Here is a 40469-nt window from a genome sequence, read left to right as displayed (position 1 = left end):
TTGCCGATCCGATTTCCTCGGTGCCTTTCCGGGTTCCGCTTGCGCGATTCCCTTTCCGGCGCACCCGACTTTATCAGAGATTCTGAGTCGGATTTCCCTCCCCCTCCGGGCGGTTGTCTCCGACGCACGAGGTGGCCGGGTGCCCGATCGGGAGGAGTTGTAAACGTACTGGAGCGGGGCGGCTCGATGCAAATCGAGCCGCCCCGCTCCCAGTTCGCGCCCTGCCGGCGGACCGACGGGCCGTCAGGCGGGGCTCAGACCTCCACCACGACGGGCAGGATCATGGGCCGGCGCCGGTAGGTGTCGGAGACCCACTTGCCCAGCGTGCGGCGGACGAGCTGCTGCATCTGGTGCGGTTCGACGACGCCGTCCTGGGCGGAGCGCTCCAGCGTCTCGGTGATCTTCGGGATCACCTCGCCGAAGGCCGAGTCGTCGATGCCGGAGCCGCGGGCCTGGATGTGCGGACCGCCGGTGATCTTTCCGGTCGAGGAGTCGAGGACGACGAAGACCGAGATGATGCCCTCGTCGCCGAGGATCTTGCGGTCCTTCAGGGCCGGCTCGCCGACGTCGCCGACGGAGAGACCGTCGACGTAGACGTAGCCCGCCTGGACCTTGCCGGAGATCTTGGCCTTGCCCTCGATCAGGTCGACGGCGACGCCGTCCTCGGCGATGACGATGCGGTCGTGGGGGACGCCGGTCAGCGCGCCCAGTTCCGCGTTGGCCCGCAGGTGCCGCCATTCGCCGTGGACCGGCATCAGGTTGCGCGGGCGGCAGATGTTGTAGAAGTACAGCAGCTCGCCCGCGGAGGCGTGGCCGGAGACGTGGACCTTGGCGTTGCCCTTGTGGACGACGTTGGCGCCCCAGCGGGTGAGGCCGTTGATGACGCGGTAGACCGCGTTCTCGTTGCCCGGGATCAGGGAGGACGCCAGGATCACGGTGTCGCCCTCGACGATCCGGATCTGGTGGTCGCGGTTGGCCATGCGCGACAGGGCGGCCATGGGCTCGCCCTGGGAGCCGGTGCAGACCAGGACCACCTCGTGATCGGGCAGGTCGTCCAGGCTCTTGACGTCCACCACCAGGCCCGGGGGGACCTTGAGATAGCCGAGGTCGCGGGCGATGCCCATGTTGCGGACCATGGAGCGCCCGACGAAGGCGACCCGGCGGCCGTACTCGTGGGCGGCGTCCAGGATCTGCTGGATGCGGTGGACGTGGCTGGCGAAGCTGGCCACGATGATCCGCTTGCGGGCGCCGGCGAACACCTGGCGGAGCACATTGGAGATGTCGCGCTCGTGCGGGGTGAAGCCGGGGACCTCCGCGTTGGTGGAGTCGGACAGGAGGAGGTCGATGCCCTCCTCGCTCAGCCGGGCGAACGCGTGTAGATCCGTGAGGCGGTTGTCCAGCGGCAGCTGGTCCATCTTGAAGTCGCCGGTGTGGACGACCATGCCCGCGGGAGTGCGCACGGCGACCGCGAGCGCGTCCGGGATGGAGTGGTTGACCGCGATGAACTCGCAGTCGAAGGGGCCGATGCGCTCGCGGTGGCCCTCCGCCACCTCCAGGGTGTAGGGACGGATGCGGTGCTCCTGGAGCTTCGCCTCGATCAGGGCGAGGGTCAGCTTGGAGCCGATCAGCGGGATGTCCGGCTTCTCACGCAGCAGGAAGGGGACGCCGCCGATGTGGTCCTCGTGACCGTGGGTGAGGACGATGCCCTCGATGTCGTCGAGACGGTCCCGGATGGACGAGAAGTCCGGCAGGATCAGGTCGATTCCGGGCTGCTCCTCCTCGGGGAAGAGCACTCCGCAGTCGACGATCAGCAGGCGGCCGCCGTATTCGAAGACCGTCATGTTCCGGCCGATCTCGCCCAGGCCGCCGAGTGGCGTGACGCGCAGGGCGCCGTCGGCCAGCGGCGGGGGCGGGCCGAGTTCAGGATGCGGATGACTCAAAAGACTCTCCTCAACCACGCGCGCCACGTACCGGTGGGGCACGTGGCGCGCGTGACGTTCGTGCAGAAGCAGTTGTCGTACGGGGTGCGGGCACCGGTGGCCCGCCTATTCAGTTGTGGAGTCCGGTGCGCGAGCGCTCGCGCGAAGTCTGTTGTCTAGAGCTGTACCCCGCCGGCGGCAAGATCGATCTTGAGCTGCTCGATCTCCTCCGGGGTGCACTCGGCCATGGGCGGCCGCAGGGGTCCGGCGGGCAGGCCCTGCAGGGTGAGGGCCGCCTTGGTGGTCATCACGCCCTGGGTGCGGAACATGCCCGTGTAGACCGGGAGCAGCTTCTGGTGGATCTCGGTGGCCTTCTGGACGTCGCCGGAGGTGTACGCCTCGACCAGGGCGCGCAGCTCGGGGGTGACCAGGTGGCCGACGACGGAGACGAAGCCGACCGCGCCCACGGAGAGCAGCGGCAGGTTGAGCATGTCGTCGCCGGAGTACCAGGCGAGGCCGGAGCGGGCGATGGCCCAGCTGGCGCGGCCGAGGTCGCCCTTGGCGTCCTTGTTGGCGACGATCCTCGGGTGCTCGGCGAGCCGGACGATCGTCTCGGTGTTGATCGGGACACCGCTGCGGCCGGGGATGTCGTAGAGCATGACGGGCAGGTCGGTGGCGTCGGCGATGGCCGTGAAGTGCCGGTACAGGCCCTCCTGCGGGGGCTTGTTGTAGTACGGCGTGACGACCAGCAGGCCGTGGGCGCCGGTGCGCTCGGCGGTGCGGGCCAGCTCGATGCTGTGGTGGGTGTCGTTGGTGCCGACTCCGGCCACCACGTGGGCGCGGTCGCCGACGGCCTCCAGTACCGCCCGTACGAGATCCCTTTTCTCCGCGTCGCTGGTGGTGGGGGACTCGCCGGTGGTGCCGTTGATGATCAGGCCGTCGTTGCCTGCGTCCACCAGGTGGGTGGCGAGCCGCTGTGCGCCGTCGAGGTCGAGTGCGCCGTCCGCCGTGAAGGGCGTGACCATGGCGGTGAGGACCCGCCCGAAGGGGGTCTGCGGAGTGGAGGTCGGAGCCATGGGTAACACGCTACTCGTTGCTCAGGACCGGGTCTGCCCTCGGGGCAGGCGACAAGGTGGTGCATATGGGGAGCCCGGTACTGCCTGCTCGGGGGTTCAGGCAGTACCGGGTCCGTTTGATCAGGCTAGAAAACTTCGCGACGTGCCGCAATACGGACACTTCGCACGGCTGATCCGTACATGTGTGCCGGTGTGGGAAACGTCGCCCGGCCGATCCGGTTACGGTGCGACACGTCCGTTGGCGTTGAAGGCCGCATAGGTGAGCGGCATCAGCCGGGCCCACTCGGCCTCCATCTTCTCGCCGACCATCTCGATCTCCCGCTGCGGGAACGACGGCACCTTGGCCAGCTCGTGCTGGGTGCGCAGGCCGAGGAAGTGCATCAGCGAGCGGGCGTTGCAGGTGGCGTACATCGTGGAGTACAGGCCGACGGGGAGCACCGAGCGGGCGACCTCGCGGGCGATGCCGGCGGCGAGCATCTCCCGGTAGGTGCGGTAGGCCTGGCGGTACGACTCCTCCATGGACTCGGTGACCAGCCGGTGCTGTTCGGGGGTGCCCTCGACGAACCGGTACTTGCCGGGCCGGCCCTCCTGAACCAGCTTGCGGGAGCCGTCCGGGACGTAGAAGACCGGCTGGAGCTCCCGGTAGCGTCCCGACTCCTCGTTGTACGACCAGCCGACCCGGTGCCGCATGAACTCGCGGAAGACGAAGATCGGGGCGCTGATGAAGAAGGTCATCGAGTTGTGCTCGAACGGGCTGCCGTGCCGGTCCCGCATGAGGTAGTTGATCAGGCCCTTGGAGCGCTCCGGGTCCTTCTGCAGCTCGTCCAGGGACTGCTCACCGATGGTGGACACACGGGCCGCGAACAGTACGTCGGAGTCCGCCGCGCTGTGTTTGACCAGCTCGACGGTGACGTCGCTACGGAACTCGATCTTGAAGTCTTCGTCGGGGTTCACGGTGTGAGGGGCCTTCCCGTCTGGTCCTGTGCGCCGTCACTTTACCCACGGAACGGGCATGGTCCGGGCGGTGGCTGCTGGTGAGCGAGGAAACGGATCGGTAGCCTCACCGGGCACAGCCATCACATGGATCTAGTGAGGACCCGCCGTGCCCCTGCCCTTTCTGACGGCCGACCGCGAGCTCGACACCGCGGACGATGTCCCGCTGCCCTACGAGGACCGCGACCGCTGGCGGCGCCCCTACCGTCCGGGCCCCTGGCGGGTGGGGGTGGCGGCCCTGTTGCTGCTGCTCGCCTCGTTCGTGCTGTTCTCCGCGGTGATCATCGCGGCGACGGCGTCGCTGTCGTCGGCCGGGGTGGTGTTCGGTCTCGCGCTGGTCGTCATCGCCGGGGCGCTGCGGCTGCTGCGGATGGGTGTGTGGGTGAGCGCCAGGGGCCTGCGGCAGGTGGTGTTCTTCAGCACGCGCACGGTGCCGTGGGACCAGGTCGGCTCGGTCCGGACGGTGCAGCAGCCGGTGCGGCTGCTCGGGCTGCCGAGGATGGTGCAGGGGCAGGCGCTGCTGCTGGCGCGGCGGGGCCGGGCGGAGGCGGTGCCGCCGCTGCTGACCACGCACAACGCGGACTTCCTGGGGCGTGAGCTCGCCTTCGACCGGGCGGCCGACACGGTGGAGGCCTGGGCGGAGGAGTACCGCCGGGTGTGACCGGGCCCGGTCGCCGCCGGGAGCCCGGTGCCCGGCGCCGGACCCGCCGTTCGGAGCCCGCGGCTCACCACGTGGGCCGGGGCTCACCGCGCGGGCCGGGGCTCACCGGGCGGCGCTCTCCCGGTGCAGGGCGATGGCACGCTGCATGGCCTTGCGGGCGCGCGGGGTGTCGCGGGCGTCGTGGTAGGCGACGGCGAGCCGGAACCAGCTGCGCCAGTCGTCGGGGGCGGCCTCGGTCTCGGCCTTGCGGCGGGCGAAGACCTCGTCGGCGGAGTCGCGGTCGATGCGCCCGCTGGGCAGGCGCTTCAGCTCGTCCACGGGCAGTCCGCCCTCGGCCTCGAGCTGGGCGGCGAGGCGGTTGGCCTGCCGGACGAACTGGGTGTTCTTCCACAGGAACCACACCCCGATCACCGGCAGGATCAGGACCGCGACGCCGAAGGCGACGGTGACGGGCGTGCCGGCCTCGATGAGGAGCACACCCCGGCTGCCGACCAGGACGAAGTAGACGACCAGGACGGCAGCCGTGAGGGCGTAGGAGATCTTGGCGCGCATGGCGGGGGCGGGGCTCAGTTCAGGTCGAGGAAGTGCTCCAGGCCGAAGGTCAGGCCCGGAGTGCTGGTGACGCGGCGGACGCCGAGCAGGATGCCCGGCATGAAGCTGCTGTGGTGCAGGGAGTCGTGGCGGATGGTGAGGGTCTCGCCCTCGCCGCCGAGCAGGACCTCCTGGTGGGCCAGCAGGCCACGCAGGCGCACCGCGTGCACCGGGACGCCGTCCACGTCGGCGCCGCGGGCCCCGTCCAGGGCGGTGACCGTGGCGTCCGGAGCGGGCGGGGAGCCGGCGGCGCGACGGGCCTCGGCGATGAGCTGGGCGGTGCGCGTGGCGGTGCCGGAGGGGGCGTCGGCCTTGTTGGGGTGGTGCAGCTCGACGACCTCGACGGACTCGAACAGCGGGGCGGCGATCTGCGCGAACTTCATGGTCAGCACGGCGCCGATGGAGAAGTTGGGAGCGATCAGCACGCCCGTCTGCGGGGAGAGCTCGAGCCAGCCCTTGAGCTGGGCGAGGCGCTCGTCGGTCCAGCCGGTGGTGCCGACGACCGCGTGGATGTTGTGCCGCACGCAGAAGTCGAGGTTGCCCATGACCGAGGCGGGCGTGGTCAGCTCCACCGCGACCTGAGCGCCGGACTCGACGAGCGTCTCCAGCTTGTCGCCCCGGCCGAGGGCGGCCACCAGTTCCATGTCCTCGGCGGCCTCGATCGCCTTGACCGCCTCGGATCCGATCCGGCCCTTGGCACCGAGGACCGCCACGCGCAGCTTGCTCATCTGTGTTGCTTCCTTACCGGAGGGGGTTGCCGGGGGATTGCCGGGGTGGGTCAGGCGACGGCCTCGTGCAGGCGGGCGGCCTGCTTGTCCTTCAGCGGGCCGATGACCGACAGGGAGGGGCGCCGGCCCAGGATGTCGCGGGCGACCGCGCGCACGTCGTCCGGGGTGACGGACGTTATCCGGGCCAGCATGTCGTCGACCGACATCTGCTCGCCCCAGCACAGCTCGCTCTTGCCGATGCGGTTCATCAGCGCGCCGGTGTCCTCCAGGCCGAGGACGGTGGAGCCCCGGAGCTGGCCGATGGCGCGCTCGATCTCGTCGTCCGGCAGTCCGTGCTCGGCGACCTGGTCGAGCTCGTCGCGGCAGATCTTCAGCACGTCGTGCACCTGGGAGGGCCTGCAGCCCGCGTACACGCCGAACAGGCCGCAGTCGGCGAATCCGGAGGTGTAGGAGTACACGCTGTAGGCGAGGCCGCGCTTCTCCCTGACCTCCTGGAAGAGGCGGGAGGACATGCCGCCGCCGAGGGCGGTGTTCAGCACACCGAGGGCCCAGCGGCGCTCGTCGGTGCGGGCCAGGCCGGGCATGCCGAGCACGATGTGCGCCTGCTCGGTGCTGCGGTCGACCAGTTCGACACGTCCGGCGGTGCGCAGGGCGCGGCTGCCGCCGCGGGGGGCGATCGGCTGGGCGTCCGGGTCCTTGAGGGCGCCGGCCTGCTCGAAGGCGGCGCGGACCTGGCGTACGACCTTGTTGTGGTCGATGTTGCCCGCGCAGGCGACGACCAGGTGGGTGGGGTCGTAGTGCTTCTTGTAGAAGCGGCGGATGCGCTCGGCGGTGAGGGCGTTGACCGTGTCTACGGTGCCGAGGACGGGGCGGCCGAGGGGGTTGTCGCCGAACATGGTGTGCGCGAACAGGTCGTGCACACAGTCGCCCGGGTCGTCCTCGGTCATGGCGATCTCTTCGAGGATGGCGCCGCGCTCGACCTCCACGTCCTCCTGGCGGATCAGCGAGCCGGTGAGCATGTCGCACACCACGTCGATGGCGAGCGGCAGGTCGCTGTCGAGCACGCGTGCGTAGTAGCACGTGTACTCCTTGGCGGTGAACGCGTTCATCTCGCCGCCGACCGCGTCCAGGGCGGAGGAGATCTCCAGTGCGGAGCGGCGTGCGGTGCCCTTGAAGAGCAGGTGCTCGAGGTAGTGGGTGGCGCCGTTCAGCGAGGGGGTCTCGTCGCGGGAGCCGACGTGCGCCCAGATGCCGAAGGTGGCGGAGCGGACGGTGGGCTGGGTCTCGGTGACGATGCGCAGGCCGCCGGGGAGGGTGGTCTTGCGGACCGTGCCGATGCCGTTCTCGCCCTTGATGAGCGTTTGGGTACGGGCGACGGCCCGCGCCTCCGGGGAGGTGCGGGCCGTCGCCTTGAAGCCACGGGACGTCACTTGGCGGCGTCGTCCTTGTTCTCGTCGGAGTTCTCGCCCTCGATCACGGGGATCAGGGAGAGCTTGCCGCGGGAGTCGATCTCGGCGATCTCGACCTGGACCTTCTGGCCCACGCCCAGGACGTCCTCGACGTTCTCCACGCGCTTGCCGCCGGCCAGCTTGCGGATCTGTGAGATGTGCAGCAGACCGTCCTTGCCGGGCAGCAGGGAGACGAAGGCACCGAAGGTGGTGGTCTTGACGACCGTGCCCAGGTAGCGCTCGCCGACCTCGGGCATCGTCGGGTTGGCGATGCCGTTGATGGTGGCGCGGGCGGCCTCGGCGGAGGGGCCGTCGGCGGCGCCGATGTAGATGGTGCCGTCGTCCTCGATGGTGATCTCGGCGCCGGTGTCCTCCTGGATCTGGTTGATCATCTTGCCCTTGGGGCCGATGACCTCGCCGATCTTGTCGACCGGGATCTTCACGGTGATGATCCGCGGCGCGTTGGGGGACATCTCGTCCGGCCGGTCGATCGCTTCCATCATCACGTCGAGGATGTGGAGGCGGGCGTCCCGGGCCTGCTTGAGGGCGGCGGCCAGGACGGAGGCCGGGATGCCGTCCAGCTTGGTGTCGAGCTGGAGGGCGGTGACGAACTCCTTGGTGCCGGCGACCTTGAAGTCCATGTCGCCGAACGCGTCCTCCGCACCGAGGATGTCGGTGAGGGTGACGTAGTGGGTCTCGCCGTCGATCTCCTGGGAGATCAGGCCCATGGCGATACCGGCGACGGGGGCCTTCAGCGGCACACCGGCGTTCAGCAGCGACATGGTGGAGGCGCAGACGGAGCCCATGGACGTCGAGCCGTTGGAGCCGAGGGCCTCGGACACCTGGCGGATCGCGTAGGGGAACTCCTCGCGGCTCGGCAGGACCGGGAGCAGAGCGCGCTCGGCGAGGGCGCCGTGGCCGATCTCGCGGCGCTTCGGGGAGCCGACGCGGCCGGTCTCGCCAGTGGAGTACGGCGGGAAGTTGTAGTTGTGCATGTAGCGCTTGCGGGTCACCGGCGAGAGGGTGTCCAGCTGCTGCTCCATGCGCAGCATGTTCAGCGTGGTGACGCCCAGGATCTGGGTCTCGCCGCGCTCGAACAGCGCCGAGCCGTGGACCCGCGGGATGGCCTCGACCTCGGCGGCCAGGGTGCGGATGTCGGTGACACCGCGGCCGTCGATGCGCTTCTTCTCCTTGATCACGCGCTCGCGGACCAGCTGCTTGGTGAGCGCGCGGTACGCGGCGGAGATCTCCTTCTCGCGGCCCTCGAACTCCGGCAGGAGCTTCTCGGCGGCGAGCTGCTTGACGCGGTCCAGCTCGGCCTCGCGCTCCTGCTTGCCGGCGATGGTGAGCGCCTGGGCGAGCTCGGGCTTGACGGCGGCGGTGAGCGCCTCCAGGACGTCGTCCTGGTAGTCGAGGAAGATCGGGAACTCGGCGACCGGCTTGGCGGCCTTGGCGGCGAGGTCCGACTGGGCCTTGCAGAGCACCCGGATGAAGGGCTTGGCGGCCTCCAGGCCGGCGGCGACGACCTCCTCGGTCGGCGCCTCGGCGCCGCCCTCGATGAGCTTGATCGTCTTGTCGGTGGCCTCGGCCTCGACCATCATGATCGCGACGTCGCCGTCCTCCAGGGTGCGGCCCGCGACGACCATGTCGAAGACGGCTTCCTCGAGCTCGGAGTGCGTCGGGAAGGCCACCCACTGGCCGCGGATCAGCGCGACGCGGACGCCGCCGATCGGGCCGGAGAAGGGCAGGCCGGCCAGCTGCGTGGACGCGGAGGCGGCGTTGATCGCCACCACGTCGTACAGGTGGTCGGGGTTGAGCGCCATCACCGTGGCGACGATCTGGATCTCGTTGCGCAGGCCCTTCTTGAAGGACGGGCGCAGCGGGCGGTCGATCAGGCGGCAGGTGAGGATGGCGTCCTCGGAGGGACGGCCCTCACGGCGGAAGAACGAGCCGGGGATCTTGCCGGCGGCGTACATCCGCTCCTCGACGTCCACCGTGAGGGGGAAGAAGTCGAGCTGGTCCTTGGGGTTCTTGGAGGCGGTGGTGGCCGACAGCACCATGGTGTCGTCGTCCAGGTACGCGACGGCGGAGCCGGCGGCCTGCTTGGCCAGGCGGCCCGTCTCGAAGCGAACGGTGCGGGTGCCGAAGGAGCCGTTGTCGATGACGGCCTCGGCGTAGTGGGTCTCGTTCTCCACTAGCGGTTTCTCCGTTACTTTGTCGTCTTTCGTCCCGGCTGCCCGTGTGGCAGGGGGACGAGGGCGGAGAAGCGCGCCGTGTGTGCGGGCCGGTCTTCGATCGAAGCACCCGGGGTCGATTCCCCGGGGGCCACTACCGAGGACCGGCGGCGGCTGGGTGCGCCTCTCCTCATGCTGGGGATGCTTGAAGTTCTCGGATCGTGCGGTGTCGTACGTCTTGCGTTGTGCTACCACACTACAAAGGAGCGGTGACACTGCGCACGTACAGCGGTACGGCCGCGCGGGCCGCACTGCCGTACAGCAAAGGGAGCGGCCCCCTGACTCAGGGAACCGCTCCCTTCACGGCGTCCTACTTGGCGCCCGCCGCGCCGCGGCGGATGCCCAGGCGCTCGACCAGCGTGCGGAAGCGCTGGATGTCCTTCTTGGCCAGGTACTGCAGCAGCCGGCGGCGCTGACCGACCAGGATCAGCAGACCACGGCGGGAGTGGTGGTCGTGCTTGTGGGTCTTGAGGTGCTCCGTCAGGTCGGAGATCCGACGGGACAGGAGAGCGACCTGGACCTCGGGGGAGCCGGTGTCACCCTCCTTGGTCGCGAACTCGGCGATGATCTGCTTCTTCGTAGCGGCGTCGAGCGACACTCGTACTCCTCGTGATCTGTGAGTGGCCACCGAGTGCCCCCGGTCTGCTTCTCGGGGGAGCTTCCATGACTCGGAAGGCGGGGATCCGCTGGGCGCGACCTCCAGAGCAGGTGCTCCGGTGGTGCGTACACAAACGGCCGTCACTCAGGGTACCAGGCGGCGGGGGCCCTTCTTGCCGCTTGGTCCACGGCTCGGCAAAACCGCCCAGGTGGGACGGGCACCGCCACTAGGGTGACGCTCGGACGATCGGTACGGCCGGATACATGAGGTACCGGATACATGAGGTATCCGGGTACGTCGGAAGGGGTCGCTGCGGCATGGCGGAGACGGCAGAGGAGATCAAGGCGCGCAAGGAGCGGGAGAGAGACGAGCTGTACGCCCTCGACATCTCCGGGGTCGAGTGGCACGGCCCGCCCGGCACCTCGCCGGACGAGGAACGGGTGGAGATCGCGTACCTGCCCGGCGGCGCGGTGGCCATGCGGTCCTCGCTCGACCACGACACGGTGCTGCGCTACACGGAGGCCGAGTGGCGGGCCTTCGTGCTGGGGGCGCGGGACGGCGAGTTCGACCTGAAGCCGCCGGGCGACTCGCCGGAGACCGCGCCGCAGGAGGCGCAGGAGACGCAGGAGGGTTCGTCGCAGAGCTCCTGATCCGAGCGACCGCCGCGCGCCCGGGAGGTGACCTCGCCTCCCGGGCGACGCGTGTCCGGCTCGTGGCGAGACGCCGGGCGAACGCCGGAGCCCCGGCTGCACCGCGCCTCCCGCTGAGCAGGGCCCCCAGCAGATCCCAGCAGGCCCCAGTGAGGACGAACATGCCCGGTACGGCTTCACCGGCTTCCCCGGCTTCCCCGGCTTTCCGGCGCCGGCGTCCGGCCGCCGTGACGGCGGCAGTGCTGTGCTGCGTGCTGGCCGGCGGCGCGGGAGCGTGGGCCCTGTTCGGGCCGGAGGGCGGCGACGGGGGATGCGCGGGCCTGCTGCGGAACGAGCGCGTCCGTGCCGCCCTGGGCGAGGCCCACGACAGCGGCCTGGGCTGTGCCCGGCTGGGTGCGGAGATCAAGAAGGCGACGACGGGGCCGGAGCAGGGGCGCCACTCGCTGCGGCAGGCGCAGGCGATGAAGGACGTCCTCGTCGCGGTCGACGAGGAGCTGCAGCGGCCGGGCGGGCGGGTGAGCCGGCGGTTGTTCACGCCGCTCGCGGAGGCTCTGGCCGACTACCCGGCGGACACGGAGGCCATCCTCGGGGTGCGCAGCACGGAGTACGCCTTCAAGGGCCCGCCCGCCGAGCCGGCGTGGCGGGACGACGAGGGTGTGCACATGTCCGTACCGCGCACCGCGCTGCTGCGGGTCGTGCGGGTGCTGTCCGAGGAGCCCGCGGCCTATGTCGCCCTGCGGCAGGCGGCGACCCGCCGGGCGGCGGAGGGCCTGGTCGCAGCCGGCCCCGGCGCCGGTGACGCCGGCCTGGACGCCGCCGCGGGGCGGAACGCACGCACGCTCGGCGTGTGGGACGCGGTGGCCGCCGATGTCCGGCACGACGGCGTGGAGGAGGACACCGCCCGGTGGGACCACGACGTCATCAAGGGGCTGACGGGGAACGCCGGTGAGCGCTCGGCTCGTGCGGCCCGGGCGAAGGACCCGGTGAACCGTCTCGTCGGCACCTGGCGGCGGATGCTGCTCGGCCAGCACGCCTCGCTCGAGGAGCAGAGTGCCGTCATGGCCGACCTCCGGGGGAAGGCCGTGGGGCTCGGCCCCGCGGTGCGCGGGTCGCTGCGGAAGGCATGCCTCGACACCGCTTCCGGCGCGCGTGAGCGCACGCTGCGCGAACTGGGCTGACGGCAAAGCACCGCAAGACGCCCGAAGTTGGGTGCGGTATGACGGTTCTTGTCCGGTTCTCCCCTGTCTTGTGCCCAGCAGTGGTGGGGTGTTGACAAGGTCCGTGGCCGTTCCCGGGGCTGTGATGGGGCTGTGACGGGCCTGCCGGTGCGCCTGAAGTGGTGACTAGGGTGGGATCGGGCGCGGTCGGTCCTGCCATCGGACGAGACGACCACGCGGCACCCTCGAACAACTTCCGACGACGACAAGACGCTGGTCGCACGGCGCGGCGCGCAGGTGCTCGACCACACCAGGAGGAACTGTGAGCAGCGATCGGGACGGGATCCGCGGGGGCTGGGCGACACCCGGCGATGACCAGCCCGACGCGGAGTCCGCCGTCGAGGCGACGGGCGAGTTCACCATCGACTACGCGCCGCCGGCCTGGTACACGCAGAACGCCTCGGGATCGCCGGCGTCGGAGGGCTCGTCCGTCTCCGCCGCGGGGGAGGCTTCGGAGTCCGTGCCCGGAGCGCCTGCGGAGCCTGCCGCCGACGCCGCCCCGTCCCCTGCGGACAGCGCCGAGCCGGCCCCCGCGGTGCCGCCCGTCCCGGGGCCGACGCCACCGCCCGCGATGGGCGCCCCGGAGCCTGCCGTGAGTCCGGCGCCGGGGGCGCCTTTCACTCCGCCCGCGCCCGCGCCCGCTTCCGGTGCACCCTTCACTCCGCCCGCGCCGCCTCCCGGGGTGCCGGGGGTCGTGCCCAAGCTGCCGGTGGGGTTCGAACCGCAGCAGCCGCAGGGGGAGGGTCAGATGAACGGGGGGTCTTCGTCGTCCCCGTCGGCGCCGGAGGCCCCGGCCGCCGGGGCCGAGCCCGGACCGGCCGATCCCGGCAGCGGCGACCTGGAGAGCGGTGCCACCATCCGGTTCTCCGCCGCCGCGCTGAAGCGGGAGTTCGAGCGGAGGGACGCCGAGGCGGCGGCCGAGAAGAGCACGTCCGGGGACGGCGAGGCCGAGGACGCCGGCGTTCCGGCCGAGGACAAGGCCGGCACCGGGGCCGCGGCCGAGCCCGGTGATGCGGACGGCAGCACTGCTGACGCCGGCGGCGAGGGCTCGGAGGTTCCGGGAGCCGAGGCGGAGCGGGACGACGAGGGCTCCGGTGGGACGGACGCCTCGGCGGAGGACGCCCCGGCAGCGGGGAGGGACTCCGGGGACGGCGCAGACGCGGAGAGCCGGCCGGAGGCGCCGGAAGCCGAGACCGCTGCCGACGCCGATGCCGATGCCGATGCCGAGGGTGGCGCGGCAGCGGACACGGATGCCTCCCAGGGGGAGGCCGCCTCCGGCGAGAGCACCGAGAGCGCCGAGGGTGCGGTGGCCGGGCCGGCCGGGCCCGAGGACGCGGCTCGCGCGGACGAGCCGCAGGACGCCGTGCCTGCGGATGCCGTACCCGCGGACTCCGCCCCCGATGACGCGGCGCCGCCGGCCGACGCCACGCCCGCCGACGCCGCGCCGGCGGCACCCGAACCCGAGGACGCCGGGCCCGAGGACGCCAAGCCGTCGGACGGCGCCGCGCCTACCGACGCTCCCGGCGGCGAGGGGCCGCAGGACGCCGCCCCGCCCGCCTGGACTCCCCCGGTGCCGCAGGGCGCACCGCCGGTGCCGCCCGGGTACCCGGCCGCCCCGCCGCCCGCGGCCCAGTGGCCGCCCGCGCAGCCCCCGGCACAGCCCGGCGGTTACGGCTTCCCGCAGCAGCCGCCCGCCCAGCCGGGCCAGCAGCCGGGTGTGCCCCCGCAGGCACCCACGCCGCAGCCCCAGCCCCAGCAGCCCGCTGCCCAGGACCAGTCCGCCGCGGCGCAGCAGCCGCCCGCCCAGCCGCAGGCTCCGCAGCCGGCGGCGGCACCGTGGGGCACGCCGGGTGGCCAGACGCCGCCCCCGACCGCGGCGCAGCAGCCGGCCGGCTACGGCTTCCCGCAGCCGGGCTCCGCCCCCGCGCCGGACGCCCAGGGCGGCTACGGCTTCCCGCAGCCGGCGGCGGCCCAGACTCCTGAGGCACCGCAGGGGCAGGCACCGGCGCAGCAGTCCGCTCCTCAGCCGGAGGCGCAGTCCCAGCCGCAGCCGTCGGCACAGCAGCCGAACCCACAGGCCCCGCAGGCCGGTTACGGCTTCCCGCACCCCGGTACACCCGGTGCTCCCGGCGCTCCCGGTACACCCGGTGCTCCCGGTGCGCCTGCGGCCGGGCCCGGCAACGGCTACGGCTTCCCGCTCCAGCAGCCCGCGCCGCAGGCGCAGCCGTCGGCGTCGCAGCCGGGTGCGCCTGCGCAGCCGCAGCCCGGTGTGCCGCCGCAGGGACAGCCGCAGCCGCCCGTGGACCCGCGGCTCGGCGCCGCCTGGCCGCAGCCGATGCAGCACGATCAGCGGCAGCCGACCAACCCGCAGGCCGCGCCGCTCGGTTACACGGCCGCGGTGGAGCTGTCGTCGGACCGGCTGCTCAACAGCAAGAAGCAGAAGGCGAAGAGCAGCCGTCCGGTGGGCGGTTCGCGCTTCAAGCTCGGCGGCAAGAAGGAGGAGGCCGAGCGGCAGCGGAAGCTCGAGCTGATCCGCACACCGGTGCTGTCCTGCTACCGCATCGCGGTGATCAGCCTCAAGGGCGGTGTGGGCAAGACGACGACCACCACCGCGCTCGGTGCGACGCTCGCCTCGGAGCGGCAGGACAAGATCCTGGCGATCGACGCGAACCCGGACGCCGGCACCCTGGGCCGCCGTGTGCGGCGCGAGACGGGGGCGACGATCCGTGACCTCGTCCAGGCGATCCCGTACCTCAACTCCTACATGGACATCCGGCGGTTCACCTCGCAGGCGCCCTCCGGTCTCGAGATCATCGCCAACGACGTGGACCCGGCCGTGTCCACCACGTTCAATGACGAGGACTACCGGCGCGCCATCGACGTGCTCGGCAAGCAGTACCCGATCATCCTGACCGACTCCGGCACGGGTCTGCTGTACAGCGCCATGCGCGGCGTGCTGGACCTCGCCGACCAGCTCATCATCATCTCCACGCCGTCGGTGGACGGTGCGAGCAGCGCCAGTACGACGCTGGACTGGCTGTCGGCGCACGGCTACGCGGAGCTGGTCTCGCGGTCGATCACCGTGATCTCCGGGGTGCGCGAGACCGGCAAGATGATCAAGGTCGAGGACATCGTGTCGCACTTCGAGACGCGGTGCCGGGGCGTGGTCGTGGTGCCGTTCGACGAGCATCTGGCCGCGGGCGCGGAGGTCGACCTCGACATGATGCGGCCGAAGGTGCGGGAGGCGTACTTCAACCTGGCGGCCATGGTCGCCGAGGACTTCGTGCGCCATCAGCAGTCGCACGGGCTGTGGACCTCCGACGGCAACCCGCCGCCGGTCGCCGCCCCGCCGCTGCCGGGCCAGCCGCTCCCCGGCCAGGGTGTGCCCGGCCAGCCGATGCCGGGTCAGCCCTTCCCCGGTGGCCGGCCACCCGCACAGGGCCAGCCGGGCCCGGGCCAGCCGCCGGCGCAGGGTCAGCCGCCGTACCCGGGCCAGCCCGGCCCGTACCCCCAGCAGCCGCAGCAGCCGCAGCAGCCGGGCGTGCCCCCGCAGGCCCAGCCCCAGCCGGGGCAGGGCTACCCGCAGCAGCCACCCGCCCAGCAGCCCTATCCGCAGCAGCCGGGGCAGGCACCGCAGGCACCGCAGACTCCGCCGCCCTCGCCGGAGCAGTAGCGGCGGCACGCGCCGGGACGGCCCGCCCGGCACGTCAATCACATACATCGGCACATCACACGATCGGCCCCTCTCATGGGGCCGATCGTCGTGTACGGCGCCCTTCGTGCGGATGGGTCGAAATCGGCCGCCACCCCCTGGCCAGGAGCGCGTCAGTGGTCTCGACCATTGGGCGTCAAAAGCTCGCCAATTCGTTATTTCCGCAGGCCACATGGGGTGCACACGCCGTTGACGCGTTCAGATGACGCTGATAGACACACTCAACACTCATCTGATCAACCCGTCCCATCCGTGCGAGCGATGACGCGAGGTCAGCGACCCTATGGACACGAACGATCGGTACGGCGATCAACGGCGCACGGGGCGCAGCCCCGGCCGCTTCCGGCTCGTCGCGGCGGCCGGTGCCGCCGCACTCACCCTCACCGCCGGGCTCGCGACCCCGCTCAACCCGGCGCCGGAGCAGGCCCGTGCGGCCGACGACGGCAAGAAGGTGCTGACGGTCGCGGTGGCGCAGAGCGTCGACTCGCTCAGCCCGTTCCTGGCGGTACGGCTGCTCAGCACGAGCATCCACCGGCTCACCTACGAGTACCTGACCAACTACGACCCCAAGGACAACCACGTCATCCCGGGGCTGGCCACCAAGTGGGAGTCCTCCCCCGACAAGCTGACCTGGACGTACACGATCCGCTCCAACTCCAAGTGGTCGGACGGCAAGCAGGCCACCGCCGAGGACGCGGCCTGGACGTTCAACAAGATGATGACCGACGAGGGCGCCGCCACCGCCAACGGCAGCTTCGTCGGCAACTTCGAGAAGGTCACCGCGCCCAGCCCGACCAAGCTGGTCATCAAGCTGAAGAAGCCTCAGGCCACGATGACGGCGCTGGACGTGCCGATCGTGCCCAAGCATGTGTGGGAGAAGGTCGACGACTTCTCGAAGTTCAACAATGACAAGGACTTCCCGATCGTCGGCAACGGGCCGTTCATCCTCACCGACTACAAGCCCGACAGCTATGTGCGGCTGAAGTCCAACAAGGACTTCTGGCGCGGTGCGCCGAAGTTCGACGAGCTGGTCTTCCGCTACTACAAGGACCAGGACGCGGCGGTGTCGGCCCTTCGCAAGGGCGAGGTGTCGTTCGTCGCCGGCTCACCGTCGCTGACGCCCGCTCAGGCGGCCTCGCTGAAGGGCGAGAAGAACATCCACGTCAACGACGCCCCGGGCCGCCGCTTCTACGCGCTGGCCACCAACCCGGGCGCCAAGGCGAAGAACGGCGAGAAGATGGGTGACGGGCATCCCTCGCTGCTCGACCAGCGGGTGCGCAACGCCCTGTTCAAGGCGGTGGACCGCAAGGCCATCATCGACAAGGTCTTCCAGGGCCACGCCGTGGAGGGCGCCGGCTACATCCCGCCGCGCTTCTCGCAGTACTTCTGGAAGCCGTCGCCCGACCAGGAGCTGACCTACGACCCGGAGGAGGCGGCCCGGATGCTCGACCAGGCCGGCCTCAAGAAGAACGCGGACGGCAGGCGGGTCGGCAAGGACGGCAAGCCGGTCAACTACCGGGTGCTGTGCCACGCCACCGACCCGAACGACAAGGCGATCGGCAAGTATCTGCAGGAGTGGTGGGGCAAGCTCGGCATCGGGGTCACCCTCAAGTGCCTGGACAATGTGACCGATCCCTGGCTGGCCGGTGAGTACGACCTGGCCTTCGACGGCTGGTCGGTCAACCCGGACCCCGACTTCGTGCTGTCGATCCACACCTGCGCCGCGCTGCCCGCCACGCCCAAGGACACCGGCGCGACCGACAACTTCATCTGCGACAAGAAGTACGACGAGCTCTACGCCGAGCAGCTCGCGGAGTACGACCCGACCAAACGGGCGGACATCGTCAAGCAGATGGAGTCGCGGCTGTACGACCTCGGGTACATGAACGTCATGGCGTATCCGAACGCGGTCGAGGCGTACCGCACCGACCAGATCAAGTCGATCACCACCATGCCGGCCAAGGCGGGCAACATCTACGGCCAGGACGGCTACTGGAGCTGGTGGTCGGCGGTGCCGGCGGACTCCGGCGACTCCTCGGACGACTCCTCCTCGGCCGGGGTGGTCATCGGGATCGTGGCGGGTGTCGTGGTCCTCGCCGGGCTGGGTGTGTTCCTCGCGATGCGGCGCCGGGCGACGGCCGATGACCGTGAGTAGCGTGCGGGGGTGCCGATGACCGCCGATGCGGCGTCCGCACCGGTCGAGAAGCAGGGTGCCGCCGGTCCGGTGACGGACGGGCCGGCGGCGCCCCGCGGGCCGCGGGCCCGCACCACCACCGCGTATCTGCGGTATGTGGCGGGCAAGCTGGCGGGCGCGGCGGTGTCGCTGCTCGCCGTGCTCGTCACCAGCTTCTTCCTGTTCCGGCTGATCCCCGGCGACCCGGTGAAGTTCATGACCGGGGGACGGCAGGTCTCGGCCGAACAACTGGCCCACTACCGCGAACAGTTCGGGCTCGACCTGCCGCTGTGGCAGCAGTTCACCGACTACTGCGGCAAGGCCCTCACCGGCGATCTGGGAACCTCGTACCAGTTCAACGCCCCGGTGATCGACAAGATCATGGAGGCGCTGCCGAACACGCTGCTGCTCACCGGCACGGCGTTCGTCCTGTACACCCTGCTGGGGATCTTCCTGGGGACGCGGTCGGCGTGGCGGCACGGGCGGCTCGGCGACCGGCTCAACACCGGTCTGGCGCTGACCCTGTACTCGGTCCCGTCCTTCTGGCTCGGGCTGCTGCTGATCGTCACGCTGTCGGTGGGCGTCGGGCCGCTGCCGGGGCTGTTCCCCACCGGCGGCATGGAGTCGGGCGGCGAGGAGGGCTTCGCCTACGTCCTGGACGTGGCCCACCATCTGATCCTGCCGGTGGTGACGCTGGTGGCCGTCGAGTACGGGCAGACGCTGCTGGTGACCCGGTCGGCGCTGCTCGACGAGATGGGCAGCGACTATCTGACCACCGCCCGCGCCAAAGGGCTGCGCGACGACCTGGTGCGGCGGCGTCACGCCGTGCCGAACGCGCTGCTGCCGACCGTGACGCTGATCTTCATCAATCTGGGCCGCACGGTGGCCGGGGTGATCCTGGTGGAGACGGTGTTCTCCTGGCCGGGCCTCGGCGGGCTCTTCTACCAGGCGCTCAGCGTGCCCGATCTGCCGCTGGTGCAGGGGCTGTTCTTCGTGTTCGCCGCCGCGGTGATCGTGATGAACACCCTGGCCGATCTGATCTATCCGCTGCTCGACCCCCGGGTGGGCCGATGACCACGACCGAGAACGGCACGACGAAACAGCAGGCCGAGCAGGTCCCCGTGGCGGTGCGGCCGCGGGCGCTGGCCTGGCGGCGGCGCCGGGCCTCGGTCGCGCGCTTCTGGCGCCAGTACCGCACGCACCGGGCCGGGCTCTTCGGCCTGGGCGCGCTGCTGCTGTTCGCGCTGCTGGCGCTGACCGCCCCGCTGCTGGTCGGCTCCGACGTCGACAACGTGACCGACGCGCCCGGCGGACCGCTGGAGGAGCCGAGCGCCGAATTCCCCTTCGGCACCGACCGGTTCGGGCGGAACCTGCTCGGTCTGGTGATCTGGGGCGCCCGGGTGTCGCTGCTGGTCGGGCTGCTCGCCGCGGTGCTGTCCGTGGCGATCGGCACGCTGATCGGGGTGACGGCGGGGCACTTCAAGGGCTGGTACGCCACGGTGATGATGCGGATCACCGACTGGTTCCTGGTGATGCCCACGCTGGTGCTGGCGATCGCGCTGGCCACGGTGATGCCGCGCTCGCTGCTCACCATCATCGTGGCGATCGGGGTGACCACCTGGCCGACCACCGCCCGGCTGGTGCGCGCGCAGACCCTGGCGGTGGAGACCCGGCCGTACATCGAGCGGGCGCGGGCGCTGGGCGGCGGCCACTGGCACATCATGTCCCGGCATGTGCTGCCCAATGTGATGCCGCTGGTCCTTGCGCAGACGACCCTGATCATCTCCGCGGCGATCCTGGCCGAGGCGACGCTCGCCTTCCTCGGGCTCAGCGACCCGTCGGTCGTCTCCTGGGGCGCGCTGCTGCAGGACGCACGGGAGGCGGGAGCGGTGAGCTCCGGCCACTGGTGGTATCTGGTGCCGCCGGGTGTCGCCATCGCGGTGGTGGCGCTGGCGTTCACGCTGTGCGGGCGGGCCGTGGAGCAGGTCCTCAACCCGAGGCTGGGGGTGTCGCGGTGACTCTGCTCGACGTCAGGGATCTGACGGTGACGTACGCGGGCGGCGCGGCGGCCGTGCGCGGAGTCGACCTGCGTCTCGAGGCCGGCCGGAAGCTCGGGATCGCGGGCGAGTCGGGCTGCGGCAAGTCCACGCTCGCGCTGGCGCTGCTGCGGCTGCTGCCGGCGGGCACCCGGGTCGGCGGGAAGATCCTGCTGGACGGCGAGGACGTGCTGGCCATGAAGTGGGGCCGGGTGCGTGCGGTGCGCTGGGCCGGTGCCTCGATCGTCTTCCAGGGGGCGATGCACTCCCTCAACCCCGTGCACCGCATCGGCGACCAGATCGCCGAGCCGATCCTGCTGCACGGCCGGGCGACGGCGGCAACGGCCCGGAAGCGGACCGGGGAGCTGCTGGAGCAGGTCGGTCTTCCGGCGGCCCGTGCGTCGGCCTACCCGCACGAGCTGTCCGGCGGCCAGCGGCAGCGGGTGATGATCGCGATGGCGCTCGCCTGCGATCCGCGGCTGATCATCGCGGACGAGCCGACCACCGCGCTCGATGTGATGATCCAGGCGCAGATCCTGCGGCTGATCGAGCAGCTGGTGGCGGACCAGGGCGTGGGCCTCATCATGATCAGTCACGATCTGGCGGTGCTCGCCGACACCTGCGACCGGCTCGCGGTGATGTACGCGGGCCGGGTGGTCGAGGAGGGTCCCGCCGGCCAGGTCTACGAGTCCGCCCGGCACCCGTACGCCCGTGCCCTGTCCGCCGCGTTCCCGCGCATCGGCGACCCGTCCTCCCGCTTCGCCCCACGCGGCCTGCCCGGCGATCCCCCGGACCCGGCGGCCCTGCCCGCCGGCTGCACGTTCCACCCCCGCTGCCCGGTGGCTCTCGACTCCTGCGCGACGGAGGACCAGCCCCTGCGCGAGGCGGGCCCGGACTGGCGGGCCGCCTGCGTACGGGTCGGCTCGAACGATGACGGTGGGCCCGAGCCCGAGCCCGGGCCCGGGAACACAGCCGGGGCCGCCGGCTCCGGCGACGCAACGGAACCCGGCGACGGAACGGAACCCGAGGCCGTGCGGGCCAGTGAGGAAGCGAGGCACAGCGCGTCATGACCCTCTCCCCCGCCACCGACCACGGCACGCAGCCCGGGACCGGGACCGCCCTGCTGAGTGCGCAGGGTGTGCATGTCACGTTCCCCGGGCGGCACGGCGCGCCGGCCGCCCGTGCCGTGGACGGTGTCGATCTCGACATCCGGCCCGGCGAGATCGTCGCCCTGGTCGGTGAGTCCGGCTGCGGGAAGACGACGCTGGCCCGCACCCTGCTGGGGCTCGTCACGCCGACCCGGGGCAGCGTCATCTTCGACGGGCGGCCGCTGGAGTACTCAGGGCGCTCCCTGAAGGCCTACCGCAAGCGGGTGCAGCTGGTGCTGCAGGACCCGAGCGGCTCGCTCAACCCCCGGCACACGGTGTACGACGCGGTGGCCGAAGGGCTGCGCATCCACGGCCACGGCGGTGACGAGCAGGCGGCCGTGGCGCAGGCGCTGTCGCGGGCCGGGCTGCGGCCGCCCGAGCGCTTCTTCCTGCGCTATCCGCACGAGCTGTCCGGCGGCCAGCGCCAGCGCGTGGTGATCGCGGGTGCGCTGGTCCTGGAGCCCGAACTCCTCGTCGCCGACGAGCCGGTGGCCTCCCTGGACGCCTCGGTGCGCGGCGAGATCCTGGCGCTGCTCCTGCGGCTGCGCGGAGAACTGGGCCTGTCCGCGCTGGTCGTCACGCACGATCTGGGGCTGGCCTGGAACATCGCCGACCGGGTGGCGGTGATGTATCTGGGCCGGATCGTCGAGACGGGCCCGGTGGAGCAGGTGCTGACCACTCCGCGGCATCCCTACACACAGGCGCTGCTCTCGGTGCTCCCGGAGGCTCCCGGCGACCCGGTGGTGCTCACCGGCGAGCCCCCGGACCCCTCCCGCGTCCCCTCGGGCTGCCGCTTCCACGCCCGCTGCCAGATCCTGGCGAGCGGCGAGGCGGAGCGGGCCGGCGTGGCGGAGGCCTGCCGGACGCGGGACCTGGAGATGCTGACCGGGGATGCCACGGCTCAGGTGGCGTGTCACTGGGCGACGGCGACGGCCGCGCGCTGAGCGGAACGGCGGGCGGCCGGGCGCCCGCCGGAAGGCCTGGCTCCGAGACCGACCGAGACCGACGCCGAGCCGAGGGCCCAGGCGCCTGCCGCACGGCGCCCGGGCCGGTGCTCAGGCGCCTGCCGGAAGGTCCGGCCGGGCAGGTGCCGAGGCGCCCCGCCGGAAGGTCCGGCCGGGCAGGTGCCGAGGCGCCCGCCGGAAGGTCCGGCCGGGCCGTCGCTCAGGCGCTCTGCTCGCGCTCGGCCGCGGTGATCAGCTCCTTGCACCGCTCGACGTCCTGCCGCATCTGCGCCATCAGGTCGTCCAGCGTGTCGAACTTCGCCTGCCCGCGCACGAACGCCAGGAAGTCCACGGCGACATGCAGCCCGTACAGGTCGAGCCCTTCCCGGTCGATGGCGTACGCCTCCACCGTGCGCTCGGTGCCGTCGAACTGCGGGTTGGTCCCGACCGAGATCGCCGCCGGCATCACCTCGCCCTGGGCGTGCAGCCAGCCGGCGTAGACGCCGTCGGCGGGGATCGCGGTGTGCGGCAGGGTCTCGACGTTGGCGGTGGGGAAGCCCAGTTCGCGGCCGCGCTGGGCGCCGCGCACCACCACGCCCTCCACGCGGTGCGGGCGGCCCAGGATCTCGGCGGCGCCGGCGACATCGCCCTCGGCGACCAGGCGCCGGGTGAGCGTGGAGGAGAACGGCTCGCCGCCGCCGGCCTCACCGGTGACGTACAGGTCGACGACCTCGACGTCGAAGTCGTACACCTTGCCCTGCTCGGCGAGGTAGTCCACGGTGCCGGCGGCCTTGTGGCCGAAGCGGAAGTTGGGGCCCTCCACGACCGCCTTGGCGTGCAGCTTGTCCACCAGCACCTTCACCACGAAGTCGGCCGGGGACAGCTTGGAGAACTCCTTGGTGAACGGCAGGATCAGCACGGCGTCCACGCCCAGCTCCGCCATGAGTTCGGCACGCCGGTGGTGCGGGGCGAGCAGCGGCGGGTGGCTGCCGGGGCGGACGACCTCGCTGGGGTGCGGGTCGAAGGTGACCACCACGGCGGGAATGCCCAGCTCGCGGGCGCGCTCCACGGCGTGCCGGATGATCAGCTGGTGCCCTCGGTGGACACCGTCGTAGGAGCCGATGGTGACGACGCTGCGCCCCCAGTCCTGGGGGATGTCCTCCAAGCCACGCCAGCGCTGCACTGTGCCTGCTCCTTGTCGAAACCTCGTCCAAACCGAGTACGCAGGTCTAAGGGTGCCATGCCGCCCGCCCTCGGCCCGCATCGGCATCGGGCCTGTGACGGGGTGCACGTCCGCACGGCAGGTCCGGCGACGGGTCCGGCGACAGGTCCGGTGGCCCGCCCGGTGACGGGGTCCGTGAGGGTCAAGCGGGGACGGTCGCACCTGCCAGGTTCTCGATGGCGCGCCGGGAGCTGGGGCCGACGACCGCGGCCCACTCCTGCGGCGCCTGTGCGAGCCATCCGGTCACGGCGGCGGCGAAGCCGGGGATGTGCCGGGACAGGTCGACCAGGGCGCGGTCGAAGCGCGTGGCGCCCTCGGCCGTGCGGATCAGCAGCAGACCGGTGCGGTGCACAAGCGCCCGCTGCTCCTCGCCGGTGTGACGGGCCGCGGCGCGCAGGACGGCGTCGAGGACGCCCGGGTCGCTCTCGTCGGCGAGGAGGCGGTCGAGCAGCTCCCGGCGCAGCGGGCGGGAGGAGGCCGCGCAGGGTGCGGCGAGGACTCCGGCGAGCGCGGCCCGCAGAGGTTCGGGACCGCCGGAGAGCAGGGCGGTGAGCAGTGGCCGCAGCCCGGTGTCCCCGAGGGCCGGCTCGCGGTCCAGCCGCCGGTCGGCGTAGGCCGCGATCTGCCCGGCGAGTTCCGGGCGCCGCCCGGCGGCGTCCCGGAGCAGCGCGGCGACCCGGTCGGTGAGCCCGGGTGTGGTGGCGTCGGCGAGGGCGTGGAGAGCCTCGGCGGAGCCGGCGGGCTGCGCCAGCCGCTCGCGGAAGGCGTCGAGCACCGGCCCGGGGTGCGTGCTCAGCGCCTGGATGAGGGCGCTCGGCGGCAGCAGCGGGTCGCCGGCCGTGAAGTGGCGCAGGGCGCGCGCCAGATGGCGGTCCCGGCTGCTGGGGTCGCGCACGAGCAGGGCGAGGGCGCCGCCGTGCAGGGCGCGGTCGCTGCTGCGGACCAGCAGGGCGAGGGCCGCGTAGCGCAGCAGCGCGCGGTCGGCGACGTCGCGGGCGTGCGGCGCGGCGCGCAGGCCGTAGGTCACGGCGGCGCTCCGGCGGGTGGGGCGTTCATCGCGGGCCCAGCGGTCGACGGCCCGGCACACGACGGCCGGTTCCTCCTCGGCGAGCGCGGTGAGCAGCTGCTCCGCCCTGCGGTGCGTGCTGTCGGCGAGGGCGTCGGTGAGCGTGTCCGGTGCGCGGTGCCGGTGGGTGTACAGCAGGGCCTGGGCGGCGGTGGCCGCGGTGGCGTGCGGGGTGGCGGGCAGCGGCCGCTCGTCGTCGAACCAGCGCACCAGCAGCGGCACCACGGCGCGGGGGTCGGCGGTGAGCTGCCGCGCGACCTCGTCGAGGAACCGCGGGCCGGGCTCGCAGGGGGGACCGTCGGCGTGCACCAGGCGGCGCAGCAGCGCCAGGCGGGCGTCCTGCGGCAGCGCGAGCGAGGCCCAGAAGGCCGGGCCGAGGCCGGGCGGCACGCTCCCCCGCTGACGCCAGGCCACGGTCCGGTCCGCCAGCAGCCGGAGCACCTCGGTGTACGGCGTGGCGTCCGGTACGCGGGTGAGGGTGCCGGTGAGCAGCCGGGCCGCCCACCAGGAGCCGGGGTCGGCGTCCAGCGCGTGCACCAGGTCGGCGAGGCGTGAGGCGAGGTGGCGGGGTCCGTGCTGGCGGGCGAGCAGCAGCATGGCCTGGGTGACGGGGCCGAGGCGGTGGTGCGGGACCGGCCGGTCCGGCCGGTCGTGCACCAGGGTGCGCAGGGCACCGTCCAGGTCGAGATGGAGGCCCTGGAGCCAGTCCGCGAGCTCCTCGTGGGCGAAGCGGTAGCCGGAGCCCGCGGGCACCAGGAGGCCCTCGGCGAGCACGGCGGAGGCCCAGCCGGTCCCGCCGCCGAGCCGGTGCGGCGCGGCTCCCCAGGGGAAGAGCGTCTCGAACGCCTCCCGAGTCAGCCCGCCGTCCTCGAGGCTGAGCCGCGCGGCCTCGTGCACCTGCCCGGCGACCCTGGCGGCGAGCCGCCGCACGGCGGTGCCGCGCACGCCGTTCTCGGCGGCGAGCCGCACGGCGACGCGCAGGCACGCCAGATCGAGGTAGGCGGCGAAGACGGCGTCCCGGTCGAGGCCGGCCTCGGGCGGGCGGATGTCGTCCACCCCGGCCCGGTCGTCGGCGCCGCCGCTGCCGCCGCGGGCACCGGATGCGGGTGCGGTGAGCGCGCGTGCGGGGGCCCAGTGCGGCCCCTGTCCTGCGGCGGGGCGGAGCCCGGCGCCGGACGGCGGGTCCGCGCCGTCGTCGCCGAGGGCCGCCAGGATCTCGGCGAGCAGGCGCAGGGTCAGGGGGTGCCGGGCGTCGGCCAGGACGCCCTCCGGGATGCCCTGGCGGCGGCGGGCCTCCCAGGCCTCCTCGGTGGTCAGATCGCCGAGGCGCACACAGGCGGGCGGGCCGTCCCCGCCGGGGCCGCTCCCGTGCAGCAGCTCCGCCGGGTAACGGGCGCCGGCCTGCTCCCAGTGCTCCTCGCGGCAGGCGAGCACCAGGCGTGCGCCCTGCTCGTTGAGCCAGCGGGCCGTCCCCGCGGTCCACGCGGGGAGCCGCTCGGCCAGTTCCGCCGGCATCTCCTCCGGGTTGTCGAGCAGGAGCAGCAGCGGGCGTCCGGTGGCGGCGGCGAACCGGGCGAGCCGCTCCGGTCCTGTGTCGCCGAGGTCCTCGACGGGGCCGGGGGTGTGGCCGGCGGCGGCCACGATCCGGGCGGACCGGTCCAGCGCCCGGCGGGCGGCGTCCGCGACCGAGGTGTCCTCACCGCGCAGGTCCGCGCCGCGCAGCCACAGCGTCGGCCGCCCCGCCCGGTGCCGGCGGGCGGCGAGCGCCGCCAGTTCCGTGGTGCGGCCGCTGCCGGGCGGCCCGACCAGGCCCAGCACGCAGGCGGTGCCCTCCTCGAAGGCGGTGAGTTCGGCGATCACGGCCGTGCGCTCCACCACGGGCTGCGGCAGCAGGGCACCGGGCGGTCCGTCCTGGGCCACCGAGGTGGCCGTGAGCTCCAGCAGTCCGGCGAGGTTCAGGTCGTCGCCGTAGGCGGGGACCGTGGCCGCGTTCTCGGCGAGCAGCTCGCCGAGCGCCTCGGTGGCGGGGCGCAGGGGCACGGCGAATCCGACGTCGGCGGTCTCGGACGACAGTGCCGTGCCGAGCACGCCCAGCACGGCGCCGGTGGCCGCGTCGAGCACCGGGCCGCCCGCCGCGCCGCCGCCCAGCCGCAGCGCGTCCCGGCCCGCGGTGCCCACGGCGAGTTCCAGCGCCTCGGGCAGCCCGTGGCAGCGGTCCACGGCGGTGTAGGTGACCGGGGTGGTGCCCAGTACCCGCGCCTGACGCCAGCCGCCCGCGGGGATGCGGACGTAGGTGCCGGGGTCGATGTGCTCGCGGGCGGAGACCGGCAGGGGGGCCACGCCGAGCCCTTCGGTGCGCACCAGCGCCAGGCCCAGCGCGGGCAGCGCGGTCACCTCGTCCGCCGTGACCGCGCAGCTCCGCCCGGAGGGGGCGTGGAGCACCAGGCGGGGCAGTCCGTCGACCGCCTCGTGGCTGGTGATCAGCGTGCCGTGGTGGTCGGCGAGGAAGCCGGTGCCGCGCGGCCGGCCGGCGAGGTCGTGGATGCGTACCAGGACGTCGTCGGGGGCGCTCCCCCGGTCCGGGACGCTGCCCCGGTCGGAGACGCTCGCCTGTTCCGGGGCGATCCGCTGAGCCGTCACGCCGCCTCCCCGCCGTACCGCCGTGCCTTGCTCCGACGGTACGGCGAAGATGATCAGCGGGACAGAGCGCCGGACGAACGCGCCCCCTTCCGCTCCCCCGGTTCACTCCGAGCGCCCGCGCTTACGGGTGAACGGGCGGGGCGGGACGGATACACCCTGGGGATGGGGGAACCGAGGGGGACCGTGGAGCGGCGCCCCGCGCGGCACAGGACGCCGCTCCGCGGCAGTCCCGGTGTCGTCAGCCGCCGAACACGGCGAGGCTCTTGGCCTTGCCCTTCTGCTGCTCGACCAGGGCGAGCAGCCGGCCCTCCGGGTCGAAGACCGCCACGGGGCCCGAGCCCGCGTACTCGTCCGGCATCTCCAGACGCACCCCGTTGGTGAGCAGCCGGGCGCGCCTGGCGTCGACGTCCCAGCGGGGGAAGGCCGCGGCGGCGGCCTCGGCGATCGGCATGACGGTCAGCTCCTGCTCGAGCTGCTCCAGCGTCTTCGCCGAGTCCAGCTTGTACGGGCCGACGCGGGTGCGGCGCAGCGCGGTGAGGTGGCCGCCGACCCCGAGGTCGGCGCCGAGGTCGCGGGCGAGGGCGCGGATGTAGGTGCCGGAGGAGCAGACGACGGAGACCACCAGGTCGATCACCCTGGTGCCGTCCTCGGCCTCGGCCTCGCGCATGTCGTGCACCAGGAACGAGGAGACGGTGACCGGCCGGGCCGGGATGTCGAAGTCCTCGCCCTCGCGGGCCCGCTTGTAGGAGCGCACGCCGTCGATCTTGATGGCGCTGACCTTGGACGGCACCTGCATGATGTCGCCGGTCAGCTTGGCGACGCCGGCGTCGACGGCCTCCCGGGTGATCCCGGAGGCGTCCGTGCTGGAGGTGATCTCGCCCTCGGCGTCGTCGGTGACGGTGTTCTGCCCGAGCCTGATGGTGCCCAGGTACTCCTTCTCCGTCAGGGCGAGGTGTCCGAGGAGCTTGGTCGCCTTCTCGACGCCGAGGACCAGCACACCGGTGGCCATCGGGTCGAGCGTGCCGGCGTGACCGACGCGGCGGGTGCGTGCGATGCCGCGCATCTTGGCGACCACGTCGTGCGAAGTGAAGCCCGACGGCTTGTCGACGATGACAAGGCCGTCGGGCGTGCGGTGCTTCTGGGTCATTCGGCGGTGTCGTCCGTCTCGTCGTCGCCCGGCTTGCGGTACGGGTCGGGGTCTCCTGCGTAGGTCGCCCCGGCGGACGCCTCGCGCACCTTGGCGTCGGACTGGCGCGCCTTGTCGAGGAGGTCCTCGATGGTGCGTGCGGTGTCCGGCAGGGCGTCCATGACGAAGGTCAGGGTCGGCGTGAACTTCACGCCCGCCGCCCGGCCCACCTCGGAGCGCAGGATGCCCTTGGCGCTCTCCAGGCCGGCCGCCGCGGCCTTGCGCTCCTCGTCGTCCCCGTAGACGGTGTAGAAGACCGTCGCCTCCCGGAGGTCACCGGTGACCCGGGTGTCCGTGATGGTGACGTGCGAGCCGAGCCGCGGGTCCTTGATCCCACGCTGCAGCTTCTGGGCCACCACCTCTCGGATGAGGTCCGCCAGCCTTTTCGCCCGCGCGTTGTCGGCCACTGGTCGTCTCCCGTTCTTTCCTGTCTCGAATCTCGCCAGCTGTGATCGTCAGTCGTCTTCGCCGTGAAAGCGCCGTCTGACGGACAGCAGCTCCACCTCGGGGCGGCCGGCGACCAGTCGCTCGCAACGGTCCAGCACGTCGGTCAGGTGCCCCGCGTCGCCGGAGACCATCGCGATGCCGATGAGAGCCCGGCGATGGAGGTTCATGTGATCCACCTCGGCCGCGCTCACCGCGTACTTGCGCTGGAGCTCGGCGACGATCGGGCGGACGACGGAGCGCTTCTCCTTCAGCGACCTGACATCGCCGAGGAGGAGGTCGAAGGACAGCGTCCCCACAAGCATGTGTGCAACCGGTTAACCCGCCGGTGCGGGATCGATGGACCTTCGAGAACCGTACATCGAACGGGTGCGGCCCATCGACGCAATTGCCGGGCGGGCAGCCGCGGCCCCCGTGGGGTGCGGCCGGTCGCCAGACGCGGCGCTGGCCGACGGGAACGCGTCCCGTCGGCCAGCTCCAGCCGTGGGTGTTACGCCCGCGGCTTCTCGCGCATCTCGTACGTCGCGATGATGTCGTCGACCTTGATGTCGTTGAAGTTTCCGAGGTTGATACCGCCCTCGAAGCCTTCGCGGATCTCGGTGACGTCGTCCTTGAAGCGACGCAGACCCTCGATGGTGAGGTTCTCGGCGACCACCTTGCCGTCGCGGATGAGCCGCGCCTTGGTGTTCCGCCGGACCTCGCCGGAGCGGATGATGACACCCGCGATGTTGCCCAGCTTGGACGACTTGAAGACCTCGCGGATCTCCGCCGTACCGAGCTCGACCTCCTCGTACTCCGGCTTGAGCATGCCCTTGAGGGCCGCCTCGATCTCCTCGATCGCCTGGTAGATGACCGAGTAGTACCGGACGTCCACACCCTCGCGCTCGGCCATCTGCTGTGCCCGCCCGGCGGCGCGCACATTGAAGCCGATCACGATGGCGTCGGAACCCATCGCCAGGTCGATGTCGGACTCCGTGACCGCACCGACACCGCGGTGCAGGACGCGGATGTCGACCTCTTCGCCGACGTCCAGCTGGAGCAGCGCGGACTCGAGGGCCTCGACCGAACCGGAGGCGTCACCCTTGATGATCAGGTTCAGCTGCTGGACCTCGCCGGCCTTGAGCACCTTGTCCAGGTCCTCGAGCGAGACGCGGCGCGTGCGCTTGGCGAACGCCGCGTTGCGCTCACGGGCGGCGCGCTTCTCGGCGATCTGACGGGCCGTACGGTCCTCGTCCACGACGATGAAGTTGTCGCCCGCACCCGGGACGTTGGTGAGGCCCAGGACCTGCACCGGCGTCGACGGGCCGGCCTCGGAGACGTTGTTGCCGCTGTCGTCGAGCATGGCGCGCACACGGCCGTAGGCGTCGCCCACCACCATCGTGTCGCCGACCCGCAGCGTGCCTCGCTGGACGAGGACGGTCGCCACGGCACCGCGCCCGCGGTCGAGCCGGGACTCGATCGCGATGCCCTGCGCGGCCTGCTTGGGGTTGGCCCGCAGGTCGAGCGAGGCGTCCGCGGTGAGGATGACGGCCTCGAGCAGCTCGTCGATGTGCAGACCCTGCTTGGCGGAGATGTCGACGAACATGGTGTCGCCGCCGTACTCCTCGGCCACCAGGCCGTACTCGGTCAGCTGACCGCGCACCTTCTGCGGGTCCGCGCCCTCGACGTCGATCTTGTTGACCGCGACGACGATCGGCACCTCGGCCGCCTTGGCGTGGTTGAGCGCCTCGACCGTCTGCGGCATGACGCCGTCGTTGGCCGCGACCACCAGGATCGCGATGTCGGTCGACTTCGCACCGCGGGCACGCATGGCGGTGAACGCCTCGTGACCCGGGGTGTCGATGAAGGTGATCTTGCGCTCTTCGTCGTTGACCTCGGTCGTGACCTGGTAGGCACCGATGTGCTGGGTGATGCCACCGGCCTCGCCCGCGATGACGTTCGTCTTGCGGATGGCGTCGAGCAGGCGGGTCTTACCGTGGTCGACGTGACCCATGACGGTGACGACCGGCGGGCGGACCACCAGGTCCTCCTCGCTGCCCTCGTCCTCGCCGAACTCCAGGTCGAAGGACTCGAGCAGCTCGCGGTCCTCCTCCTCCGGGCTGACGATCTGAACCTTGTAGTTCATCTCCTCGGCCAGGAGTTGGAGCGTCTCGTCGGAGACGGACTGGGTCGCGGTGACCATCTCGCCGAGGTTCATCATGACCGCGACGAGCGACGCCGGGTTGGCGTTGATCTTCTCCGCGAAGTCGGTGAGCGAGGCACCGCGCGACAGGCGAATGGTCTCGCCGTTGCCGCGAGGCAGCATCACGCCGCCGACCGACGGGGCCTGCATGGCCTCGTACTCCTGACGCCGCTGCCGCTTCGACTTGCGGCCACGGCGCGCGGGACCGCCGGGACGGCCGAAGGCGCCCTGCGTGCCGCCACGGCCACCCGGGCCGCCGGGACGACCGCCGAAGCCGGGACGGCCGCCACCACCGAAACCGCCGCCGGGACGACCGCCGAAGCCGCCGCCACCGGGACGACCGCCACCGCCGCCGGGACGACCGGCGAAGCCGCCGCCGGGACGACCGCCGCCGGGACGGCCGGCACCGGCCGGACCACGGCCGCCGCCGGGACCAGGACGCGGGCCGGCAGCCGGACGCTGCGGCATCATGCCCGGGTTCGGACGCGGACCGCCGGGACGGGGACCGCCCTGCGGACGCGGCATCGAGCCCGGGGTCGGGCGCTGCCCGCCCGGAGCCTGCGGACGCGGGCCGCCCTGGCCGGGAGCCTGCGGACGGGGACCGCCGCCGGGAGCACCGGGGCCGCCCGGACGCGGCGCCTGCGGGCGCGGAGCCTGGGGACGGGCCATGCCGGTGGAGCCACCGGAGGTGAAGGGGTTGTTGCCGGGACGCGGACCGGCCGGACGGGCGCCCGGACGGGGAGCCGCGCCACCGGGACGCTGGCCCTGGCCCGCCGGACGGTTCTGGCCGCCCTGACCCTGGCCCGCGGGACGCGCACCGGGCTTCGGGGCGCCGGGACGCGCGCCGGGCTTCGGACCCGGCTGGGCCGGGGCCGACGGCGGGGCCTGGAACTCCGGGGCCGCCGGAGCCGGACGCGGCGTGGGCCGCGGACCCGGCGTCGGGCGCGGACCGGGAGTGGCCGGCGAGGGCGCCGACGAGGCCGAGGGCTGCTGGCTCTCGGCCGGCTTGGGCGCGGCCGGCGGCTTCGGGGCAGCCTTGCGTGCCGCCTGCGCCGGGGACGGCGCGGGGGCGGGCTTGGGTGCCGACGGCGATGCCTTCTTGGGCGCGGCGGGCTTCGCGGCGGACTTGCCGTTGCCCCCGCCGCCCTGCTGGAAGGCGTCGGTCAGCTTGCGTACTACGGGCGCTTCGATGGTCGAAGACGCCGAACGGACGAATTCACCGAGTTCCTGGAGCTTGGCCATGACGACCTTGCTCTCCACGCCGAACTCCTTGGCGAGTTCGTAGACCCGGACCTTAGCCACTTCGCTCCTTTGAGGTCCGGGTTGCGTCCGGACCGTCGCTAGTTCATGGGCGTACTCATCGCGTACTCATCGAGTGCTCATCGCAATCTCGACCTGCTTTCGACTCGCGAGGTACCAGACCGCACGGGGGGTTCCGTACGGCGCTTCTTACGGGCTGCTCTCAGCAACCTTGTGCCTGCTCGACGTATTGGCGCAACGCCATTACGTCGAGCGGTCCCGGGACGCGCAGCGCCCTCGGAAACGCCTTGCGGCGCACTGCCTGGTCCAGACAGACCGGGACGGGGTGCACATAAGCACCCCGGCCGGGCAGCGTACCGCGAGGATCGGGGACGCACGCGCCCTCGATCGCCACGATCCGCAGCAGCTCGTTCTTGACCGCTCGCTCCCGGCACCCCACACAGGTGCGCTCAGGGCATGCGCGGATACGTGTCCGGCCAGACACAGCTAAGTCTACCTCCCCGGACCGACCTCACCCCTTCGGGGCAAGAATCGAACACACGGCGGACGCAAAGCTGTCGTGATCTCAGCGTCCTGCGGACTGGATCTATTCCCCGGACGCCGCCGGGGCCGCGTGACCTGTCACTGAGCGGCCTGCTCGGTGTCGGGCCGGATGTCGATCCGCCAGCCGGTCAGACGGGCGGCGAGCCGGGCGTTCTGCCCTTCCTTGCCGATCGCCAGGGACAGCTGGTAGTCCGGCACGGTGACCCGCGCGGAACGGGTCGCCATGTCCACGATCTCGACCTTGGACACCCGGGCCGGGGACAGCGCGTTCGCCACCATCTCGGCCGGGTCGTCGGACCAGTCGACGATGTCGATCTTCTCGCCGTTCAGCTCCGCCATCACATTGCGCACCCGGCCGCCCATGGGGCCGATGCAGGCGCCCTTGGCGTTCAGGCCGGGCCGGCTGGAGCGGACGGCGATCTTCGTGCGGTGACCGGCCTCACGGGCGATCGCGGCGATCTCGACGGAACCGTCGGCGATCTCCGGCACCTCGAGAGCGAACAGCTTCTTCACCAGGTTCGGGTGGGTGCGCGAGAGCGTGACGGACGGGCCGCGCACGCCCTTCGCAACCCGCACCACATAGCAGCGCAGCCGCATGCCGTGCGGGTACTCCTCGCCGGGCACCTGCTCCTGCACCGGCAGGATGGCCTCCAGCTTGCCGATGTCCACCAGCACGTTCTTCGGGTCGCGGCCCTGCTGGACCACGCCCGTGACGATGTCCCCCTCGCGGCCGGCGTACTCGCCGAGCGTCGCGTCGTCCTCGGCGTCGCGCAGCCGCTGCAGGATGACCTGCTTGGCGGTGGTGGCGGCGATACGGCCGAAGCCGGACGGGGTGTCGTCGAACTCGCGGGGCTCCTGGCCCTCCGGAACGTCCTCCGGGTCCTCCTTCGCCCACACGGTCACATGCCCGGTCTGCCGGTCGAGCTCCACCCTCGCGTGCTTGCGGCTTCCCTCGGTGCGGTGATAGGCGATGAGGAGGGCCGCTTCGATCGCCTCGACGAGCAGGTCGAAGGAGATCTCCTTCTCCCGTACCAGGCCCCGCAGGGCGCTCATGTCGATGTCCACGGCTACGCCTCCTCTTCCTTCTTGTCCTTGCGGTTGAACTCGACCTGCACGCGCGCCCTGTCGATGTCGGAGAAGGCGAGTCTGCGGGTGGTGGCCTTGCGGCCCTTCACTCCGGGCACTTCGAGATCAAGACCCTCGTCGTCGGTCTTCAGGATCCTGGCGACCAGTTCGCCGCCGTCCGCCAGCTGGAACTTCACCAGGCGGCCCGTGGCGCGGACGTAGTGCCGGTGCTCGGTGAGGAGGCGTTCCGCGCCGGGGGTCCCGACCTCGAGGGTGTACTCCCCGCTGCCCATCGCGTCGGTCTCGTCCAGCTTCGCCGAGAGCGCACGGCTCACATCGGCGATCCGGTCCAGATCCGCACCGGTGTCGGAGTCGACGACTACACGCAGCACACGGCGCCGGCCGACGGGGTCCACGGCGATCTCCTCGAGATCGAGGCCCTGTGAGGTGACGAGCGGTTCCAGAAGTTCTCGCAGCCTCTCGCTCTGGGTGGTGCTCATCCGGGTGACTCCTCGGCCGCGTGTGCTGTTGTGGGATGGGTCGCGTGTCTGGTCAAAGGGTATCCGGTCGCGCAGGGTGTTGCCGTCCACCTGGTGCCGATGGCGGCCGCCGTGCGTGGTGCCGGGTACGGTGATCGCGGGCTGTGGCCCGTCATCGTCTTCCGCCGCCGCGTTGTGCACGAGTTCCTCGAGGACGTCAGCCGTGTCGTTGTTTCCGCAGTCCGTGTCTTCTTCGTCGCCGTCGGCTGAGGCGCCGGCTTCGGTCCCGGTTTCGTCCTTCTGTGCGGCGGGGCCGCGGAGGAGGAGTCTGCTGATCGCTTCCGCGGTCCTGCCGGCTGTGGCCGCGACCGGGTGCACCGGTGGGTCCGGGAAGTCGGGGGCGGGTGAGCGCAGGCCGGAGTCGGCGGAGGAGCGGGCGCGGGCTCGGGCGGCGCGGGAGAGCGCGGAGCTGGTGGAGCGGTACGACGCGGTGATCGCGGCGCATCCGAAGCTGGCGGGGCGGCTGGGGCTGCTGCGGGCGGATGTGGTGCGGCAGGAGGCCGCGTTCGGGGGCGGGGCGGGGAAACACGCCTCGCCTTCGGCAACGGCGCCCGCTTCGGGTTCGCCGTCCGCTTCGGCATCCGTTTCGGGGTCGGCGCCCGCTTCGGCGTCGGGTCCGGTTTCGGGTTCGCCGTCCGAGGAGGCCGTGGTGGCGGCTTCGCCTTCAGGGGTGCCCGGGGACGAGAAGGAGGCGCTCGCTCAGCTCGCCAGGGCGGAGCGGGAGCTTGCCGACCGGCGGGCCGAGGGGCTGGTGGAGGCTCCGGGTGAGCTGGCGCGGCTGCTGGCCTCGGTGGCGGCGGCCGGTGCGGCGCGTGCGTATCTGCTGACGAAGGCATGACCGGAGAGGGTGACCGGATGAGCGAGGGCGAGACCGCGGCGGCCAAGGACCGGGAGCTGCGGGCGCTGCAGGCCGCACTGGCCGCGGAGCACGCGGCGGTGTACGGCTACGGGGTCGTCGGCGGGCGCATCGGCAAGGAGCGGCGCGGGGAGGTTCGCGCCGCGTACGACGCGCACCGGGCCCGGCGGGACGTGCTGGTGCGGCAGGTGCGGGACGCCGGCGCCACGCCCGTGGCGGCGGCCGCGGGGTACGCGCTGCCGTTCGCGGTGCCGGACGCGGCGGCCGCGGTGCGGCTCGCCGCGGAGCTGGAGGACCGGGTGGCCGGGATCTACGCGGACCTGGTGCGGGACAGCACGGGTGAGCGGCGGCGGGCGGCGGCCGAGGCGTTGCGGGAGGCGGCGGTGCGGTCGGTGCGCTGGAGCGGGAAGAGCGTAGCCTTCCCTGGGCTCGCCGAGCGGTCGGGGGCCGGTACGACGCCGGGGGCTGCGGCACCGGCGCGATGACGGGGGCGGCGTGGACGCGCCGCGTACAGCAGGAAGGGAACGACTCGCGCATGGTTTTCGAACCGCCGAAGCGTCTGGTGAGGGCGCTCGCGGAGACGGCGCCGGACGGCGACGACTGGCTGGCGAAGCTGCCGGAGAGGGCGGAGCGGGCCGTCGCAGCGCGCGAGTTGACCGTGGAGCGGGTGCAGGTGCCCGGGGGGCGGAGCAGCCTGGTGGTGCTGGTGCGGACGGCGGACGGGACGCCGGCCGTGCTGAAGCTGGCGCCGGCGCGGGCGCGGCCGGAGCACGAGCGGGCGGCGCTGGCGCACTGGGGTGGGCTGGGCGCCGTGCAGTTGCTGGAGTCCTCGGCGGAGCAGGGTGCCGAGGTGGGTGTGCTGCTCTTGGAGCGGCTGCATCCGGATGTGTCGGTGCGGTCGTTGCCGGAGGCGAAGGCGCTGCTGGAGGCGGCGGGGACGCTGCGGCGGCTGTGGGTGCCGCCGCCCGAGGGCCATGGCTTCGAGACGGTCGAGGAGCGCACGGGGCGGCAGGCGGAGGCCATGCGGGCCAGTGCGGAGCGGGATCCCGAGGTGCGGCCGCTGGTGGAGGCGGCGCTGACGGCGCGGGAGGAGTTGCTGGCGACGACGCCCCAGTCGGCGGCGCGGCTGCTGCACGGGACGTTCCGGCAGAGCAAGGTGCTGGCCGGGGAGCGGATGCCGTGGCTGGCCGTGGGGCCGGATCCGGTGGTCGGTGAGTGTGCCTTCGATCTGGCGCGGCTGGTGCGGGACCGGGTGGAGGATCTGATCGCGCAGCCGTCGGGGGCGGCGACGACGCGGCGGCGGGTGAAGCGGCTGGCGGAGTCGCTGGAGGTCGATCAGGAGCGGCTGCGCGGGTGGACGTTGTTCCGTGCGGTGGAGTCGGGCGTGCGGGCGCGGCGTGTGGGGCGTGAGCAGGACGCGGAGCTGTTGCTGGAGTTCGCCGGCTGGTTGTAGGGCGCACGGGGTGCCGGTCCAGGGTGCGCGCCGTGGGGGTCGCGTGGAGGCGTTCAGGGTGCGCGCCGTGGGGGTCGCGTGGAGCGTTCAGGGTGCGCGCCGTGGGGGTCGCGTGGAGGCGTTCAGGGTGCGCGCCGTGGGGGTCGCGTGGAGCGTTCAGGGTGCGCGCCGTGGTGCCTGATGTCGTGTGGCAGGGGTGCGTGCGGCGGGTGCGGGTGTGTACGGGTGCGCGTTGATCCCTGCGGCGCCCGTGCGGGGCCGGCGGGGGTGCGCGTGGCGCCCGGGGGCGGTGGGTGAGCCGGGGCCGCACCGGAGGTCCGTCCTCGGTACGCGGCGGGGCCGGTCACGAGGGTGCCCGGAGTCTCCGCCGCCCGCCGCGGGCGGACGCCCCCGGCACGTCCCCTCCCCGCCGCGCGGCACACCGGTACGTCCGCGAGAAGGGCGACGCCGTTGCGTGCGCGCGGGTGCGGATGCGGAGGGGGCACCCGTGGGTGCCCCCTCACGATCAGGCCGTGAGGCGGGTGACGGCCTCTTCGACGGTGAGTTCCTCGCGTTCGCCGGTCCTGCGGTCCTTGAGTTCGACGATGCCCTCGGCGGCACGGCGGCCGGCGACCAGGATCTGGGGGACGCCGATCAGTTCGGAGTCGGTGAACTTGACGCCCGGGGAGACGCCGGCCCGGTCGTCGACCAGGACGCGGACGCCCGCGGCGGCCAGCTTCTGCGAGACGTCGAGGGCCAGCTCGGTCTGGAGGGCCTTGCCGGCGGCGACGACGTGGACGTCGGCGGGGGCGACCTCCTTGGGCCAGCACAGGCCCTTGTCGTCGGCGGTCTGCTCGGCGAGGGCGGCGACGGCGCGGGAGACGCCGATGCCGTAGGAGCCCATGGTGACGCGGACCGGCTTGCCGTTCTGGCCGAGGACGTCCAGCTTGAGGGCGTCGGCGTACTTGCGGCCCAGCTGGAAGATGTGGCCGATCTCGATGGCGCGGTCCAGCTTGAGGCCGGTGCCGCACCTGGGGCAGGGGTCGCCCTCCTCGACGACGACCACGTCGACGTACTCGTCGACCTCGAAGTCGCGGCCGGCGACGACGTTCTTGGCATGCGTGTCGGCCTTGTTGGCGCCGGTGATCCAGGCGGTGCCGGGGGCGACGCGCGGGTCGGCGATGTACGTGACCTTGTCCAGGCCCTGCGGGCCGACGTAGCCGCGCACCAGGTCGGGGCGGGCGATGAAGTCGGCCTCGGTGACCAGTTCGACGGCGGCCGGGGCGAAGTGGGCCTCGACCTTGCCCATGTCGACCTCGCGGTCGCCGGGGACGCCGATGGCGACGATCTCGCCGTCCACCTTGACCAGGAGGTTCTTCAGGGTGGCGGAGGCCGGGACGCCGAGCTGGGCGGCGAGGGTGTCGATGGTGGGGGTGTCGGGGGTGGGGATGTCCTCCGCGGCGGGGACGTCCGTGGCGTCGGCCGGCTTCAGCTCGTAGGAGATCGCCTCGGTGTTGGCGGCGAAGTCGCAGTTGGGGCAGTCCGCGAAGATGTCCTCGCCGGCCTCGGCGGGAGCGAGGAACTCCTCCGACTTGGAGCCGCCCATGGCGCCCGCGGTGGCGGCGCAGATGCGGTAGTCGAGGCCGAGGCGGTCGAAGATCCGCTGGTAGGCCTTGCGGTGCAGGGCGTAGGACTCGGCGAGGCCCTCGTCGGCGAGGTCGAAGGAGTAGGAGTCCTTCATCAGGAACTCGCGGCCGCGCAGGATGCCGGCGCGGGGGCGGGCCTCGTCGCGGTACTTGTGCTGGATCTGGTAGAGGATCACCGGCATGTCCTTGTAGGACGTGCACTGGTCCTTCACCAGGAGGGTGAAGATCTCCTCGTGGGTGGGGCCGAGGAGGTAGTCGCCGCCCTTGCGGTCCTTCAGGCGGAAGAGTTCCTGCCCGTACTCGTCCCAGCGGCCGGTGGCGTCGTAGGGCTCGCGGGGCAGCAGGGCCGGGAGGAGGACCTCCTGCGCGCCGATGGCGTCCATCTCCTCACGGACCACCCGCTCGATGTTGGCGAGGACCTTCTTGCCGAGGGGCAGCCAGGACCAGATGCCGGCGGCGGTGCGGCGGACGTAGCCGGCGCGGACGAGCAGCTTGTGGCTGAGGACCTCGGCGTCCGCCGGGTCGTCGCGCAGCGTCTTCGCCATCAACTGGGACATGCGCTGGACCGGTGCGTTCGCCATGGTTCTCGTACTCCTGCTGCGTCTGGGTGATGACAGGAGGTTAGCCGGGCGGTGCCAGCCGGTGGAAATCGGTTATGCGCGAAGGAGTGGCAGCGGGGCGCCCATGACGGCGTAGGGCTTGGCGGCGCTGGGGAAGTGCACCTGGCGGGCGAGGTCCTTGTAGCCGAGGGAACGGTAGAGCTTGCGGGCGGGGCTCTCGACGTCGATCGCGGAGAGGATCGACCGGGGCTCGGTGGCGGTGTCGGTGATGGTGGTGATCAGGGCGCGGCCGATGCCCTGTTTCTGGTGGCTGGGGTGGACGTGCAGCTCGGTGATGACGAAGGAGTCGTCGAGCCAGTGGTCGTTGCCCTGGGCGCGCAGGTAGGGCTCGACGACGGTGGACCACCAGTGGGAGCGGTCGTTGGGCATGCCGTAGACGAAGCCGACCAGGCGGCCGTCGGCGGTGGCCCCGTAGGCCCGGGCACCCCGGTGGGTCATGTGGCGCAGGACGATCTGCCGGCGGACCGCCACCTCGTCGGGGCCCAGCCCGAAGGCTGCGGCCTGGACGGCCAGGGCCTCGTCGACGTGGGCGGTGAGGTCCAGGGGGCCGATGACGGGGTCCATGGCGGGGAGCCTACAGTCCCGGCGCGGGGTCAGAAGAGAACGCTCATGAAGGCGCCGACCTCCTTGAAGCCCACCTTCTCGTAGGTGCGGCGTGCGGGGGTGTTGAAGTCGTTGACATAGAGGCTCGCCACGGGGGCCACGTCGGCCAGGGCGTAGCGCAGGACGGCCGCCATGCCGGGGGCGGCGAGGCCCTTGCCGCGGTGTTCGGGAACCACCCAGACGCCCTGGATCTGGCAGGCACGGTCGGTGGCGGCGCCGATCTCCGCCTTGAAGACGACCTTGCCGTCGGCGTCGAAGCGGGCGAAGGAGCGGCCGGAGCCGACGAGTTCGGCGACCCTGGCCTGGTAGAGGAGGCCGCCGTCGCCGGCCAGCGGGGAGACGCCGACCTCCTCGGTGAACATGGCCACACAGGCCGGCATGATCGTCTCCATCTCGTCCTTGCGGACGCGGCGGACGTACGGGTCCGGGGCGATGTGCTCGGGCAGCCGGTCGGTGACCATCAGGGGCTGGTGGCGGCGGACCTCGCGGGCGGGGCCCCACTGGGGTTCGAGGAGCCGCCAGAGTTCTGCGGTGGTGTCGGCGGGGCCGACGATGGAGGAGCAGCGGCGTCCCGCGCGGCGGGCCCGGTCGGCGAAGGCGCGGATCGCCCTGGGGGTGGCGCAGATGGGGACGAGGTTGGCGCCGGCGTAGCAGAGCGAGGTGAGGATGCCGCCCTCGTACCAGCCCCACATCTCGCCGCCGAGCCGCCACGGGTCCAGGCCGGCGACCTGCACGCGTGAGGTCACGAAGGCGTTCGCCACGGGCTCGCGGTCGAGCACGGCGAGAGCGGCGTCCAGGTCACTCGGTTCGAGGACCCGGGAGGTGGTCTGCGTCAACACGGGCGGGGCCTCACACACACTCGAGTCTGCTGATTTCCGCACTGTACCTGCGGAGCTTGTGCGGTGCCGCCTGGTGGGAGGCCGGCCGTCCGACCTGCGGGTTGGCGCCGCCGGTGCCGCCGGGCCGGGGGCTGCCGCCCCCGGGGTCCGGCCAGTGGTGTCAGTCGGCGACGGAGACCGAGGGCTCGCCCGAGGGCA

33 protein-coding genes are annotated in these 40469 nt (G+C 72.4%); 13 read left to right on the top strand and 20 right to left on the bottom strand.

The window, feature by feature from the left end:
* Positions 1 to 254 precede the first annotated feature (254 nt).
* From HCJ93_RS27570 to thyX, 3 genes are all read right to left on the bottom strand, one after another.
* Positions 255 to 1940: a ribonuclease J gene (locus HCJ93_RS27570; RefSeq protein WP_167998543.1), complete on the bottom strand. Its 1686-nt coding sequence runs from the start codon at positions 1938 to 1940 to the stop codon at positions 255 to 257.
* A gap of 155 nt (positions 1941 to 2095) precedes the next feature.
* Positions 2096 to 2995, bottom strand: a complete 900-nt coding sequence (gene dapA, locus HCJ93_RS27565; protein ID WP_167998542.1) for a 4-hydroxy-tetrahydrodipicolinate synthase — start codon at positions 2993 to 2995, stop codon at positions 2096 to 2098.
* A gap of 219 nt (positions 2996 to 3214) precedes the next feature.
* Positions 3215 to 3949 carry an FAD-dependent thymidylate synthase gene (gene thyX / locus HCJ93_RS27560; RefSeq protein WP_167998541.1) on the bottom strand — a complete coding sequence of 245 codons (735 nt, stop codon included), beginning with the start codon at positions 3947 to 3949 and terminating at the stop codon, positions 3215 to 3217.
* 148 nt (positions 3950 to 4097) lie between these two features.
* On the opposite strand from thyX, the gene HCJ93_RS27555 reads away from it, so the two are divergent.
* Positions 4098 to 4649, top strand: coding sequence for an SCO5741 family PH domain-containing membrane protein (locus HCJ93_RS27555; protein WP_167998540.1), 552 nt, complete (start codon positions 4098 to 4100; stop codon positions 4647 to 4649).
* 102 nt (positions 4650 to 4751) lie between these two features.
* Here HCJ93_RS27555 and HCJ93_RS27550 read toward each other — a convergent pair whose 3' ends face one another.
* The 5 genes from HCJ93_RS27550 to rpsO all read right to left on the bottom strand — a co-directional run bounded on the left by HCJ93_RS27550 (position 4752) and on the right by rpsO (position 10248).
* Positions 4752 to 5201 carry a tetratricopeptide repeat protein gene (locus HCJ93_RS27550; RefSeq protein WP_167998539.1) on the bottom strand — a complete coding sequence of 150 codons (450 nt, stop codon included), beginning with the start codon at positions 5199 to 5201 and terminating at the stop codon, positions 4752 to 4754.
* Between the two features lie 14 nt (positions 5202 to 5215).
* Complete coding sequence (dapB, locus tag HCJ93_RS27545) at positions 5216 to 5968, bottom strand: 4-hydroxy-tetrahydrodipicolinate reductase (protein WP_167998538.1); 753 nt, start codon at positions 5966 to 5968, stop codon at positions 5216 to 5218.
* Between the two features lie 50 nt (positions 5969 to 6018).
* On the bottom strand, positions 6019 to 7398 hold the full coding sequence (locus HCJ93_RS27540; RefSeq protein WP_167998537.1) for a M16 family metallopeptidase: 1380 nt from the start codon (positions 7396 to 7398) through the stop codon (positions 6019 to 6021).
* Entirely contained in the window at positions 7395 to 9611 is a 2217-nt protein-coding gene (locus tag HCJ93_RS27535; protein WP_167998536.1) for a polyribonucleotide nucleotidyltransferase, read from the bottom strand. Before HCJ93_RS27535 ends, HCJ93_RS27540 begins: the two co-directional genes overlap by 4 nt.
* Positions 9612 to 9960: 349 nt before the next feature.
* Positions 9961 to 10248, bottom strand: coding sequence for a 30S ribosomal protein S15 (gene rpsO, locus HCJ93_RS27530; protein ID WP_167998535.1), 288 nt, complete (start codon positions 10246 to 10248; stop codon positions 9961 to 9963).
* Between the two features lie 317 nt (positions 10249 to 10565).
* On the opposite strand from rpsO, the gene HCJ93_RS27525 reads away from it, so the two are divergent.
* The 8 genes from HCJ93_RS27525 (at position 10566) to HCJ93_RS27490 (ending at position 22128) form a co-directional block, all read left to right on the top strand.
* The gene (locus HCJ93_RS27525) at positions 10566 to 10898 is read left to right on the top strand and encodes a DUF397 domain-containing protein (RefSeq protein WP_240967934.1); all 333 of its coding nucleotides are present in this window, start codon (positions 10566 to 10568) and stop codon (positions 10896 to 10898) included.
* 227 nt (positions 10899 to 11125) lie between these two features.
* Complete coding sequence (locus HCJ93_RS27520) at positions 11126 to 12076, top strand: hypothetical protein (RefSeq protein ID WP_167998534.1); 951 nt, start codon at positions 11126 to 11128, stop codon at positions 12074 to 12076.
* A gap of 301 nt (positions 12077 to 12377) precedes the next feature.
* A complete protein-coding gene (locus HCJ93_RS27515; protein ID WP_167998533.1) occupies positions 12378 to 15788 on the top strand; it encodes an SCO5717 family growth-regulating ATPase in 3411 nt (1136 codons plus the stop codon).
* A 322-nt stretch (positions 15789 to 16110) separates the two neighbouring features.
* The gene (locus HCJ93_RS27510) at positions 16111 to 17982 is read left to right on the top strand and encodes an ABC transporter substrate-binding protein (protein WP_167998532.1); all 1872 of its coding nucleotides are present in this window, start codon (positions 16111 to 16113) and stop codon (positions 17980 to 17982) included.
* 15 nt (positions 17983 to 17997) lie between these two features.
* A complete protein-coding gene (locus tag HCJ93_RS27505) occupies positions 17998 to 19074 on the top strand; it encodes an ABC transporter permease (protein ID WP_167998531.1) in 1077 nt (358 codons plus the stop codon).
* Positions 19071 to 20018: an ABC transporter permease gene (locus HCJ93_RS27500; protein ID WP_167998530.1), complete on the top strand. Its 948-nt coding sequence runs from the start codon at positions 19071 to 19073 to the stop codon at positions 20016 to 20018. The genes HCJ93_RS27505 and HCJ93_RS27500 overlap by 4 nt, the downstream gene beginning before the upstream one ends.
* Positions 20015 to 21106 carry an ABC transporter ATP-binding protein gene (locus HCJ93_RS27495; RefSeq protein ID WP_309141523.1) on the top strand — a complete coding sequence of 364 codons (1092 nt, stop codon included), beginning with the start codon at positions 20015 to 20017 and terminating at the stop codon, positions 21104 to 21106. The genes HCJ93_RS27500 and HCJ93_RS27495 overlap by 4 nt, the downstream gene beginning before the upstream one ends.
* Positions 21103 to 22128, top strand: coding sequence for an ABC transporter ATP-binding protein (locus tag HCJ93_RS27490; protein WP_167998529.1), 1026 nt, complete (start codon positions 21103 to 21105; stop codon positions 22126 to 22128). The genes HCJ93_RS27495 and HCJ93_RS27490 overlap by 4 nt, the downstream gene beginning before the upstream one ends.
* Positions 22129 to 22348: 220 nt before the next feature.
* Here HCJ93_RS27490 and HCJ93_RS27485 read toward each other — a convergent pair whose 3' ends face one another.
* The 9 genes from HCJ93_RS27485 to rimP form a co-directional block, all read right to left on the bottom strand.
* Positions 22349 to 23311: a bifunctional riboflavin kinase/FAD synthetase gene (locus HCJ93_RS27485; RefSeq protein ID WP_167998528.1), complete on the bottom strand. Its 963-nt coding sequence runs from the start codon at positions 23309 to 23311 to the stop codon at positions 22349 to 22351.
* 181 nt (positions 23312 to 23492) lie between these two features.
* Positions 23493 to 27056 carry a trypsin-like peptidase domain-containing protein gene (locus HCJ93_RS27480; RefSeq protein ID WP_373563621.1) on the bottom strand — a complete coding sequence of 1188 codons (3564 nt, stop codon included), beginning with the start codon at positions 27054 to 27056 and terminating at the stop codon, positions 23493 to 23495.
* Positions 27057 to 27294: 238 nt separating this feature from the next.
* A complete protein-coding gene (truB, locus tag HCJ93_RS27475) occupies positions 27295 to 28203 on the bottom strand; it encodes a tRNA pseudouridine(55) synthase TruB (protein ID WP_167998527.1) in 909 nt (302 codons plus the stop codon).
* Positions 28200 to 28649: a 30S ribosome-binding factor RbfA gene (gene rbfA / locus HCJ93_RS27470; RefSeq protein WP_167998526.1), complete on the bottom strand. Its 450-nt coding sequence runs from the start codon at positions 28647 to 28649 to the stop codon at positions 28200 to 28202. The genes truB and rbfA overlap by 4 nt, the downstream gene beginning before the upstream one ends.
* A gap of 48 nt (positions 28650 to 28697) precedes the next feature.
* A complete protein-coding gene (locus tag HCJ93_RS27465) occupies positions 28698 to 28991 on the bottom strand; it encodes a DUF503 domain-containing protein (protein ID WP_167998525.1) in 294 nt (97 codons plus the stop codon).
* 185 nt (positions 28992 to 29176) lie between these two features.
* Positions 29177 to 32170, bottom strand: a complete 2994-nt coding sequence (infB, locus tag HCJ93_RS30060; protein WP_167998524.1) for a translation initiation factor IF-2 — start codon at positions 32168 to 32170, stop codon at positions 29177 to 29179.
* A 160-nt stretch (positions 32171 to 32330) separates the two neighbouring features.
* On the bottom strand, positions 32331 to 32612 hold the full coding sequence (locus HCJ93_RS27455; protein ID WP_167998523.1) for a YlxR family protein: 282 nt from the start codon (positions 32610 to 32612) through the stop codon (positions 32331 to 32333).
* Between the two features lie 137 nt (positions 32613 to 32749).
* Positions 32750 to 33736, bottom strand: a complete 987-nt coding sequence (nusA, locus tag HCJ93_RS27450) for a transcription termination factor NusA (protein WP_167998522.1) — start codon at positions 33734 to 33736, stop codon at positions 32750 to 32752.
* Between the two features lie 2 nt (positions 33737 to 33738).
* Positions 33739 to 34236 (bottom strand): ribosome maturation factor RimP, encoded by a 498-nt coding sequence (gene rimP / locus HCJ93_RS27445; RefSeq protein WP_167998521.1) that lies wholly within the window; start codon positions 34234 to 34236, stop codon positions 33739 to 33741.
* Positions 34237 to 34266: 30 nt separating this feature from the next.
* On the opposite strand from rimP, the gene HCJ93_RS27440 reads away from it, so the two are divergent.
* The 4 genes from HCJ93_RS27440 to HCJ93_RS27425 all read left to right on the top strand — a co-directional run bounded on the left by HCJ93_RS27440 (position 34267) and on the right by HCJ93_RS27425 (position 36584).
* A complete protein-coding gene (locus HCJ93_RS27440) occupies positions 34267 to 34485 on the top strand; it encodes a hypothetical protein (protein ID WP_167998520.1) in 219 nt (72 codons plus the stop codon).
* Between the two features lie 439 nt (positions 34486 to 34924).
* Positions 34925 to 35113, top strand: coding sequence for a hypothetical protein (locus tag HCJ93_RS30285; RefSeq protein WP_373563620.1), 189 nt, complete (start codon positions 34925 to 34927; stop codon positions 35111 to 35113).
* Positions 35110 to 35616 (top strand): ferritin-like domain-containing protein, encoded by a 507-nt coding sequence (locus tag HCJ93_RS27430; protein WP_240967930.1) that lies wholly within the window; start codon positions 35110 to 35112, stop codon positions 35614 to 35616. Before HCJ93_RS30285 ends, HCJ93_RS27430 begins: the two co-directional genes overlap by 4 nt.
* A gap of 50 nt (positions 35617 to 35666) precedes the next feature.
* Entirely contained in the window at positions 35667 to 36584 is a 918-nt protein-coding gene (locus HCJ93_RS27425; RefSeq protein WP_167998519.1) for an aminoglycoside phosphotransferase family protein, read from the top strand.
* 505 nt (positions 36585 to 37089) lie between these two features.
* Here HCJ93_RS27425 and HCJ93_RS27420 read toward each other — a convergent pair.
* The 3 genes from HCJ93_RS27420 to HCJ93_RS27410 all read right to left on the bottom strand — a co-directional run bounded on the left by HCJ93_RS27420 (position 37090) and on the right by HCJ93_RS27410 (position 40271).
* Positions 37090 to 38790 (bottom strand): proline--tRNA ligase, encoded by a 1701-nt coding sequence (locus HCJ93_RS27420; protein WP_167998518.1) that lies wholly within the window; start codon positions 38788 to 38790, stop codon positions 37090 to 37092.
* A 72-nt stretch (positions 38791 to 38862) separates the two neighbouring features.
* Positions 38863 to 39393 (bottom strand): GNAT family N-acetyltransferase, encoded by a 531-nt coding sequence (locus HCJ93_RS27415; protein WP_167998517.1) that lies wholly within the window; start codon positions 39391 to 39393, stop codon positions 38863 to 38865.
* A gap of 29 nt (positions 39394 to 39422) precedes the next feature.
* Complete coding sequence (locus HCJ93_RS27410; protein ID WP_167998516.1) at positions 39423 to 40271, bottom strand: GNAT family N-acetyltransferase; 849 nt, start codon at positions 40269 to 40271, stop codon at positions 39423 to 39425.
* Positions 40272 to 40469: the final 198 nt, after the last annotated feature.

It is taken from the genome of Streptomyces composti, assembly GCF_012034205.1.
Taxonomy (GTDB): domain Bacteria; phylum Actinomycetota; class Actinomycetes; order Streptomycetales; family Streptomycetaceae; genus Streptomyces; species Streptomyces composti.
This window is presented reverse-complemented; position numbering and strand designations above follow the sequence as displayed.

What these genes read in the sequence shown, in the direction of transcription:
- HCJ93_RS27430 (WP_240967930.1), top strand. Translation starts at nt 35,110, where the DNA reads ATGACCGGAGAGGGTGACCGGATGAGCGAGGGCGAGACCGCGGCGGCC.
- dapA (WP_167998542.1), bottom strand. Translation starts at nt 2,995, where the DNA reads ATGGCTCCGACCTCCACTCCGCAGACCCCCTTCGGGCGGGTCCTCACC.
- truB (WP_167998527.1), bottom strand. Translation starts at nt 28,203, where the DNA reads ATGACCCAGAAGCACCGCACGCCCGACGGCCTTGTCATCGTCGACAAG.
- HCJ93_RS27500 (WP_167998530.1), top strand. Translation starts at nt 19,071, where the DNA reads ATGACCACGACCGAGAACGGCACGACGAAACAGCAGGCCGAGCAGGTC.
- HCJ93_RS27510 (WP_167998532.1), top strand. Translation starts at nt 16,111, where the DNA reads ATGGACACGAACGATCGGTACGGCGATCAACGGCGCACGGGGCGCAGC.
- HCJ93_RS27550 (WP_167998539.1), bottom strand. Translation starts at nt 5,201, where the DNA reads ATGCGCGCCAAGATCTCCTACGCCCTCACGGCTGCCGTCCTGGTCGTC.
- HCJ93_RS27490 (WP_167998529.1), top strand. Translation starts at nt 21,103, where the DNA reads ATGACCCTCTCCCCCGCCACCGACCACGGCACGCAGCCCGGGACCGGG.
- rimP (WP_167998521.1), bottom strand. Translation starts at nt 34,236, where the DNA reads ATGAGCACCACCCAGAGCGAGAGGCTGCGAGAACTTCTGGAACCGCTC.
- HCJ93_RS27415 (WP_167998517.1), bottom strand. Translation starts at nt 39,393, where the DNA reads ATGGACCCCGTCATCGGCCCCCTGGACCTCACCGCCCACGTCGACGAG.
- HCJ93_RS27525 (WP_240967934.1), top strand. Translation starts at nt 10,566, where the DNA reads ATGGCGGAGACGGCAGAGGAGATCAAGGCGCGCAAGGAGCGGGAGAGA.
- HCJ93_RS27465 (WP_167998525.1), bottom strand. Translation starts at nt 28,991, where the DNA reads ATGCTTGTGGGGACGCTGTCCTTCGACCTCCTCCTCGGCGATGTCAGG.
- HCJ93_RS27425 (WP_167998519.1), top strand. Translation starts at nt 35,667, where the DNA reads ATGGTTTTCGAACCGCCGAAGCGTCTGGTGAGGGCGCTCGCGGAGACG.
- HCJ93_RS27505 (WP_167998531.1), top strand. Translation starts at nt 17,998, where the DNA reads ATGACCGCCGATGCGGCGTCCGCACCGGTCGAGAAGCAGGGTGCCGCC.
- HCJ93_RS27420 (WP_167998518.1), bottom strand. Translation starts at nt 38,790, where the DNA reads ATGGCGAACGCACCGGTCCAGCGCATGTCCCAGTTGATGGCGAAGACG.
- dapB (WP_167998538.1), bottom strand. Translation starts at nt 5,968, where the DNA reads ATGAGCAAGCTGCGCGTGGCGGTCCTCGGTGCCAAGGGCCGGATCGGA.